Origin of the sequence: Nocardioides sp. (genome assembly GCF_030149505.1) — a bacterium.
In the GTDB taxonomy this organism is placed as follows: domain Bacteria; phylum Actinomycetota; class Actinomycetes; order Propionibacteriales; family Nocardioidaceae; genus Nocardioides.
Genome location: NZ_JASBRN010000045.1, coordinates 284,496 through 341,382, shown reverse-complemented (window position 1 = coordinate 341,382; position 56,887 = coordinate 284,496). Strand labels below are relative to the sequence as shown.

The window sequence follows — 56,887 nt, the reverse complement described above, 5'->3', positions numbered from 1 at the left end:
CCTGCAGGACCAGTACGCCCTCACCGACCACGCTGCCTGGTTGCTCTCGACCGCCGAGGTCATCGGCGACGGGGCCGCCGGTGCGTGGGCAGACGTCCTCACGAGCAGGAAGTCGCGGCTCCAGGCCCAGGCGCAGTCTCTCCTGGACGAGGCCGAGCGAGCCATCCAGGACATGCAGGCCAACCCCGACCGTTACCTCAAGCGTCGATGGCTCTTCTTCGAGACCCTGGACGCCGACAAGCTGCGAGCCGACCGGTTGGTCATCGAGGGCAAGCTGGACGAGGCCACCGACCTGCTCAGCCGCAGCAACGCCGTGGACAACGCTCCCGGACCGCAGAAGCTCAAAGCGGCCGGCAAGCTGTTTGGAGCCGCCGGTCTGGGTCTCGGCGTCTACAACGACTACCAGGACGGCGAGAGCGCGACCCAGATCGCCGTGTCACAGGGCGGATCCTTCCTCGCCGGTGCCGCCGCCGGCGCCGGGGTGGGAGCGGCGGTCGGGTCGGTGGTACCGGTGGCCGGCACGGCCGTCGGTGCCGTCGTCGGCGGCGTGGTGGGAGCCGGGGTCTCGATCTTCGCCGACGGTGCCATCGACTCCCTGTTCGAGAACGGCCCAGATGTCGGCGCGGCGCTCGAGGAGGGATGGGAGGCGATCGAGGACACCGGCGGCGCGATCGCCGACGGGGTGTCCGGAGCCATCGGCACGGTGGGTGGATGGCTCAGCTGAATCGGCCGGGACAGGCCCCACCCCTCGTTCCGGATCTGACTCACAAGCCCGTCAACCGGTCGTGGCGGTTGAGTGAAGCACGCGCCTACTTCGCCATGGCCCTCGGTGGATTCGCGGGGTCGTCAGTGCTGCACAGCCGGGAGCTCCCCGACGACGCGCTCTTCTTCCGGTCTATCGTCTGGTACACGGCTGCCGCTTCGGTGGTCTGCACCCTCTACTTCTTCGCCGTGGTGCTGGTGCGCCGGTTCCCGACCGCTCGCCCGTCGCGGATCGACGGCCAGCCGGCAGTGCTTCTCCTGACCTGGCCTGGACGCAGGTGGGTGCACTCGGCCCTCGACCTGGGCCTGCTCGCCCTGACTGGCTTCTGGGTCTACCTGGCGTGGAACGCCAGCCTCGACCGGCTCTTCTTGATCGGCTTGGCACTCGTGCCGTTCACGTACTTCGCAGCCCGCTGGGCCACGAAGGCAGCAGGACGTTGCCGGCGCGAGGCGCTCTGGGTCACCGAGACCGAGATCGTCCACGACTCCGAGCGAGGTCGAGCCCGCATTTCCCGTGCCGACGTGGTCCGGGTGCAGGGCTGGGACGATGCCGACGAGGCCGGGACCGACATCATGTCCGTCCTCTCGAGCGCGGCCGCCCGCCGGTCCTTCGGCCCGCCCCTGCTCACGATGGTGCGCGCGCCGAAGTCGGCGACGCAGACCTCCGTCGACACCACGCTGATGGGGCACCCGGCACCCGAGATCGCTGCCTGGCTCTCACCTCCGGAGGCTTCCGTCGACTCCGATGCCGAGCGCGCACCTCGTCGGTGGCGGCTGTGGCGCCCTCGCTCGGGCTGACCCCCAGGGTCGACCGGCGCCGCTCAGGAGCGCTCGTCCGGCCAGGCCACGTCGGCCTCCCAGCGGGCCCGGCGCTGGGCGTCGGTCTGCTCCCACCACGGGGTGCCCCGCTCGCCGAGCGCGATCTTGGCGGCCTGGACGCCATCCCGGGAGGCCCGTTCCTCGTCGGTGCCCTGGGTCCGCCGCACCTCGCGGCGCCAGGCCATGAGGACCTTGCGCAGCTCGGCCGCACGCTCGTCGGGGATGTCGGGGTCGGTGGCCCGCCAGCGGCGGCCGTCGATGACGACGTACCTGCCGTCGGGGGTGCGCTCCGGCTCGCTCACCGCGCACGCACCTCGGCCTGGAGCGCTGCGCGGTCGAAGACGCGGCGGGCGCGGACGCGGTAGCGCACGAGCTGGGTCAGGCCGACCGCCCACAGGACGTACTGCGTGGACATGGCCCACCGGAACGCCTCCGGCGGGTAGTCGGTGCCAGAGCCGGGGGTGCGCCAGTCCAGCACCAGGCCGATGGCGATCACCAGCAGCAGGCTGGCGGAGAAGCCGCCGACGTTGATGATGCCGCTGGAGGAGGCCAGCCGCTCGACGGGGTTGGCGGTGCGGCCGACGTCGAAGCCGATCATCGAGGCCGGTCCCCCGATGCCGACGACCACGACGAGTAGGACGAGCAGCCAGATCGGCGCGTCGCCCGGCCACAGCAGGACCACCGTCCACACGGTGACGATCGACCCGACGATGACCAGCGCCATCGACGAGCGGTGCCACGGGTGCAGGCCGACCAGCCAGCCCAGCACCGGGCCCGCCACGACGACCGCCACGACGAGCAGGCTGAGCAGCAGGCCGGCCTCGACGGCGCTACGCCCCTCGCCGCGGACGAGGAAGGGATAGCCCCACAGCAGGCCGAGCGCAGTGGCGCTGAACTGGGTGCTGAAGTGGATCCAGAAGCCCAGGCGGGTGCCGGGGTGCGCCCACGAGGCCCGCAGGCTCGCGCGCACCGAGGCCCACGCCATGGTGGCGCCGCGGTGGTGGCGCCCGGACGGCCCGTCGCGGAGCACCACGACGGCGACCAGGCTAAGCACCACGCCGACGGCCGCCGACGACAAGTAGGCCCCCGTCCAGCCCAGGCTGCCCAGCGCCCAGGTCATCGGGGCGGCTGCGAGCAGGGCGCCGCTCTGGCCCAGGGTGCCGCTGAGCTGGGTGAGGAACGGGATGCGCCGCGGCGGGAACCACGTCGCGACCAGCCGCAGCAGGCAGATGAAGGTCATCGCATCCCCCAGCCCGACCAGGGTCCGGGCCAGCAGCGCCAGCACGAACGTCTCCGCGAGCGCGAAGCCGACCTGGGCCACCGCCATCAGCAGCGCGCCGGTCAGGATCACGCTGCGCGGGCCGAACCGGTCGACCAGCAGGCCGACGGGCACCTGCATCCCGGCGTACACCAGCAGCTGCAGCATCGTGAAGGTCGCGAGCTGTGCGGCGGTGATGTCGAAGCGCTCGGCGGCGGCCAGTCCGGCGACCGCGAGCGAGGAGCGGTGGAAGACCGCCAGGAGGTACAGCGACAGCGCGCTGCCCCACACGAGCCAGCCCCCGCGGAACGTGTCGGCGTCGGCGTCGGCGGGGGGCGTCACGGCGCCCATTGTCCTCCGGCCTGTCCTAGGGTCGCGGGGTGACCCGACCCGCACCCGGCCCGCACCCCGACGGCCTGCTCGGCCGGCACCCCTCCGCGGTCCTGCTGGGTGCCCAGCTGCTGGTCGTCCTGGCCTACCCGTTCCTCGAGGACAGCGCGGTCGGCCGGGCCGTGCTCGGTGTCTTCCAGATCCTCGCGGTCGGCGCGGCCGTCGCCGCCGTACGGCGCACGCCCGCCCTGTCCTGGGTCGCCCTGACCCTCGGCGCCCCTGCGGCGGCGTTCAGCGTGGCCGAGGCCCTCGCCAGCGACACGGCGTGGGTGCTGCTGGTCAGTGCGGCACTGCACGCGCCGTTCTACTTCTACGTCTCCTACTCGATGATCCGCTACGTCTTCCACGACGACCGGGTCACCAGCGACGAGCTGTACGCCACCGGCGCTGCCTTCACCGTGGTCGCCTGGGGCTTCGCCTACCTCTACGCCGCCGTCCAGGTGCTCGATCCCGGCGCCTTCGTCGGCACCGGCGAGGGAGCGGAGCGCAGCTGGTTCGAGCTGCTCTACCTCTCCTTCTCCGTCCTCACGAGCGTCGGGCTGTCCGACGTCGTGCCGGTCGCCGCGCACGCACGCTCGATCGTGGCGGTCGAGATGGTGGCCGGCGTGCTGTACGTGGCGCTGGTGGTCTCGCGCCTGGTCGGGCTCGTGGTCAGCCGGCAGGCGATGAAGGTGGCCGAGGAGACGACCGAGGACTGAGGTCCGGCTCGCCCTACTTCTGGGCCTCGATCATCTGGCGTAGCTCCTTCTTCAGCTCCTGGATCTCGTCGCGCAGGCGCGCGGCCACCTCGAACTGCAGCTCCGCGGCGGCCTCCTTCATCTGGTCCGTGAGGTCCTGCACGAGCTGGGCCAGGTCGGCGCTGGGCATGCCGGCGAGGTCCTTGGCGTGCTTGCCGGCATCGCCGGACGCCAGCGCCGGGACCGGCTGGCGCTTGCCGACCTTGCCGGCGCGGCCCTTGGCCTCGGTGCCGGCCCAGGTCTCCAGCAGGGCCTGGGTGTTCTCGTCCTCACGGGCGAGCATGTCGGTGATGTCGGCGATCTTCTTGCGCAGCGGCGTCGGGTCGATGCCGTGCTCGGTGTTGTAGGCGATCTGCTTGGCCCGACGCCGGTTGGTCTCGTCGATCGCCGCCTCCATGGAGGGCGTGATCTTGTCGGCGTACATGTGCACCTGGCCAGAGACGTTGCGGGCCGCGCGGCCGATCGTCTGGATCAGCGACTTGTCCGAGCGCAGGAAGCCTTCCTTGTCGGCGTCGAGGATCGAGACGAGCGAGACCTCGGGCAGGTCGAGGCCCTCGCGGAGCAGGTTGATGCCGACCAGCACGTCGTAGGCGCCCATCCGCAGCTCGCGCAGCAGCTCGATGCGCTTGAGGGTGTCGACCTCGGAGTGGAGGTAGCGGGTGTTGATGCCGGCGTCGAGGAGGTAGTCGGTGAGGTCCTCGGACATCTTCTTGGTCAGCGTCGTGACCAGGACCCGCTCGTCCTTCTCGGTGCGCAGCCTGATCTCGTGGATGAGGTCGTCGATCTGGCCCTTGGTCGGCTTGACCACCACCTCGGGGTCGATCAGGCCGGTGGGCCGGATGATCTGCTCCACCACGTGCGGCGGCTTGTCGCCACCCACCAGGTCGAGCTCGTAGTCACCGGGCGTGGCGGAGAGGTAGATCGTCTGGCCGATCCGCTCGAGGAACTCCTCCCAGCGCAGCGGACGGTTGTCCATGGCGCTGGGCAGCCGGAAGCCGTGCTCGACCAGGTTGCGCTTGCGGGACATGTCGCCCTCGTACATCCCGCCGATCTGCGGGACCGCGACGTGCGACTCGTCGACCACCAGCACGAAGTCCTCGGGGAAGTAGTCGAGGAGCGTGTTGGGTGCGCTGCCCCGGCTGCGGCCGTCCATGTGCATCGAGTAGTTCTCGATGCCCGAGCACGAGCCGACCTGGCGCATCATCTCGATGTCGTAGGTGGTGCGCATCCGCAGCCGCTGGGCCTCCAGCAGTTTGCCCTCGCGCTCGAAGACCGCCAGCTGCTCCTCCAGCTCCTTCTCGATCCCGGCGATCGCGCGCTCCATCCGCTCCGGGCCGGCGACGTAGTGGGTGGCGGGGAAGACGTAGAGCTCCTGGTCCTCGGTGAGTACCTCGCCAGTGACCGCGTGCAGGGTCATCAGCCGCTCGACCTCGTCGCCGAAGAACTCGATCCGCACCGCGTGCTCCTCGTAGACCGGGAAGATCTCGAGGGTGTCGCCGCGGACCCGGAAGGTGCCGCGGGTGAAGGACATGTCGTTGCGCGTGTACTGGATCTCCACCAGCCGGCGCAGGATCGAGTCGCGGTCGTGCTCCTCCCCGACCCGCAGCCGCAGCATCCGGTCGACGTACTCCTGCGGGGTGCCCAGGCCGTAGATGCAGGACACGGTGCTGACCACGATCACGTCGCGCCGGGTCAGCAGCGAGTTGGTCGCGGAGTGCCGCAGCCGCTCGACCTCCTCGTTGATGGAGGAGTCCTTCTCGATGTAGGTGTCGGTCTGGGGGACGTATGCCTCGGGCTGGTAGTAGTCGTAGTAGGAGACGAAGTACTCCACCGCGTTGTCCGGGAAGAGCTGGCGCAGCTCGTTGGCGAACTGCGCGGCCAGCGTCTTGTTGGGCTGGAGCACCAGCACCGGGCGCTGCAGCTGCTCGGTCACCCACGCCACGGTGGCGGTCTTGCCGGTGCCCGTGGCACCCAGCAGCACGACGTCCTTGACCCCGCCCTGGATGCGCTTGCTGATCTCGGCGATCGCCGCCGGCTGGTCGCCGGAGGGCTGGTAGTCCGAGACCACCTTGAAGGGGGCGACGCGGCGCTCGAGATCGGTGACAGGACGCATGCGACCGAGCCTACGAGGGACCGCCGACAGTGGCGCCGACCCGGGCGGGCGACCTCACCTGGAGGGGCGCCACACCCACGTCTCGGCCACCAGCTCGCCCTCGCCCGACGAGGCGGCGTCGCGCTCCGGCACGCCCCAGTCCTGCCCCCCGAACACCACGAGCGCCTCGCCCGCGGCCACCACCCCCACGTCGTACGCCGTCGAGCCGCGCCCCGGCACCTCCACCCACGCGTCGGCGACCGTGTCGCGTACCCAGCCGTGGTCGTACTCGTACCGCGCGGTCCCGTCCCCGACCACCCCCGCGAGGTCGCCCTGCATGTGCTCGGGCAGGTCCGGGTCGGCCGGCAGGTCGGGCAGCGGCCGCCACCGACCGGTGTCGAGCGAGAGCACCCCGCCCCCCTCGGGACCGAAATGCGGGTTCACCCACACCTCGTCGCCGACCCCCCAGGCCTGGTACCCGTCGCCCGGGGCGTCCGGCAACCGCTCCCACCGGCCGGTCGCCAGGTCCAGTGCCGCCACCACCTTGCCGGTCCGGGCGTCATCGTCGCCGACCTCGGAGATGAGCGAGCCGAGGACCAGCAGCCGCTTCCCGTCCAGCACGGCGAACCGGTCGAAGACGGGCGGGAGCGGGTCGTCCGGGAGCTCGGTCCAGGTGTCGGTCGCGAGGTCGTAGGCACGGTCGGGTGACTCGCCGTTCTCGTCGGTCCCGCAGGTCGCCACCAGCCCTGTCGGTGTGGGCACCAGCCGGCTGCACACCCCGCGCGGCGCCGCGCGGCGCTCCCACCGGCCTGCGTCCACGTCGAGCACCAGCAGCTCGGGATCGTCGCGCCACGTCCGGGCACCCAGCACCAGCACCGAGCCGTCCGAGACGACCGCCGGCGCGTGGAACAGCCCGATCGGCGCATCCGGGACCGCGGTCCACTCCCCCGAGCGCAGGTCGACGACCGCGCCGTCGCGCAACTGCGGGGTGTCCGGGTAGGAGCAGTCGGCACCCGGCGGGCAGAGCCACTCCCACCCGCCCAGCACCAGGACCCGGTCGGCGTCGAGCGGGACGAGGGTCGCGCCCACCCGGCCCGACAGGGGCGGGTCGGGCAACCGGACCCAGCCGGCGCCCGACGTACCTGCCGTCGGCGTGCGGGGGGCGGCGTCCCGGTCCCCGCACCCCACCGCCAGGGAGAGCAGGAGGAGAGCCGAGCCGAGGACCGGGGATCGCCGCATGCCCCTCGGACGCCTCCACCGCGCGGACGGTTCCGTCGTCGCTCTTCCCAAACGTGAACGGCGCTCATATTGACCGGTCCATGCGCCGCGTCCTGGTTCCCCTCCTCGCCCTGCTCGGTCTCCTGCTGGTCCTCGTGCTCCCCGTGGGCCCGGCCGTCGCCCACGAGGAGCGCGAGTCGCAGTTCCCCGCCGGCGACGGCACCGTGCCCGAGAAGCGCTCGCTGGCCCAGGCCGCGGACGTGATCGTGGTCTGCAAGAAGGACTCCGCGCGGCGGATTGGGAAGATCGGTAGCGCGAAGCTGCGCGCGTTCAACCGGCAGCTGTTGAGGCGCTGCGAGCACCGGCACATCCAGGCCGCGGTCGACGCCGTGCGCACGCAGCGCACCAACATCTACGTGCTGCCCGGTGTCTACCGCGAGCAGCCGAGCTGGGACGTGCCGTGCATGGAGGGCTACGACGGCGGGATCGTGGAGTACGCGCAGATCGTCGAGTGCGGCGAGATCCTGAACCTCGTCACCATCGCCGGCGACGACCCGGCCGACCCGGACATCAAGTGCGACAACCAGCTCTGCGACCTGCAGCTGCTCGGCACCGGCGCGAAGCCCGGTGACGTGCACCTCAAGGGCGGCTTCACCGAGGAGGGTGACTGGCTCAAGCACAACGGGATCAAGGCCGACCGGGCCGACGGCTTCTACCTCGGCAACATGAAGGCCACGCTCTTCCGCGAGAACGCCTTCTACGTGCACGAGACCGACGGCTACGTGCTGGAGGACTTCGAGTCGGCGTACAACGACCTCTACGGCGTGCTGACCTTCGCCTCCGACCACGGCGTCATCCGACGCTGCGACACCCACCACAACGGCGATTCCGGGGTCTACCCCGGCTCCTCGGCCGACGTGAACGCCAGTAGCACCGAGACCGGGGCGCTGGACCGCTGGGCGGTCGAGGTCACGCGGTGCACCATGCACCACAACGCGCTGGGCTACTCCGGCACCGCGGGCAACTCCGTCTACGTCCACGACAACCGGATCCACCACAACGGTCTGGGCTTCATCGTCGAGTCGATCCTCGGCGGCCACCCCGGGATGCCGCAGGACCACGGGTGGTTCGAGGACAACAAGATCTACAGCAACAACGAGAACTACTACGAGCAGTTCGTTCAGGGCGAGGACGCGCCGTGCCAGGCTGCGACGCCGCAGGAGGTCGGCCACCAGGACGGCGTCGTGTGCCCGGCCTTCGGCTTCCCGGTCGGGACCGGCGGCATGGTCATCGGCAACCACAACTTCATCAACTCCAACCAGGTCTGGGACAACTGGCGGCAGGGCTTCATGCTCTTCTGGGTCCCTCCGGCGCTGATGCGTGGCGACTACGACCCCACCCACCAGCAGGACAACTCCAACTTCAACGCCTTCACCAAGAACGAGCTCGGCTACTCCCCCTCCGGCGAGGTGCTGCCGAACGGCATGGACTTCTACTGGGACGAGGCCGGCGAGGGGAACTGCTGGCAGGACAACCTGCCCGCGCCGGGCAAGGAGGTCACCCACAACTACGCCGTGGGGCTGCCCGACTGCGGCAACCCCTCGCAGTGGCCGATCGGCAACCTGGTGAAGACCACCCAGCTGCTGCCCTGCGCGGTCTACGACCGCTACTCCAACACCGACCCGGTCGGCTGCGACTGGCTGGACACCCCTGAGCGGCCCGCGGCGGACACCGGCGCCCGCGGCGGCACCCGTGCCGCCGGGGCACCCGAGGAGGACGGCCCCGGCACGCCCGCCGCGCTGGTGGCGGTCACGCTGCTCGGTGCGCTGGGCATCCGGGTCGCCGGGGCCCGGGTCGCCGGCGCGCGTCGTCGGCACGAGGAGGTCGGGTCGTGAGCCTGCTCGACGCCCGCCCCGACCGGGCAGCCCGCCCCGCCTCCCCCGCGGGTACGCCGCCCGCCGGGTCGTCCGCGGACGCGCGCGCCCCTCGTCGTACCCGTCGGGCCCGCGGCGCGGCGGTCGGCGGGCTGCTCGCGCTGGTCGGGGGCGCCTGGGCGCTGGCGCCCCAGGCGGTGCTCGTGGCCGACCCGGTGCCGTCGGTCCCGGTCGCGGACGGGTTGCTGGTCGAGGGATACGGGCCGAGCGGCACCCTGGCGCTGCACTACCGCTACGGCGAGCGGATGGCGGTGACGCTGCCGCTGGACAACGCCTCGGTCGTCCCGTTCCGGGTCACCGGTGTCGAGCTCGTCGAGCCGACGTACCCCTTGCTGGAGCCGGTCGGCGGCCCGGTCGAGCCCGTGGACCTCAGTGCCTTCGGTGACGGCGAGGTGGTCCTGGAGTTCGAGTTCACGAACTGCCGCTACTACCACGAGCGCGCCAACAACACCTACGAGCAGGTGCGGCTCACCGGCACCTCGCTCGGGCGAGAGGTGACCCGCACGGTCGACCTCGCCGTGCCGCTGGTCGTGCACAGCCAGGTCATCCTCGACTGCCCCGAGCGCACCTTCGTGCGCGGCGACGACCGGCGGGTCTAGCGCCGGCCACTACCTTGGCCCCGTGAGTGCAGCCCAGCAGCCCTGGACCGACCGGGTCCTGCGGACCATCCGGCGCACCCTCATGACGATCGTCGGGGTGCAGCTCGTGCTGGCGGTGAGCATGTCGCTGGTCGACTCCTACCGCCGGCGCGGCAAGAAGCCCGGCCCCTTCCCGATCACTCCCCCGGCGCAGGTGCCGATCGGGGACAGCACGGTGACGACGTACACCTACGGCCAGCACCTCTACGACGACATGCTCGCCGCGATCGAGGGTGCGCAGCGCCAGGTGCTCTTCGAGACCTACATCTGGAAGGGCGACGAGACCGGCGAGCGGTTCAAGCAGGCCCTGGCCGACGCCGCCGCGCGCGGCGTGGACGTCTACGTCATCTACGACGGCTTCGCGAACCTCGTCGTCTCGCCGGTCTTCAAGCGCTTCCCGCGCACGATGAAGGTGCTGCGCTACCCGGTGTACGCCGCGGGGTTCCGCTTCTTCGACCTCAGCCGCTACGGCCGCGACCACCGCAAGATCCTGGTCGTCGACTCCGAGGTCGGGTTCGTCGGCGGCTACAACATCGGTGACGCCTACGCCACGGAGTGGCGCGACACCCACGTGCGCGTGACCGGCCCCGGGGTGTGGGACCTCCAGCGCGCCTTCGCCGACTTCTGGAACTTGCACCGTCGGCACCGGTTCCGCCCCAGCGAGCCGCCGCTGCTGCTGGAGACCCACTCGGAGTGGGAGCCGCGGATCCGGATCCAGCGCAACGTACCGCGGCTGTGGATGTTCCCGATCCGCTCGATGTACCTCGAGGCGATCAACCGGGCCAGCCGCAACATCTGGCTCACGACGGCCTACTTCCTGCCCGACCAGGACTTCGTCGACGCCCTCAAGGCGGCCGCGCGCCGCGGCGTGGACGTGCGGCTGCTGGTGCCGCTGAAGTCCAACCACATCGTGGCCGACTGGACGTCCCGCGGCTACTTCTCCCAGCTGCTGGAGTCGGGAGTGCGGATCCTGCGCTACCGCGACGCGATGGTGCACGCCAAGACCGCCACCGTCGACGGCACGTGGACCACCGTCGGGACCGCCAACATCGACCGGCTGAGCCTCTCGGGCAACTACGAGATCAACATCGAGGTCATCGACCGGGGGCTCGCCGGGCAGATGGAGACGATCTTCGCCGCGGACGAGTCGCACTGCCTCGAGCTCACGATCGGCGAGTGGGAGGCCCGGGACCTGCACCGCAAGTTCACGGAGTTCGTGCTGGCCCCCCTGCGCCCCTTGCTCTAGCGGAACGCCGGTCGAGCAGCGAGGAGCCCCAGCGACGAGCGTCGTCGAGACCCGGTGACGCTCGCGCCCGACCAGGACCTCATGCCTTCGGGATGTCCAGGACCGAGGCGAACTGCAGCGCCTTGGCCTTCTCCCCCTTCACCTTCAGCTGTCCCTTGAGCACCCCGGAGACCGCCGAGAGGTGGCCGGTGGCCAGCCGCAGGAAGTCGTGGCCCTCGCAGGTGATGGTCGCGTCGCGGTGGCCACCGGGGTCGCCGGCCTCGACCTTGCAGGCGCCGTGGTCGACCCGCACGACCCAGCGCTCGGGCTCGCCGGTGGGACCACCGAGCAGCCGGAACCCGATGGTGAGGTCGAGCCGGGCGGCCCGCCGGGGGTTCACGAAGTCCGGCAGCCGGCGGAAGATCTCGTCCAGCACGACCGGGCGGAAGTCGCCGGACATCACCTCGCGCACGTGGCTGGTGGGCACGCCGGCCAGGGCCCGGGCCACGTCGACCGGGTCGAGCGCGGTGGGGTCCACGGCCACCGCGTCGGTGCCGGGGATGGTGAAGAGCCCGCCCACGGTGAGCGCCAGCGCGGCGTCGCCCTGGACGTGCAGGCGCCCGGCCAGGTAGTCGAGCGCGGCGTCGCCCTGCCCGCTGACCAGCCGGATGAAGCCCGTGACGCCCGTGCCCAGGACGACGTCGGCGGGCGCGGAGGCGGGCACGTCGACCTCGACCTCGATCGCGCCGGGCACCAGGCGCAGCAGGTGGTGCCCGAGCCGCGCGTCGTCGCGCGTGAGGTCGATCCGCACCGTGCCGCTCGCGGTGGCGAGCCGGTCGGGGTCGGCGTACTCGTGCAGGCGGGAGAGGACCCCGCGCACGGCCGGGACACGGATCTCCTCGCGGCCGACCAGCCGGCGCAGCTCCTCGTCGGAGGCGAGCCGGATCGCCTCCACGAGCGCCACGGCGTCGGTGTCGGCGAAGAAGCGGGTGGCCTCGTCGGCAGTGGCGGTGCGGAGCGGCTCGAACGTTACCTGCGTCACACTGTCACGGTAACCGGCTTTACCGTCGGTGGCGGGTGACTTGCGCAGGCAGGTGGGTGCGTGGCGACATCCGGGCACCCCGACGGGGCCGATGGAGGCCGGCCATGGCGAGCAGCGCGGGCACCCGGCCGCGCTGGGGGCGCCACGGCTCGAGGTAGGCGCGCATCTCCTCGTCGTCGAACGGGGTGCCGGTCAGCGCCCAGCCGACGTCCTTGGCGACGTGGTAGTCGCCGAAGCTCACCGCGTCGGGGTCGCCGTGGGCACGCTGGCGGACCTCGGCGCTGGTCCACTCCCCGATGCCGGGCAGGGTACGCAGCCGGCGGTCGGCCTCGGCGGGGTCGAGCGTCGCCGTGCGCTCGAGGGCGTCGGCGACCCGCGCTGCGGTGACGATGGTGCGGCTGCGGGCGGGATCGATGTGCATCCGCAGCCACTCCCACGACGGCACCGTGCGCAGGGTCTGCGCGTCGGGCTGCACCTTCAGCCCGCGCTCGGCGCCGGGCCCGGGCGCCGGCTCGCCGAAGCGGTGCACCAGCATCCGGAAGCCTGCGAACGCCTCCTGTCCGGTGACCTTCTGCTCGATGATCGCCGGCACCAGCGCCTCCATCACCAGGCCGCCCCGGCCCAGCCGCGCGTGCGGGAACCGACGCCGCGCCTCGACCAGCACCGGGTGGCGCGGCTCGAAGGCCGACCAGTCGTCCTCGCCGCCGAGCATCGCCGGCACCTGGTCCAGCGCCCACTGCGTGCCCGGCCCCCAGGCCTCGGCGTGCACCTCGCCCAGCCGCGGCTCGGCGTGGATGCTGAGCGTGACGAGGCCCTGAGGCGTGCGCAGGCCGCGCCAGATGCGACCGTCCTCGTCGCGCTTCCACGTGGGATCCGCTCCCCCGTGCTTCTGCTGGCGCAGCACCGCCTCGACCGGGCAGGGCCAGTCCGGCCGCCAGACCCGTCGGGTGCCCGCCTCGCTCACGCGCTCGACGCTAGCCGACGGGCCCGACGGTCCCACCCGGACCGGCTCGGACCGGCTCGACCACCACCGGGACCCCGTTGAGCAGCGCCATCCCGGCGAGGTGCTCGACGTCCTCGACGCGCGAGGAGGCCAGCTCGTTGCTGTTGGCGCCGCCGGCGGCGTTGGCGGTGCTCCAGCCCGCGGCGTGGCCCCACCCGTGCGGGACCGCGATCGTGCCCGGGCGCACCTCGTCGGTGAGGTGGGCGAGGGTCTCGATGGCGCCGAGCGCGGAGCGGATCCGCACGGGGGCGCCGTCGACCAACCCGGCGACAGCGGCGTCGTCGGGGTGGATGCGGGCGGTGTGGCGGCGGTTGCGGCCCTTCATCAGCGTGGGGCTGTTGTGCATCCAGGAGTTCTGCGAGCGCATCTCTCGCAGCCCGATCATCCGCAGGGGGTACGCCGGGTCGCGGGTCTCGTACAGTCCCGACCGTAGCCGGTCCCACTCGGCCGCGAGCTGCGGCGGCGCGAGGTCGACCTTGCCGTGCGGGTGCCGGACGACCTCGGGGAGCCGGCCGCCCCGGGGCGGGGGCAGCATCCGTCCGCGCGGCAGCCGGCGCAACGCGCGGAGGCTGAGCCCGCCACGCCGCAGCCCGAACCGGTCGCCGTGCGGGCCCGTGCGCAGCAGCAGGTCGACCAGCGTCCAGGGGGTCGTCCGCAGACCGATCCGGCGAGCGGCGTACCGCAGCGGAGCGGTGAGGGTGCCGAGCCAGGACGGCAGGAACAGCAGGATCCCGGCGCGCCGGGCGATCTCGTCGAAGACCTCCCACTCGTGCCGGGCCTCGCCGGCCGGAGCGAGCACGGCCGAGGTGTGCTGGACGTGCGGCCACGGGCTGGAGGCGACGATCGCGAACGGCACGTCCTCGCGCTCCAGCCAGGTCGTGGCGGGCAGGACGTAGTCGGCGTGCCGGTTGGTCTCGTTGACGTACAGGTCGAGGCTGACCAGGAGGTCCAGCTGCTCGAGCGCGGCGGCGAGGTCCGGGCCGTCCGGGCTGGTCAGCACCGGGTTGCCGGCCAGCACGAACAGCGCGCGCAGCTGGCCCGGCCCCGCGGTCCGGATCTCCTCGGCCATGATCGCGGCCGGCCAGGTGCCCATGACGTCGGGGAAGTCGCCTACCCGGCTGCGCTGGGCGTCGTAGGTCAGCTGACCCGCCCTCTCCGCGACCTCCTCGAACGGCACGACGGCCTGACCGAGCAGCACCCCGCCCTCGCGGTCGAGGTTGCCCGTCAGCAGGGCGACGGCGTCGATGAGGACGCTGGTCAGCGTCGCGTGGCGGCCCAGGCAGGAGCCGGTGCGGCCGTAGACCGCGGCGCGGGGTGCCGCAGCGAGGTCGCGCGCCAGCACGCGCACGGTCGCGGGGTCGACGCCGGTCCGCGCGGCGGTCGCCTCGGGCGGGAAGTGCTTCACGGCGTCGAGCAGCGTCTCGACGCCGACCGACTGGTCGGCGACGGCGTCCCAGGCGACCAGGTCCTCCTCGGCCAGCACCTGGAGCACCGAGGCCAGCAGGAACGCGTCGGAGTCCGGCTCGATGGACACGTGCTCGAAGGCCCGCGCGGTCTCGCTGCGCCGCGGGTCGACGACCACGACCCGGCCGCCGCGGGCGGTGATCGCCGAGAGGTGCTCCTTGACCCGGGGCGCCCGCACGCCGCTGCCGCGGGAGACCAGCGGGTTGGCGCCGATCATCAGCAGGAAGTCGGTCGAGCGCAGGTCGGGGAACGGCACCTGGGAGATCGAGTCGTAGAGCAGCTTGCTGGCGACGTACCGGCTGTTGATGTCCTGGCTGCCCACGGAGTACTGGTGGCCGGTGCCCAGCGCGGTCATCAGCGCGCCGGACCACAGGGCGGCGGTGACGTTGAAGCCGACCGGGTTGCCGAAGAACTGCCCGACCGAGGTGCCGCCGCGGTTGTCGATGGTCTCCCGCAGCCGCGCGGCGATGTCGCCGAGCGCCTCGTCCCAGGTGACCTGCTCGAACTCCCCCGGCGCGCCACCCGCGACCCGGCGCAGCGGGTGCAGCACCCGCTCGGGGTCGTGCTGGACGTCAGCGAAGGCCAGGCCCTTGGGGCAGGCGTATCCGCGGCTGAGCGGGTGCTCGTCGTCGGGACGCAGCGAGACCAGCCGCTCGTTCCCCGGCTCCCCCTCCACCGTGGCGACCAGCCCGCACAGCGGCTCGCAGATCCGGCAGTACGTGAGCGCTGTGCGCGTGGACGTCACGTGCACATACTGGAACACGTTCTACTGTGCGTCCATGGTCCTGCAGCTCACGACGTCCAACCGGGTCCGAACACTCACTCTCGACCGGCCGGAGGCCCTCAACGCGTTCAACATCGCGTTGTACGACGCCACCGCCGCCGCGCTGCGCGCCGCCGCCGAGGATCCCGGTGTCGCCGTGGTGCTGCTGACCGGCAACGGTCGCGGCTTCAGCGCGGGCACCGACCTGCTCGAGATGGCCCAGATCGCGACCGACCCCGACTTCGACCAGGGCGACGGCGGCTTCATGAACCTCGTCGACGCGCTCGTGGACTTCCCCAAGCCGCTGGTCATCGCCGTCAACGGCATCGGCCTGGGCATCGGCTGCACGATCCTCGGCTTCGCCGACGTGGCGCTGATGTCGAGCACCGCCCGGCTCAAGTGCCCCTTCACCTCGCTCGGCGTCGCTCCGGAGGCGGCGTCGTCATACCTCCTGCCGCTGCTGGTCGGACGTCAGGCGGCCTCGTGGCTGCTGCTGTCGGCGGAGTGGTTCGGCGCGCAGGAGGCGCTCGAGATGGGCCTGGTGCGCCAGGTCTGCGAGCCCGACGACCTGCTCCCCGAGGCCCGCCGCCACGCCGAGCTGCTCGCCTCTCGCCCGATCTCCTCGCTCATCGCGGTCAAGCGCACCGTCACCGCTCCCCTGCGCGCCGGCATCGAGGCCGCCCGCGAGCGCGAGAACGCCGCCTTCGCCGAGCTCATGGGCGGCCCCGCCAACAGGGAGGCGCTCGCCGCCTTCGCCGAGGGTCGCGAGCCGGACTTCACCTCCCTGCCCCCGGGCTGGTGACGCCCACTCGGCGCTGGTTCGAGGGTGACTCGGCGCTGGTTCGAGCGTCACTCGGCACTGGTTCGAGGGTGACTCGGCGCTGGTTCGAGCGTCACTCGGCGCTGGTTCGACGGTGAGTCGGCGCTGGTTCGAACCTCCCGGTGACCGCCGCCCGGGGGTAGGCCGCCGTCGGTGGCCGGTGCTTGGCTGACCGTGTGCTCCTCCTCGACCTGGTCACCACCTCCGCCGCCGTGGCCGCGACCCGCTCGCGCAAGGCGAAGGTCGCCGCGATCGCCGAGCTGCTCGCGCGCACGCAGGACGACGAGGTCGAGACCGTCGTCTCGTACCTCGGCGGCAAGCTCCGACAGCGCCGGACCGGCGTCGGCTGGCGCTCGCTCACCTCGCTCCCCGACCCGGCCGCCGAGCCGTCGCTGACGGTCCTCGGCGTGCACGACGCGTTCGAGTCCCTCTCGGGGCTGTCCGGCCCCGGGTCGGCCACGGCGCGCGCCGCCGCGGTCGCCGAGCTCTTCTCCCGCGCCACCGAGCCCGAGCAGGCCTGGCTGCGCGGCATCGCGACCGGCGAGGTCCGCCAGGGCGCGCTCGACGCGCTCGTGCAGGAGGCGGTCGCGCTCGCCGCCGACGTCCCCCTGACCTCCGTACGCCGGGCCGCGATGCTCGCCGGGTCGACCGTCGCGGTCGCCGGTGCGGCGCTGCGCGAGGGCGAGGCGGGGCTCGCGACGTTCGTGCTCGAGGTCGGTCGCCCCGTGCTGCCGATGCTGGCCTCCTCGGCGACCGACGTCGCCGCGGCCATGGAGAAGGCCGGCCCCGACGGCGCACCGGTCGCGGTCGACACCAAGCTCGACGGCATCCGCGTGCAGGTGCACCGCGACGGCGACGAGGTGCTCGTCGTGACCCGCTCGCTCGACGACATCACCGAGCGGCTGCCCGAGGTGGTGGCCGTCGCACGCCGGCTGCCGGCGCAGCGGTTCGTGCTCGACGGCGAGGCACTGACGGTCGGCGGGGACGGCCGACCCCGGCCGTTCCAGGAGACGGCCTCCCGCACCGCGCAGTCGGCCGGCGCCCGGGTCACCCCGTTCTTCTTCGACGTGCTGCACCTCGACGGGGAGGACCTGATGGACAGGCCCGGGTCCACCCGGGCCACGGCCCTGGCCCGGCTCGTCCCGCCCGAGCACCGCGTTCCGCGCGTGGAGACGACCTCGGTCGAGGAGGCGGAGGCGTTCGCGTCGGCACAGCTGGCCGCGGGCCACGAGGGCGTCGTCGTGAAGAGCCTGCTGGCGTCGTACGACGCGGGGAGGCGGGGTGCTGCCTGGGTGAAGGTCAAGCCGGTCCACACCCTGGACCTGGTCGTGCTGGCCGTCGAGTGGGGCTCGGGGCGACGGTCGGGGAAGCTCTCCAACATCCACCTGGGAGCGCGCAGCGCCGACGGTGGCGACGAGCTGGTGATGCTCGGCAAGACCTTCAAGGGGATGACCGACGAGGTGCTGGCCTGGCAGACCGAGCGCTTCCTCGACCTGGAGACCCACCGCGAGGGCCACACGGTCTTCGTCCGCCCCGAGCAGGTCGTGGAGATCGCCTTCGACGGGGTGCAGCGCTCGACCCGCTACCCCGGTGGCGTCGCGCTCCGCTTCGCGCGGGTCGTGCGCTACCGCGAGGACAAGGGCCCCGAGGCGGCCGACACGCTCGAGACGGTCCGGGCGCACCTCGCCGGTCCGTGACCTGTCGCGGCCCTGACCGGCCGAGCGAGCCCGGCGTGACCTTCGCGTCACACGCGTGCAACTCCGAGTTGCACGTGCGTATCGTGGCCACGTGACCACTGACCGGGTGACCACGCGCGCCTCCGAGACCGACGGCCGCCGTTCCGCAGCCGCCGCGCGCCGGCGCGCCCGGGAGGCCGAGATCCTCGCAGCGACCCGCGCCCTCTTCGACGAGCGCGGCGTCCGCGACGCCCAGATCGAGGACATCGCCCGCGCCGTCGGGATCAACCGCGCCATCGTCTACCGCCACTTCAGCGGCAAGGAGGAGCTCTTCGCCCTCACGGTGGTGGGCTACCTCGAGGAGCTGCGCCGCGACCTCGAGGCCGCTTCCGCCGCCGGGGGCACCCCCGAGGAGCGGGTCGCCCGGATCGTGACCGCCTTCGCCGACTACTCCCTGGCCCACCCGGCCTTCGTCGACTGCGCCCAGACCCTGATGCGCCGCTCCGGGCCCGAGCTGCTCGACGAGATCTCCGAGAGCGCGCTGTTCCGACTCGGCCGCGGCATCGCCGGGTGCCTGACCCAGCTCTCCGACGCCCTCGAGGACGGCGTGCGCAGCGGCGACTTCCACGTGCAGGACCCCACCCTGCTCGCCAACACCCTCTACGCCAGCGGCCTCGGCGCCCTGCAGCTGGCCCGGGTCGGCATCCTGGTGATGGAAGCCGCCCCCGGCGTCCCCACCGTCGGCGAGATTTCTCCCGAGCAGGTGCGCGACCACCTCGTCGTGTCCGCGCTCGCCCTGGCCCGCGGCGGCCGCTGAGCCGCACGGACTCGAACCGGCGCCGAGTCACGCTCGAACCAGCGCCGAGTCACGCCCACCCGACGCGACGAACGCAGACGGCCCCGCCCCCGGTGCTGCGGGGACGGGGCCGTCGACGTCGTACGTCGTGCGGCTCAGCGCCTCACGGGCGCTCGATGATGGCGGTCACGCCCTGGCCGCCGGCGGCGCAGACGGAGATGACGCCCTTGCCGGAGCCCTTCTCGGCCAGCAGCTTGGCGAGCACCGGGATGATCCGGCCGCCGGTGGCGGCGAACGGGTGCCCGGCGGCGAGCGAGGAGCCGTTGACGTTGAGCTTGTCGCGGTCGATCGAGCCCAGCGGGGCGTCGAGGCCGAGGCGCTCCTTGCAGAACACCGGGTCCTCCCACGCCGCGAGGGTGGCGAGCACCTGGGAGGCGAAGGCCTCGTGGATCTCGTAGAAGTCGAAGTCCTGCAGCGTCAGGCCGGCGCGCTGGAGCATCCGGGCCATGGCGTACGCCGGGGCCATCAGCAGGCCCTCCCCGCCGTGGACGTAGTCGACGGCCGCGGTCTCGTACTCGGTGAGGTAGGCCAGCACGGGCAGCCCGCGCTCCTCGGCCCACTCCTCCGAGGCCAGCAGCACCACGGACGCGCCGTCGGTCAGCGGGGTGGAGTTGGCGGCGGTCATGGTGGCGGCCTCGCCCTTGCCGAAGACCGGCTTGAGCTTGGCGAGCTTCTCGACCGAGGAGTCCGGGCGCAGGTTGGAGTCGCGCTCCAGCCCGCGGAACGGGGTGACCTGGTCGTCGAGGAAGCCGCGGTCGTAGGCGGCGCCGAGCTTCTGGTGGGAGGCGGCGGCCAGCTCGTCCTGCGCCTCGCGGGTGATCTGCCACTCCAGCGCGGTCAGCGCGGCGTGCTCGCCCATCGACATGCCGGTGCGGGGCTCGCCGTTCTGCGGGATCGCCAGCCCGATGTCGCCGGGGCGGATCGCGCCGAGCGCGGCGAGGCGGCCCTTGGTGTCCTTGGCGGCGTTGACCTTGAGCAGCTTCTTGCGCAGCTTCTCGCTGATCGCGACCGGGGCGTCGGAGGTGGTGTCGGTGCCGCCGGCGATGCCAACCTCGATCTGGCCGAGGGCGATCTTGTTGGCGACCTGGATCGCGGCCTGGAGGCCGGTGCCGCAGGCCTGCTGGATGTCGGTGGCCGGGGTCTCGGGGGCGAGCTTGGAGCCCAGCACCGCCTCGCGGGTCAGGTTGAAGTCGCGCGAGTGCTTGAGGACCGCACCGGCCACGACCTCGCCCACGGCCTCGCCGGCCAGGCCGAAGCGGTCGACGAGACCGTCGATGGCCGCGGTCAGCATCTCCTGGTTGGAGGCGGTGGCGTAGGCGCCGTTGGAGCGGGCGAACGGGATGCGGTTGCCGCCGATGATGGCGACACGACGGGTCTGGGTCTGCATGGGCCCATCCTTGCCCCGGACGGGGTCGTGGAGGAAGGCTGTGAGGGCCACGTCACGAAAAGTGGACACCGAGTTACACGTCTAGTTACATGCTGCGGGGCACCGCCCCGCCCACTCACGACCAGCCCCGGAGGATCCGCGCGCCATGAGCGACAAGTACCAGAGCTTCACCCAGAGCCCGCTCGGCAAGCTGCTCGTCAAGAACCTGGGCCTCCCCGCCCCGACGCGCCTGGAGCGCTACACCGCCGGCGCCCCGCTGGTCGACGGCACCGTCGTCGTCGGCGGTCGCGGTCGCCTCGCCGAGTCGCTGCCCGGCCTGCTCGACACCGTCGGGATCGCCAGCACGCAGGTCACGGAGGACGGGCAGAAGTACAAGGGCCTGGTCTTCGACGCCACGGGCCTCACCTCGGCCGACCAGCTCGTCGCGCTCCAGCAGTTCTTCACCCCTCTCATGCGCAGCCTCGCCTCGTGCCCGCGCGTCGTGGTGCTCGGCACCCCGCCGGAGCAGGTCGAGGGTGCCGAGCGCGTCGCCCAGCGCGCGCTCGAGGGCTTCACGCGCAGCCTCGGCAAGGAGATCGGCAAGGGTGGCACCGTCCAGCTGGTCTACGTCGCCGACGGCGCCGAGGCCGCGATCACCAGCACCCTCGCCTTCCTCCTCTCCCCCAAGTCCGCCTACGTCTCCGGCCAGGTGGTGCGGATCGGTGCCACCGGCACCAAGAAGGCCGCTGCCGTCGCCGACTGGCAGCAGCCGCTGGCCGGCAAGGTCGCCCTGGTGACCGGTGCCAGCCGCGGCATCGGCGAGCAGATCGCCCGCGTCCTGCACCGCGACGGCGCGACCGTCGTGGGCGTCGACGTGCCGCAGGCCGCCAACGAGCTGCAGTCGCTGATGAAGGAGCTCGACGGCGACTGGCTGACCATCGACATCACCGCCAAGGACGCCCCGCAGCGCATCGCCCACCACCTCTCCACCAAGCACGGTGGCGTCGACGTGGTCGTGCACAACGCCGGCATCACCCGCGACAAGAAGCTCGCCAACATGGGCGAGGACCGCTGGGAGTCCGTGATCGCGGTCAATCTCACCGCCCCGGAGAAGATCACCCGGGAGCTCCTCGACCAGAAGGTGGTCAACAAGGGCGGCTCCATCATCGGTGTCGCGAGCATCGCCGGCATCGCCGGCAACGTCGGCCAGACCAACTACGCCGCCTCCAAGGCCGGCGTGATCGGCTTCGTCGACAGCCTCAAGGACGAACTCAAGGACGGCATCACGATCAACGCCGTCGCCCCCGGCTTCATCATCACCGCCATGACGGCGGCCGTCCCGCTGGCCACCCGCGAGGTCGGCCAGCGCCTCAACGCCATGTCCCAGGGCGGCCTGCCCGTGGACGTGGCCGAGACGATCGCCTGGTTCGCCTCCCCCGGCTCGACCGCCGTCAACGGCAACGTCGTGCGGGTCTGCGGCCAGATGATGCTGGGCGCCTGATGGGCACCGCGGAGACCGCAGTCAAGCAGCACGACGGCGGCGCCGGCCTCGGCAGCCTGCTCCGGGCCGCGCTGCCGAGCGTCCCCGTCGTCGGGTCGCTGCCCGGGGTGCGCAAGGCGTCCTCGGAGGGCTTCGCCGGCCTGGGCTACCAGCGGCCGCCCGTCACCATCGAGGCCGAGCACGTGGCGGCGTACGCCGAGGTGTGCGGGTTCCCGCAGAAGGACACCGTCCCGCTGACCTACCCCCACATGCTGGCCTTCGGGCTGCACATGGCGATCATGACCGACCCGGCGTTCCCGGCCCCGGCCATCGGCACCGTGCACCTGGAGAACTCCATCACCGCGCACCGCTCGGTCCGCGTCGGGGAGACCCTCGCGGTCGCCGCCCGGGTCGAGCCGCAGCGTCCGCACGCCAAGGGCCGCGTCTTCGACTTCGTCACCACGATCACCGACCCCGACGGCGCGCCGGTGTGGGAGAGCACCAGCTCCTACCTCCGTCGCGGCAAGGGCGACGACAGCGCCCCCGCTGGTCTCGACATCCCCGTCACCGCCTCCAACGGCGTCGTGTGGAACCTGCCGGGCGACCTGGGTCGCCGCTACGGCGCGGTGTCGGGCGACCTCAACCCCATCCACCTCTACCCGCTCACCGCGAAGGCACTCGGCTTCCCGCGCCAGATCGCGCACGGCATGTGGAGCCTGGCCCGGTGCGTCGCCGCGCTGGAGAACCGCCTGCCCGAGGCGGTCACCGTCGACGTGGCGTTCAAGAAGCCGATCCTGCTCCCCGGCAAGGTCGCCTTCGGCTCGGAGAGGTACGACGGCAGCTACACGTTCTCCCTGACCGACCCGCGCACAGGCGCCCCGCACCTGGTCGGCCGCACCACCGCGCACTGACCCGCCGCCGGCCGCCCCACCGCCGAACCGTCACTTCCGAACCCTCGACCCGTCAGTTCTGGACCGCACCTGGCCCGGGGCTGACGGGTCGAGGGTTCACTTCTGACGGCTCGGCGGTTCGTTCCTGACGGCTCGGCGGTGCTCAGCGGGGGCGGCCGAACGGGGTGGAGGCCGTGGTGCTCCGGGCGGCGGTCGCGGCCGCGGCCCGGCGCTCGGAGAAGGTGGCCGTCGCGGGGTCCCACACCCCGACGTCGGTCGTGCCGTTGGCGTCCCAGTCGCCGGTGACCGGCAGGTCGCCCGGGCTGCCGAACTGCACCTCGGCGGTCCAGGTCAGCCCCTCGGCGTCGACCCGGCGCAGCGTGAAGGTGGCCGTCGTGGGGTCGAAGACGCCCACGTCGGTGGTGCCGTCGCCGTCCCAGTCGCCGGTGACCGGCAGGTCGGCGGCGTCGCCGAGCGAGACCGTGCGCACCGAGCCGTCGGCGCCACGCAGGGTCCAGGCGCCGGTGGCGGGCGAGCGGACGCCGACCTCCCAGACGCCGTCGCCGTCCCAGTCGCCGGCGACCGGCTGGTCCGAGCCGACGCCGAGCGTGAGCGTCGTGGTGGCGCGCTTGCCGACGCGCATGGTGAAGAGCCCCTCGGCAGGGCTCCAGACACCCAGGTTGGCCTTGCCGTTGCCGTCCCAGTCGCCCAGGACCGGCTCGTCGGTGGCGGTCCCGAGTCGCATCGTCTTCGGCTCGCGGCCGGGCCGCTGCACCAAGAAGAGCGAGCGCGGGGCCCGGCGGTAGACGACCAGCTCGGCCGTGCGGTCCCCGAGCATGTTGCCGGCCAGTGGCAGGTCGACGCAGTTGCCCGAGGCCTGCGTGGCGCCGTACGTGAACGGCACCCCGCCGAACCACGCCTCGACGTCCTGGCCGTCCTGGCGCTGCTCGTAGTGCAGGTGCGGTCCGGTGGAGTTGCCCGTCGAGCCGACGGTGCCCAGCTGGGTCCCCTGGTCCACGCGCTGGCCGGTCACGACGAAGACGTCCTGCAGGTGGGAGTAGACCGTGCTCTCGCCGGCCCCGTGGTCGACGACGACGTGCCGCCCGTAGCCGCGGGTCGAGGCGGCGTCGGCCTTGGAGACCACCCCGGGTGCGGAGGCGACCACGGGGTCCCCGAGGTCGTCGACCCGGTTCCAGTCGATCGCCCGCACGCTCGGGCTGTGCGAGGAGCGGGTCGTCCCGGTCCACTCCTGCGCGCAGGGGAACGGCATCTCGTAGTCGCTCACCGGTTGGGCGAGCGCGGGCGCCGCCGCCCCGACGACCCCCACGAGCATCCCGAGCAGCACGAGGCTCGCGCCCGCCGTCGTACGTCGCATGACACTCCTGGGGGATCAGGACAGCCGTGTCACAGACGCCTCACGAGCGCTCAGCCGTCACATTCGCCACAAAGGTAGCGACACGCCCCAGCAGATGTCACGAACTACACCGTTGTCATGCTAGGAGCGGGGCCGGATGAGGCCTTCCTGGGCCACCGTGGCGACGAGCGTCCCGTCCTCGGTGAACACCTGCCCGAGCGCCAGGCCCCGCGCCGACTGGGCCGAGGGCGACCACTGGTCGTAGAGCCACCAGCGGTCGGCGCGGAAGGGTCGGTGGAACCAGATCGTGTGGTCCAGCGAGGCCATCTGCACCTCGTGCGGCGAGACCGGGTGCGCGGCCAGGGTGGCGCCGAGCAGCGAGACGTCGGAGGCGAAGGTGAACGCGGCGAGGTGGGTCACCGGGTCCTCGCCGAGGTCGCCGTTGACACGTGCCCACATCCGCGCGCGCGACGGGTGGACGGGGTCGGCCTCGAGCCCGTGCTTCGAGTTGCCGATCCACCGCACGTCGAGGGAGGCCCACTCCCGCCCCAGCGCCTCGGCGTCACTGTTGCCGCGGGCCGTCATCAGCGCCACGAGGTCCAGGCCCTGCTCGGGCCGCGGCGCCTCGGGCATCGCGTCCTGGTGCGACCAGCCCTCCTCGTCGCGCTGGAAGTTGGCCGTGAGGAAGTAGATCGGACGACCGTGCTGGCGCGCGGCGACCCGGCGGGTGGCGAAGGAGCGCCCGTCCCGGATCCGCTCGACGTCGTAGACGATCGGCAGCGACGGGTCCCCGGGCAGCAGGAAGTAGGAGTGCAGGGAGTGCACCCCCATCTCCTGCGGCACGGTGCGGATGCCGGCGCAGAGCGCCTGCGCCGCGACCTGGCCGCCGAAGACCCGCCCACGGGGCGTCGGCACCGACTGCCCGCGGTAGAGGTCCTGGTCGATCTCCTCCAGGTCCAGCAGTGCGACCAGCTCGTCGACGGCGCCCTGGTCGGGCTCGCGCAGCGGGGTGGGCTCGGGGACGCGCATCAGCCGCGCTCCTCCTTCGACCGCATGCGCCGCAGCAGCGCCTCCTGGGCGGTGGAGGCGACCAGCCGTCCGTCCTCGGTGAAGACGCGCGAGCTGATCAGGCCGCGACCCCCGGAGGCACGCGGGGCGTGCTGGTCGTAGAGCCACCACCGGTCGGCGCGGAACGGCTCGTGGAACCACACCGTGTGGTCGAGGGAGGCGACCATGATGTCGGGCCCGCCCAGGCGGTAGCCGTGGGGCGCGAGCGCAGCACCGGCGATGGTCATGTCGGAGGCGTAGGCGAAGGCCGCGGCGTGCACCAGCGGGTCGTCGGGCAGCTCGCCGTCGATCTTGAGCCAGAACCGCTGGCGGCCGGGCCGCTGCGGGTCGGGCGGCAGCAGGTCGGCCGAGGAGCCGACGTACCGCATGGAGACGGCGTCCCACTCGGTGAACTCGCCGTCGGCGCGCCGTGCCGTCGGGTCGAGGGAGTCCTCGGGCGAGGGCACGTCGTCGGGGAAGGTGTCCTGGTGGTCCAGGCCCTCCTCGGGCTTCTGGAAGTCGGTGGTCATGGCGAAGATCGGCCGGCCGTGCTGGCGCGCGAGCACCCGCCGGGTCGCGAAGGACCGGCCGTCGCGCAGCGCCTCGACGTCGTAGACGATCGGCGCCCCGGTGTCGCCGGGCTGCAGGAAGTAGGAGTGCAGCGAGTGGACGACGTACGCCGGGTCGGTGGTGCGCGCCGCGGCGACCAGCGCCTGCGCGGCCACCTGCCCGCCGAAGACCCGCGGCAGCACCGAGGCCTGCTGGCTGCCGCGGAAGAGGTTGTCGTCGATGGTCTCGATGTCGAGCAGGGTCAGCAGCTCGTCGACGTCGCGGGGCATCAGCGACCTCCGTCCGTCTCGCCGCCGGTGCCGGGGTCCTCGCCGTCCAGGCCCGCGAGGAACTGCTCGAACTGCTCGCCCAGCTGCTCCCCCGTGGGCAGCGGCTCGTCGGGGGCCAGCAGCGAGGCGCCGGACTCCTCGGCCCGCTCGAAGGCGTCGTACTGCCGCTCGAGCGCGGCCACCACGTCGGCGACCTCCTCGTGCTCGACGAGGTAGCGGGTGATCTCGTCCTCCCGGTCCTCCGCCTCGGCGCGCAGGCCCGACAGGTCCACGGTGAGCCGACCGGCACGCTCGACCTGCTCCAGCAGCGCGACCGCCGCCTGGGGGTAGGGCAGCTGGGCGAGGTAGTGCGGGATGTGGGCGACGAAGCCCTGCGCGGGGTGGCCCCACTCCCCCAGCCGGATCTCCAGCAGCGCCTGGACGCTCGCCGGCACCCGGAGCTCGCCGCGCCACGGCGACGCGCCGATGAGCAGCTCGGGATCGTTGGCGTGGTGGGTGATCGCGATCGGCCGGGTGTGCGGCACCGCCATCGGCACCGAGCCCATGCTGACGACCCGGGTGACACCGAAGCGCTCGACCACCCGGCGCACCGCGCGCACGAAGCCCTCCCAGCGCACGTCGGGCTCCGGTCCGCGCAGCAGGAGGTACGGCGTGCCGCCGGTGTCGTGCAGCAGGCGCACGACCAGGCGGGGCGCGTCGTAGTCGGTGTAGCGGTCGACGACGAAGGACACGGGGGGCCGGCGCGCACGGTAGTCGTGCAGCTCGTCGACCTCGAAGGTCGCCACGACCCGTCCGGCCGCCGGGCCGGTGTCGTCGAGGTCCACCAGGTGCTGGGCGGCACGGGCGGCGGCGCTCCCGGCGTCGAGGAACCCGTCGAGGACCACGACCATGGTCAGCTCGCCCCCGGGTGCGCCGGGGCGGTCGGCCCGCGAGTCGAGCTCGGGCACCTCGTCGACGATGTGCACGAGACGGTGGTCGGCCACGGTGGCGCCACGCTCCTCTCCGGTGGGGGACGGCTGGTCCTCCGGTCGTTCGGACGGTCGGGGAAGCCAGGGGCGGCCCACGATATTCCCGAGCCGCCGTCCCCCACCGGGCACCCTGTCGTCCGTGGGTCGTCCCTGAGTTACCGGTGGGTACTACTGATGGGTAACCGAGCAGGTAGCGTGTCGCCCGTCCCCGAGCACCCCACCCACAGGAGACCCCGTGCCCCGACAGCTGCGAGAGGTCGTCTTCGTCGACGGCGTGCGCACTCCCTTCGGCAAGGCCAAGGGCCAGTACGCCGAGACCCGCGCCGACGACCTGGTCATCAAGTGCATCCGCGAGCTCATGCGGCGCAACCCGTCGCTCCCGCCCGAGCGCGTCGACGAGGTCGCGATCGCCGCCACCACCCAGATCGGCGACCAGGGCCTGACCATCGGCCGCACCGCCGCCCTGCTCTCCGGGCTGCCGCAGTCGGTGCCCGGCTACGCCATCGACCGCATGTGTGCGGGCGCGATGACCGCCGTGACCACGACCGCCGGCGGCATCGCCTTCGGCTCCTACGACGTCGCCATCGCCGGCGGTGTCGAGCACATGGGCCGCCACCCCATGGGCGAGGGCGTCGACCCCAACCCGCGCATCCTCTCCGAGCGCGTGGTCAACCCCGACGCGCTCGTGATGGGCAAGACCGCGGAGAACCTTCACGACCGCTACCCCACGATCACCAAGGAGCGCGTCGACGCCTACGCCGTGCGCTCCCAGGCCAAGACGGCCGCCGCCTACGACGCCGGCAAGATCCAGCCCGACCTGGTGCCCGTCGCGACCCGCTCGGCCGAGCTCGGCTGGGGCCTGGCCACCACCGACGAGCCGATGCGCCCGCAGACGACGATGGAGAGCCTCGCCGGGCTCAAGACCCCGTTCCGTGCCGCCGGCAACGTCACGGCCGGCAACGCCGCGGGCATCAACGACGGCGCCACCGCCGCCCTGCTGGCCGAGGAGGAGACCGCCCGCGAGCTCGGGCTGCCCGTGCGCATGCGCCTGGTGTCCTACTCCTTCGTCGGCGTCGAGCCCGAGGTCATGGGCGCCGGCCCGATCCCGGCCACCGAGAAGGCCCTCAAGCAGGCCGGCCTCACCATCGACGACATCGAGGCCTTCGAGGTCAACGAGGCCTTCGCCGTGCAGGTGCTGGCCTTCCTGGAGCACTTCGGCATCGCCGACGACGACGCCCGGGTCAACCCCTACGGCGGCGCGATCGCCATGGGCCACCCCCTGGCCTCCTCCGGCGTGCGCCTCATGACCCAGCTGGCGCGCCAGTTCGAGGAGCGCCCCGAGGTCCGCTACGGCCTGACCACCATGTGCATCGGCATCGGCATGGGCGGCACGGTCATCTGGGAGAACCCGCACTGGAACGGAGCCAACTGACGTGAGCACCACCATCGACACCCTGCTGGAGCGCGCCCAGGCGATCTCCTCCGACGCCGAGCGCGTCACCGAGGCCAAGCTGCGCAAGGTCGCCCTCCCCGGCGGCGCCGGCACGATCGGCCTCATCACCCTGGACAACGGCGAGGACCACACCAAGCCCAACACCTTCGGCCCCCGCGGCCTGATCAGCCTCAACACCGCGATCGACGCGGCGCTGGCCGACGACGAGGTCACCGCGCTGGCCGTGACCGGCAAGCCGTTCATCCTCGCCGCGGGCGCCGATCTCACCAGCATCGCCGGTGGCGGCCCGGACGCCGTGCGGGTCGTGGCCGAGCTCGGCCACGCGGTCTTCCGCAAGCTCGGCGACCCCGGCGGCAAGCCGTCCTTCGGCTTCGTCAACGGCCTGGCGCTGGGCGGCGGCTTCGAGGTCGCGCTGCACTGCACCTACCGCACCGTCATGGACTCCGCGCCCGCCCTCGGCCTGCCCGAGGTCATGCTCGGCCTCGTCCCCGGCTGGGGCGGCGCCTACCTCGTGCCCAACCTGGTCGGTCCCGCCACCGCGGTCCAGCTGATCCTCGAGAACCCCCTCAACAACGGCAAGACCGTCGGCGGGCAGCAGGCCTTCGAGCTCGGCCTGGCCGACGCGGTCTTCCAGGGCGCGGACTTCCTGGAGCAGTCGCTGCTCTGGGCCGCCTCGGTGCTGCGCGGCGACGTCGTCGTGGAGCGCCCCGAGGTCGACCGCGGCCAGGGCTGGGACGACGCCGTACGCCGGGCCCAGCAGGTCGCCCAGGCCCGCACGGGTGGGGCCTCCCCCGCCGCAGCCAAGGCCGTCGAGCTGATCGACGCCGCGCGCGACGGTGACCGCGACGCCGGGTTCGCCCGGGAGGACGACGCCCTGCACGCGCTGTCGCAGACCCCCGAGCTGCTCGCCAGCCTCTACGCCTTCGACCTGGTGCAGAAGCGCGCCAAGCGCCCCGCCGGCGCCCCGGACCGCTCGCTGGCCCGCCCGGTCACGAAGGTCGGCATCGTCGGCGCGGGCCTCATGGCCAGCCAGATGGCGCTGCTCTTCGTCCGCCGCCTCGAGGTGCCGGTCGTGCTGACCGACCTCGATCAGGAGCGGGTCGACAAGGGCGTGGGCTACGTCCACGCCGAGATCGACAAGCTGCTCGCCAAGGGTCGCATCAACCAGGACAAGGCCAACCGGCACAAGGCCCTGGTCTCCGGCTCGGTCGACAAGGCCACCGGCTTCGCGGGCGCCGACTTCGTCATCGAGGCGGTCTTCGAGGAGATGTCGGTCAAGAAGTCGGTCTTCGCCGACGTCGAGGCGGTGGTGTCCCCCGAGTGCGTGCTGGCCACCAACACCTCCTCGCTGTCGATCACCGAGATGGCAGCCGACCTGCAGCACCCCGAGCGGGTCGTGGGCTTCCACTTCTTCAACCCCGTCGCGGTCATGCCGCTGCTGGAGATCGTCCAGGGCGAGAAGACCGACGACGCGACGCTGGCCACCGCCTTCGGCACCGGCAAGGCGCTGAAGAAGACCACGATCCTGGTGCAGGACAGCCCGTCCTTCATCGTCAACCGGCTGCTCGGGCGCTTCATGTCCGACGTCAGCCGGGTGCTGGACCAGGGCACCCCGATCGACGTCGTCGACGGCGCCTTCGCCGGTGTCGCACCGATGTCGCCGTTCACGCTCATCGCCCTGGTCGGTCCGGCCATCGCGTTGCACAACACCGAGACGCTCGCGGCGGCGTTCCCCGACCGCTTCTACGTCTCCCCCGCCCTCGAGCGGGTGGTGGCGGCGCGCAAGGGGGCCTACTTCGGTCCCGACGGGTCCCTGGACCCCGAGGTCGAGGCGCTGCTGGAGAAGCCGGCCTCGCCGGTCGTGCTGTCGCGCGAGGAGGTCCGCACCCGGGTCCTCACCGGCCTGGCCGAGGAGGCGCGGCTGATGCTCGACGAGGGCGTCGTCACAGCGGCCGAGGACCTCGACCTGGCGATGATCACCGGTGCCGGCTTCGCGTTCTGGAACGGCGGGCTCACGATGCTCCTCGAGCGTGAGGGCCTCGGCTCCTTCCACTGAGCACCGCACGACCAGCAGGACCACGACGGGCCCTGGCTCCCGCCTCGCAGGAGGTGGGGTCAGGGCCCGTACGTCGCCAGCATCAGCCTCGCCGCCCGCCGGGCGAGGTCCTCGGTGGTGAGCCCCGTGCGCTGGGCCAGCACCTCCTCGCCGCGCTCGTCGACCCCCACGGCCGGGTCCTCCCCGCGGGCGGTGACCACCTCGGCCGCCGCGTCGAGGTCGTCGACCAGCGTCCACAGCACCTCGTCGCCGTACGCCGTCGTGAGGGCCTCGCACGCCCACCACGAGAGCCCGTAGTTGGCGCCCGAGGTCGCCCCGTTGAAGCCGTCGGAGCGGGGCAGGTCGAGGGGCTCCCCCGACGGCTCCTCCCCCTCGAGCCCGTCGCGGGCGGCCACGAGCGAGGCCGTCGAGAGCGCCCGGTCCTCGGGTGCGAGCGGGGCGACCGACACCCACTCCGCGATACCCTCCGAGAGCCAGACGGGCACGGCGTCGTCGCGCGGTCCGAGGGCGACGTGGGTGAGCTCGTGGCGCACGAGCCGGTCGCGGGCCCCGTCCTCGCGGGTCAGCATCCGCGGGTGGAGGGCGACCCGGACCCCGGCGGTGCCAGCGGTCGGGTCGGCATCGTCGAGGGGCACGGGGAAGGCGACCGCATCGACCAGCTCGGGGTCGCCGCCCGGCAGCTCGGCCAGGGAGCCGAGGAACCCCGAGTCGCCCAGGGCGTACACCACGACCCGGCGCTCCCAGGCGTAGGGCACCACGGCGCTGACGTCGGCGATGCCGCGCTGCACCAACTCCAGCAGCGCGTCGGCGCTGCCGACCGAGGCGGCGTCGAAGACGCCGAGGACGCCCGCCACCTCGCGGACCTCGACCGGGCCACGGTCCCAGGGCTGGGCCACGACGCCGTTGCGCTCCTCCCACGCCTCGTCAGTCACCGAGGCCAGCCGCAGCCGGCCCCGCGCGCCGGGCGCGAAGAGGTAGCGGTCGCGGGCGACGACCGGGGCCGCGTCGTACCCCTCGAGCTGGAGGTGCACCCGCACGACGACCCAGTAGGACTCGCCGTCGCGCAGCACGTCGGCGGGGTCGAACGAGTAGCGGAACACCCGCACCGGCAGGTCCTGCAGGGCACGGAAGTAGTCGGCCTGCGCCGCGACCAGCTCACCGCCGCGACGGGCCAGCCCGGAGCGGAAGACCTGCTCGTCGCCCTCGCGGACGGCGACGGCACGCCGGCGCAGCACCCGCTTGAGCTCCTCGACGACCCCCGGGGGTGCCGGTGCCGCCGACGTCCCGGGCGAGGACGTCTCGTCGTCGGCGAGCAGGCTGCAGCCGCTCAGCGCTCCCATCGCCAGCGCGGCACCGATGAGCGCCGAGCCCCAGCGGACGGTCCTGTGGTGCGACCGGCCGCGGCCGAGGTGCGGGTCTCCCTCCCAGGACCTCTCAGCCGCGCCGGTCACGCGACCGGTCGCCGGGCGGACCGGCGACCTCGGGCTGCGCCTCGCCCGGGTCGACGACCGTGTCGCTGTCGTCAGGGAGGTGCCCGGTCAGGTCACCGGCCATGGCCTCGACGATGCCGCGGGCCAGGTGCTGGGCGGTGAGGCCGATCCGCTCGAGGATGACGTCGCGCTTGGCGTGGCCCAGGAACTCCTGCGGGATGCCGTGCAGCTGCACCGGGGTGCGCACGCCGGCGGCGACGAGCGCCTGGAGCAGCGAGGCGCCGCACCCGCCCTGCACGCCGTTGTCCTCGACGCTGACCACCAGCCGGTGCTCGCGGGCCAGGTCGACCAGCGCGGGGTCGACGGGCTTGACCCAGCGCGGGTCGACCACGGTCACGCCGATGCCCTGGTCACGCAGCCGCTCGGCGACCTCGACGGCGGTGGTGGCCATCGAGCCGACGGCGACCACGAGGACGTCACGGGCACCCGAGCGCACCAGCACGTCGCACCCGCCGGCCCGGTCGACCGCCGACACGTCGGCGGGCGGGGCGCCCTTGGGGAAGCGGACCACCGTCGGGGCCTCGTCGACCTGCACGGCCTCGTCGAGGAGCTCGCGCAGGCGGGTGGCGTCGCGGGGCGCGGCCAGGCGCAGCCCGGGCACGACCTGCAGGACCGACATGTCCCACATGCCGTTGTGGCTGGCGCCGTCGTCGCCGGTGACGCCGGAGCGGTCGAGCACGAAGGTGACGCCGCACCTGTGCAGCGCGACGTCCATGAGCACCTGGTCGAAGGCGCGGTTGAGGAAGGTCGCGTAGACCGCGACCACCGGGTGCAGACCGCCCATCGCGAGGCCGGCCGCCGAGGTGGCGGCGTGCTGCTCGGCGATGCCGACGTCGAAGGTGCGCTCGGGGAAGTGCGCCTCGAAGGCGTCCAGCCCCACCGGGTGCATCATCGCGGCGGTGATCGCCACGACGTCCTTGCGACGGTGGCCGAGGTCGACCATCGCGTCGGAGAAGAAGTCGGTCCAGATGCGGCCGCGCTTGCGCTCCTCGCCGGACTCGATGTCGAAGGGCTGCGGGCTGTGGAACTGGTCGGCCTCGTGCCGCTCGGCGGCGTCGTACCCGAAGCCCTTGCGGGTCAGGGCGTGGACGATGACGGGGCCGTTGAAGCGCTTGGCCTGGGTCAGCGCGGTCTCCATGGCGGCCCGGTCGTGGCCGTCGACGGGACCGACGTACTTCAGGCCGAGGTCCTCGAACAGGCCCTGGGGGGCGAGCGCGTCCTTGAGGCCCTTCTTCATGGCGTGCAACGCGTCGTACGCCGCGGGGCCGACGCCCGGCACGGCGTTGAGCCGCTTCTTGACCACGTCGAGGACGTGCTCGTAGCGGGGGTCGGTGCGCAGGCTCGACAACGCGGTGGCGAGACCTCCGACGGTCGGGGTGTAGGAGCGGCCGTTGTCGTTGACCACGATCACCAGGCGGCTGTCGGGGGCGACCGCGATGTTGTTGAGCGCCTCCCAGGCCATGCCGCCGGTCAGGGCCCCGTCGCCGATGACGGCCACGACGTGCCGGTCCTCCCCGCGGATGCGGTAGGCCTTGGCCAGGCCGTCGGCGTAGGACAGCGCGGTCGAGGCGTGGGAGTTCTCCACGATGTCGTGCGGGGACTCGGCCTGGCTCGGGTAGCCCGACAGGCCGCCCTCCTGCCGCAGCCCGTCGAACTGGCTGGCGCGACCGGTGAGCATCTTGTGGACGTAGGACTGGTGCCCCGTGTCGAGGACGACCCGGTCGCGCGGGGAGTCGAAGACCCGGTGGATCGCGATCGTCAGCTCCACGACGCCGAGGTTGGGGCCGAGGTGGCCGCCGACCCGCGAGGTCGAGCGGACCAGCAGGTCGCGGATCTCGCTCGCCAGGAGGTCGAGCTCCGCGTCGGTGAGGCTCCGGAGGTCACGGGGTCCCGAGACCGACTCCAGCACTCCCATTCGGGGGGTCCTCCTCCTGCGTCGTTGCCCCCGGGACGGTGCGGGTCACGCAGCCCGGGGCGGAGCCTCCGAGTCTAGACGGGGTGGCTCACAGATCCACGACCCCGACGGAGGGCTCGTGCAGGCTGCCGATCCACACGCGCCCCTCGTGCTCGCGCACCCCGGTGGCCATGTGGAAGTCGGGCGTGTCGAGGTCCAGGTCGTGCACGAGCGTGCCGGCGGCGTCGAAGGCCTGGACGCGGCAGGTGCGCTTCGGCGCGGGCTGGAACCGCTCCGGGATCTTGGTCACACCCTTGCGGACCAGCAGCGGTGCGCGGCCCAGCCGCTCCACCACCGGGTCGGTGGGGCTGGCGATGCTGACCCAGATGAGGCCGTCGCTGCCGCGGGCGATGTTGTCGGGGTAGCCGGGCAGGCCGTCGACGAGGAGGTCGCGGGTGCCGGCGCGGTCGCCGGTGAGCCAGTGCCGCACCAGCGTGCGACCCCGGGTCTCGGCGACGACGACGAAGGACTCGTCGGGGGCCAGGGCCACGCCGTTGGCGAAGCGCAGGCCGTCGAGCACGGTCTCGACCGACCCGTCGGGGCGCAGCGCGAGCAGCCGGCCGCTGGCGGTGTCCTGGACGAAGTCGTCCTTCCACCGGTCGATGCCGAAGTGCCGCGAGGAGTCGGAGAACCACACCGTGCCGTCGCTGGCGATCGCGGCGTTGTTGCAGAAGACCATGGGGACGCCGTCGACCGCCGCCAGGACCTGCTCGACCGCCCCGGTGTCGGGGTCCATTCGCAGCACGCCGCGGTGGGAGTCGCAGACCAGCAGCCGGCCGTCGGGGTCGACCTCGATGCCGAGCGGGCGCCCGCCGGTGCTGCCGACCTGCTCGACCCTGGAGCCGTCGTGGGAGACCCGCAGCACCGCGCCGTCGACGGTGCCGGTGTAGACCGACCCCTCGTGCCGGCCGGAGGTGGCGACGACGACGTCCTCGGCACCGTCGTGGCCGACGGGGTGGACCTGGAGCGTGCGGGAACCGGTCATGCGGACAGCCTCCTGTAGATCGGGCCCTGGAGGAACCCCGGCAGGACGCGACGCGCCGAGCCGGTGAGGTCGAGGTCCAGCACCCGGTCAGGGTCGACGAAGACGATCTGGCGTCCCTCGGTGCACGCGATGTCGGGATCGTCGAGGTCGACGCCGGCGGCGTAGAAGGTCATCTGGTCCCAGGTGCCGTAGCCCTCGTGGAAGACCTGCAGCTGCTCGACGAGCTCGAGCTCCTCGGGCGCCAGCACGACCCCGGTCTCCTCCTCCAGCTCGCGGACCGCGCCGGTCAGCGGGTCCTCACCGGGCTCGAGGTGGCCGCCGCAGAGCCCCCACTTCTCGGGGTCGATGACGGGGTGCTCGTCGCGCTCCTGCATGAGCAGGCGGCCACGGCGGTCGACCAGGACGACACAGGCGAAGTCGTGCACGTCCCGGAACCTACCGCTGGACCTAGAGCCGCGCGCGGTAGCGGCGTCCGCGCAGCGCCTCCTCCACGAGGCCGACCTCCCGTCGTACGCCGACGAGCCGGGCCTCCTCGGCCAGGAAGGTCTGCACGGCCGCCTCCACCACGTCGCCGTCGGCGACCTGCGGCAGGTCGGCGCGGGCCTCGCTCAGCCCGCGCCGGACCGCGGCGTGGCAGCCCTCCACGTGCAGCACTGCGAACCGCGCCAGCACGACGGGGTGGCGCCGCAGCGTCGGGTAGGAGCGGAACTCCGGAGGACAGAGGTCCAGTAGCCAGGCGCAGGCCGTGACCTCCCAGTCGGGCGCGTCGGGCGGGCGCACGGCCCGCGGCCAGCCGGGCGGGGCGACGAGTCGGTCCATGACTCCGATGGTACGCCAGGATCGAACACGTGTTCGACTCCGGACGCGACCGACCTCACCCCGCCAGGAACGAGAACCGCACCTCGCGCTCGGGGTTGTCGACGTTGAGGTCCACCAGGCACAGGCTCTGCCACGTGCCGAGGGCCAGCTGCCCGCCCAGCACCGGGAGCGTCGCGTACGGCGGCACGATCGCGGGCATCACGTGCGACCGGCCGTGACCGGGGGTGCCGTGCCGGTGCCGCCAGCGGTCGTCCGCGGGCAGCAGGTCGGCCAGCGCGGCGAGCAGGTCGTCGTCGGAGCCGGCTCCTGTCTCGAGCACCGCGAGACCGGCCGTGGCGTGCGGCACGAAGACGTGCAGCAGCCCGTCGCCGCGGCCCGCGACCCAGGCACGGGCGCGGTCGGTGAGGTCCAGGACGGTGTCGCGCCCGCCGGTGCGGACGAGGAAGGTCTCGCTGTCCACGGCGCTCACCCCTCCAGCCACGCGGTGAAGGCGCGCGAGTCGTAGGGCCGGCCGAGGAACGCCTCGACCAGGTCGGCGGCGTCCCGGCTGCCCCCGGCGGCGAGCACGGTGTCGCGGTAGCGGGTGGCCACGTCGGGCGCGAAAAGGTCGCCCTCGTCGAAGGCGGAGAAGAGGTCCTTCGCGATGACCAGGCTCCACATGTACGTGTAGTAGCCCGAGCCGTAGCCCTCCAGGTGCCCGAAGCCGCAGTGGAAGTGGGTGCCCGGCAGCTGCGCCCAGACCGCGTACCGGTCCGAGAGCTCCTGCGAGCGCTTGGTCAGGTCGACCGGGAGCTCGGCGTGGAAGCGGTAGGAGACGGCCGCGTAGTACATCTGCGTGCGCGCGTAGTAGCCCTTGCCGAGCTCGTCGGCGGCACGCATCCGTTCGACGAGCGCGGCCGGGATCGGTTCCCCCGCCTCGTCGACGGCGAAGCTGCTCAGCACCCCGTGGTCCCAGGCCCACTCCTCCAGCATCTGGCTCGGGGCCTCCACGAAGTCCCACTCGGTGGCCACACCGGAGAACCGGACCCACGGGTGGCGCCCGGCCAGCACGTGGTGGAGCAGGTGGCCGAACTCGTGGAACAGCGTCACGACCTCGGAGTGGTCCATCCGGGTGCGGCCGAAGTTGCAGACCAGCACGCCCTCGGGCAGCTGGCGACCACCCACCCCGCGGACCAGGTCGAACTGGGCGGCGTGGTTGTACTTGCCCGCCCGCGGGTGCAGGTCGAGGTGGATCCGGCCGAGCAGGTCGCCGGACTCGACCAGCCTGACGTCGTACGTCGCCACCTCGGTGTGCCAGCTGGGCGCGTCCGGGACCGGGACGTACTCCAGGCCGAACAGCCGTCCGGTGACCTCCAGCAGCCCGGCCCGGACGCGGTCGGAGGCGAAGTACCGCCGCACCGCCTGGCCGTCGACGTCGAACCGCTCACGGCGCACGACCTCGCCGTAGTAGCGGGCGTCCGCGACGTCCAGCCGGCCCAGGCCGGGGTGGTCCTGGCGGGCCCTCTCCAGCAGCAGGGCGGCATCGCGCTCCGCGCTGGCGGTCGCGTCCTCGGCGATCTTGTCGATGAAGGCGGCCACCGCGTCGCCGGTGCCGATCATCTTGACCTCGGCGTCGAAGTCGGGCCAGGAGGCGTAGCCGAGCAGCCGAGCCTGCTCGTCGCGCACCCGCAGCAGGTCGTGCAGGACGGGGTCGTTGGCCGGCCACCCGATGTTGAGGAAGGTGTGCATGACCGCGTGCCGGGCCTTGGGATCCGCGGAGAACATCAGGAACGGGTTGGTGTCGGGGTATCCCGTGGTGATCGTGACCTTGCCGTCCTCGTCGGCGGGGTGGGCCTCCACGTAGTCGTCGGGCAGGCCGGCCAGGGCGCTCGCCGGCACGCGGGTCTCCCCCGCGCCGTCGCGGATGTTGCGGGAGAAGGCCTGTCCGAGGTCGGTCTCGCGGGCCGACAGCTCGCGCAGCCGCTCGCGGGTGCGCTCGTCGCGGTCGACGCCGGAGCGGCGGAAGGAGCGCAGGGCGTCGGCCAGCACCCGGTCGGCACCGTCGGGCAGTCCGTCAGTCGGGGCGGCCGACAGCACGGCATACACCACCGGGTCGAGCATGAGGGTGGTGCGCAGCTCGTGCAGCTGCTGCTCGTAGCCCTCGGCCCGCTCGCGCAGCTCGCCGTCGGGGTGGACCTGGGAGAGCAGGCCGGCCACGGCGAAGGCGTTGGCGAGCGCGACGTGCAGGTCGTTCCAGACCAGCAATGTCTCCGGGTCGCCCGCCGGCGTCTCGCGGAGCACCGCGACCAGGCCCCGGGCCTCCTCGAGACCACCGAGGACGCGGGTGTCGAGGAATCCGTTCCAGGCCTCGAGGTCGTCGGTCGCGGGCAGGGTCAGCGGCTCGAGGTGGGACACGCGCGTCACGGTACCCAGCCCGCTCCCGCCGAGCCGGCCCGGAGTTCCGTACACGTCGTACGGAATGACGGGCCGGCTCGGCGGGCTGCGGTCAGACCTGGGTGACGCCGGGGTCCTGCGGAGGCTCGATCCCACCGGCGCAGGAGGCCATCGGCTCGGGCGCGGTCTCGCCGTTGCCGAGCTGGGCGATGAAGAGCGGCAGTCGGGGGTCGTCGGCGCCGGTGAGCGCGAGCCGGTGGCCCCAGACGGTGACGACGACCGGGGCGTCCAGGCCGACCCAGGGCGTCATGATCCCGTTCTGCGGGAGCAGGTCGGCGAGCAGCGCCACGTCGCCGTCGTCGAGGCCGGGGTCGTGGGCGATGACGACGGTCCCGTGCTCGAGGTCGTGGCCCAGGTTCTCCGCCGGCACCTGCTCGTCGTAGACCCCGCAGTCGAGCCAGCGGTCCGCGTGCGGGCCACCGACCGGCGGCTCTGTCGGGTAGTCGACGTCCTCGTCGGTGTGGGTCGTGGGCAGGTCCTCGAAGACCTCGACCGCGTCGAGGGTCAGGTCCACGGGCTCGGGGCGCGCTCGCTCCACCGCCTGCGGCAGCAGCAGCGCGGTGCCCATCACCAGCAGGACGCCGAGCAGGGCCACCAGCAGGACCCGACGGTTCACGCGCCGCTCGCCGGGCCCTGGTCGCCGCGGGCCAGGATCTCCTCGACCCGCTCCACCTTGGCGGCGAGCTGTCCGTCCCAGCCGGGCCGGATGTCGGCCTTGAGCACCAGCCCGACCCGGGGCGAGACCTCGGCGACGACGTCCACGGCCCGCTTCACCACAGCCATGACCTCGTCCCACTCACCCTCGATGTTGGTGAACATCGCGTTGGTCTCGTGCGGAAGCCCCGACTCGCGGACCACCCGGACCGCGGCAGCGACCGCCTCCGAGACACCCCCGGTCTCGTCGCCGGTGGTCGGGGAGATGCTGAAGGCCACGATCATGGCGCCACGCTATCGAGGGCCTCCACGTCGTCGTCGGTGACGTCGGGCACCAGCTCCCGCAGCCGGGCCATCGCCTCGCGACCGTGCGACTTCACCGTGCCGAGCCCGATGCCCAGCACGTCGGCGGTCTGCTGCTCGGTGAGGTCGTCGAAGTAGCGCAGCACCACCACCGCGCGCTGTCGAGGCGACAGCTCGAGGAGGGCGCGGCGCAGTACCTCGCGGTCGGTGGGGTCGCGGGTCTCTGCCGTCGTCTCGGGCAGGGTGCCCGTGCTGACCTCGCGCCACCGCCGGCCACGCCAGCGATCGGTCACCTCGCGGGCGAGGATCCTGCGCACGTAGGGCTCGGGGCGGTCGGCGATCCGCGCCCACCGCGGCCAGGCCTTCACCAGGGCGGCCTGCACGAGATCCTCGGCGTGCCCGTGGTCGCCGGTCATGAGGTACGCCGTGCGCAGCAGCGCCTGCCTGCGCGCGGCCACGAACTCCTCGAAGGACTCGCGTGTCCTGCTGTCAGGCCTCGACACGTCGCCTCCAGCCCAGGAGCCACGCGCCGGCCACGAGGGTCACGAAACCCACGAGCGCCGCGACGACCCGCGGGTCCCAGGGCCGGTCCGGCTCGGGGAAGTCGCGGGGCTCCACGGCCAGGAGGTCCGTCGCCAGATTTCCTGGCACGTGCTGGAACGACCCGGCCTGGACGAGGACCCGTCGCTCGCCCGTGGCAAGCGAGACCACCTCGAGCCTCGTGTCGCGATCGACCGCCTCGGGGTCGCTGGTCGCGAAGACCACCGTCTCACCGTCGGTCCAGCCGACCGCCTCCTCCACGTCCTCCTCGATGAGGACATCCGGGCGCCCGTCCCCGCGCAGCAGCAGGAGCGGGCCGGGATTGCTGCGGGGGAAGGCAATCGCGCTCCCGTCGGGTGACAGGGCGCTCACCCACCCGTAGTCGGTACGGCGACCCGACGGCCCGCTGCGCCGCCCCGTGCGGACGTCGAGGACAGGGCGGTCGTCGACGGTGAGGAGGACCTGACCGGAACCGTTCCCGGCGTCGACCTCCGCGTCGAGGCCGAGCAGCCTGGGTGCGTCGTCGGCCGCGACGTCCCAGACGCGCAGACCCTCACCGGAGTAGAAGCCGCCTTGGAAGCGAGCCGGCGCGTCGTCGCCGACCCGGTACTCCCCCCACGTCGCGACCAGGGCGGTCGCATCAGCCCACACGGGGTCGGCGGCGATGCCGAGGCCGTGCTCGGTCTCGACCTCGTGCCGCCGGACCTCTCCGCTCTCGGCGTCCCAGACAGCGATTCCGACCACGGGCAGATCCTGGCCGTCCGAGGTCTGGGGCGACCCTGTGGTCTCCCCCGTGATCCAGTACGCCACCTTGGACCCGTCCGGGGACAGCGCGTGGCCCCGGTGCGCGTCGTCGGGCAGGTCGAGGAAGAGGTACTCCCCTGTCGTGGCGGACACGGCCACGACGCCGTCCTCGGAGCCGAGCCATCCGTTGCGCTCGGTCTCCCGGAGGAGCGCCAGCGGACCCGTCGGCTGACCGTCGTTGCCCGGCAACCATCCGCTCGGCTCCCAGATCCGGGCCGGCAGCGCCGGCGCGGTCCCCGGCGCCGCCGGGTCGACCCCGGGCGAGCGCTGCCAGGTGTCGATGCCGACCAGCGACACGACGGCGAGCACGGCGACGGCCACGAGCGCCGCCGTACCGGCGCGGCGCCGGCGGTGGAACCGGGCAGCGCGGTCCCACAGCCGGGGGTCCGGGGTGGCCGCAGGTGCGTCCGAGGCGAGGTCGACCAGGCGGTCGTGCAACGTGCTCATGTCCAGGTACACGTCCCGAGAGAGGTGGACGGAGGGGTCTTCCCCGCGTGTTCACGCAGAAATATGTCGTGCCCCCGGTCCCACGTGGGGACCGGGGGCACGAGCCGGCTCGATCAGCCCTTCAGCAGCGACCGCAGGACGTACGGCATGATCCCGCCGTTGCGGTAGTAGTTCGCCTCGCCCGGGGTGTCGATCCGGACGACCGCGTCGAACTCGACGCCGTCCGCCTTCACCTTGACCGTGCGCGGGGTGGTGCCGTCGTTGAGCTCGGTGATGCCGGTGATGGAGAACGTTTCTTCGCCGGTCAGGCCGAGGCTCTCGGCGTTCTCACCCTCGGGGAACTGCAGCGGGATGACGCCCATGCCGATGAGGTTCGAGCGGTGGATGCGCTCGAAGGACTCGGCGATGACGGCCTTCACGCCCAGCAGCGCGGTGCCCTTGGCCGCCCAGTCGCGCGAGGAGCCGGAGCCGTACTCCTTGCCGGCCAGCACCACCAGCGGGATGCCCGCGTCGATGTAGCGCTCGGAGGCCTCGTAGACCGTGGTGACCTCGCCGTCGGCGGTGAAGTCGCGGGTCACGCCACCCTCGGTGCCTGGGGCCAACTGGTTGCGCAGCCGGATGTTGGCGAAGGTGCCGCGGATCATCACCTCGTGGTTGCCGCGGCGCGAGCCGTAGGAGTTGAAGTCCCGCTGCTCGACGCCGTGCTCGGCGAGGTAGCGGCCGGCGGGGCTGTCCTTCTTGATCGCACCAGCGGGGCTGATGTGGTCGGTGGTGACCGAGTCGCCCAGCTTGAGCAGGACGCGGGCGCCGTCGATGTCGGTGACCGGCTCCGGCTCCTCCGGCATGCCCTCGAAGTACGGCGCCTTGCGGACGTAGGTGGAGTCCTCGTCCCAGGTGAAGGTGTCGCCCTCGGGGGTGGGCAGCGAGCGCCAGCGCTCGTCGCCCTTGAAGACGTCGGCGTAGGAGTCGCTGAACATCTGCGAGTTGATCGCACCGGCGATGGTCTCCTCGACCTCCTGGGGCGAGGGCCAGACGTCACGCAGGTAGACCTCGTTGCCGTCGGTGTCGACGCCCAGCGGGTCGTTGAACAGGTCGACGTCCATCGAGCCGGCCAGCGCGTAGGCGACGACCAGCGGCGGGGAGGCCAGGTAGTTCATCTTGATGTCGGGGCTGATCCGACCCTCGAAGTTCCGGTTGCCCGAGAGCACCGAGACGACGGCGAGGTCGTGCTCGTTGACCGCGGCGGAGACCTCGGGGATGAGCGGGCCGGAGTTGCCGATGCAGGTCACGCAGCCGTAGCCGACGAGGTTGAAGCCCAGCTTGTCGAGGTACGGCGTCAGGCCGGCCTTCTCGTAGTAGTCGCTGACCACCTGCGAGCCCGGCGCCAGCGTGGTCTTGACCCACGGCTTGCGGCTCAGGCCCTTCTCGACGGCCTTCTTGGCCAGCAGCGCCGCGCCGATCATGACCGACGGGTTGGAGGTGTTGGTGCACGAGGTGATCGAGGCGATCGTCACCGCGCCGTGGTCGAGCTCGAACTCCGTGCCGTCCTCCAGGGTCACGTGCACCGGGTTGCTCGGGCGGCCGCCGTCCGCGGGGGCGCAGGACAGGTAGTCCACGCGCTCGCCGCGACCGTCGGCGCCGGAGGTGGCCGGCGGGTCGGAGGCCGGGAAGCTCTCCTCGAGCGCCTCGTCGTAGGCGCCCTCGACGTCGTGGCCGTTGCTGACGTAGTCGGTCAGCGCCCCACGGAAGGACTGCTTGGCCTGGGTGACCTCGACCCGGTCCTGCGGGCGCTTGGGGCCGGCGATGGACGGGACGACGGTGGACAGGTCGAGCTCGAGCTTCTCGGAGTAGCGCGGCTCCGCGGAGGGGTCGAGCCAGAGACCCTGCGCCTTGGCGTAGGCCTCCACCAGGGCGACCTGCTCCTCGGAGCGGCCGGTGAGCTTGAGGTAGGTGATGGTCTCCTCGTCGATCGGGAAGACCGCGATGGTCGAGCCGAACTCGGGGCTCATGTTGCCGATCGTGGCGCGGTTGGCCAGCGGCAGCGCGGAGACGCCGGGGCCGTAGAACTCCACGAACTTCCCGACCACGCCGTGCTTGCGGACCATCTCGGTGATGGTGAGCACCAGGTCGGTGGCGGTGGAGCCCTCGGGCAGCGAGCCGGAGAGCTTGAAGCCGACCACGCGCGGGATGAGCATGGAGACCGGCTGGCCGAGCATCGCGGCCTCGGCCTCGATGCCGCCGACGCCCCAGCCGACGACGCCGATGCCGTTGACCATGGTGGTGTGGCTGTCGGTGCCCACGCAGGTGTCGGGGTAGGCCTGCAGCTCGCCGTCCACCTCGCGGGTGAACACGGTGCGGGCCAGGTGCTCGATGTTGACCTGGTGGACGATGCCGGTGCCCGGCGGGACGACCTTGAAGTCGTCGAAGGCGCCCTGGCCCCAGCGCAGGAACTGGTAGCGCTCGCGGTTGCGCTCGTACTCGATCTCGACGTTGCGCTCGAAGGCCTCCGGGGTGCCGAAGACGTCGGCCATGACGGAGTGGTCGATGACCATCTCGGCCGGGGCCAGCGGGTTGATCCGCGACGGGTCGCCGCCGAGGTCGGCCATCGCCTCGCGCATGGTGGCCAGGTCGACGACGCACGGGACGCCGGTGAAGTCCTGCATCAGCACGCGCGCGGGCGTGAACTGGATCTCCTTGTCGGGCTCGGCGGTCTCGTCCCAGCCGGCCAGGGCCTTGATGTCCTCGGCGGTGATGTCGGCACCGTCCTCGGTGCGCAGGAGGTTCTCCAGGAGGACCTTGAGGCTGAAGGGCAGGCTGTCGACGTCGAGCCCGTCGCCCTTCACCGCATCGAGGCGGAAGATCTCGTACGACGTCCCGTCGACGTCCAGGGTGCTCTTGGCACCAAAGCTGTCCTTGCTCGCCACTGCGTTCTCCTCTGTCGCGTCTGCGCCGGGTGACCCCGGCCATCCTGCCACCCCGCGCTCGCGGTCAGCAGGTGCATATCTCTTGACGTCAAGATACATGACATCGAGCGACGCGGCAGCACCCCTCCGGGTCGTGTCGGCGCCCTTGCGCAGCCCCGCGCTGCGTAGAGTCGCCCGCCGTGCGCCCCTACGCCCTGCTGGTCCTCGCGGGCTTCAGGCAGCAGTCGGCCTACCGCCTGGCCGCCCTCGCCGGGCTGGTCGCCAACACCACCTTCGGCTTCCTCAAGGTGGCGATCCTGCTGGCGACGGTGGAGGCGGCCGGCGGCGAGCTGAACGGGTACGACGCCGGCAGCATGGCCGCCTACATCTGGATCTCCCAGGGGCTGCTGGGGTCGGTCAACCTCTTCGGTCGCACCGAGGTAGCCGAGCGCATCCGCACCGGCGACGTCGTGGTCGACTTCCTGCGCCCCCTCGACGTCCAGGGCGCGTCCGTCGCCACCGAGGTCGGGCGCAACCTGTTCGCCCTGCTCCCCCGCGGCATCCCCTCGGTGCTCGTCGGCGCCCTCGTGGTCGGGATGACGATGCCCACCACGCCGCTGCCCTACCTGCTCGGCGCCGTGAGCGTCCTGCTCGGCATCACCGTGTCCGTCACGACGGTCTACCTCGTGGCCGCGACCGGCTTCTGGCTGGTGGAGACCCGCGGGGTCCAGATCCTCTACATGGTCCTCTCGGGCTTCCTGGCCGGTCTCTTCGTGCCGATCAGCCTCTTCCCCGCTCCGCTGCTCGCCCTGGCCAGCGCCACGCCGTTCCCGTCGATGCTGCAGTACCCCGTCGACGTCCTCTCCGGCCGTGTCGAGGGCCTGGCCGCGCTCGGCCTGGTCGCCGCCCAGGTCGCCTGGCTGGTCGCCACCGCCGCCCTCGGGCAGGCCCTGACCCGCCGCGGGCGGCACAAGCTGGAGGTGCAGGGCGGATGAGCTCCACCCAGCCCCGTGCCGTCCTGCACGGCAGCCGCTGGACGCCGTACCGCGCCGTCCTCGGCTCGCGCGTGCGCTCCCAGGCCAGCCACCGCGCCAGCTTCGGGCTCGACCTGGGCAGCTCGCTCCTGGTCGGCATCGTCGAGCTCGCCGAGGTGGCGGTGCTCTTCACCAGCGTCAGCGCGATCGGCGGCTTCGACCTCGCCGCGATCCTGCTCGTCTTCGGCCTGGCCGACCTCTGCTTCTCCGTGGCCGACATGGTCTTCGGGCACTGCGACAACCTCCCGGAGTACGTGCGCACCGGCCGCCTGGACGTCTTCTACCTCCGCCCCCAGCCGCTGCTGCTGCAGCTGGTCACCTCCGACGTGAGCCTGCGCCGGCTCGCCCGCGCCGCGGTCGGGCTCGTCGCGCTGGTCGTGGGGCTGGCGGTCAACGAGATCGCGTGGGGTCCGGGCGCCGTCACGCTGCTGCTGCTCGCGGTCCTCAGCGGCACCGCGACCTTCTCGGCGATGTTCGTGATGGCCGGCGGCCTGCAGTTCTTCCTCGTCAACGGCGCCGAGATGACCAACGCCTTCGTGTACGGCGGTCGGTACGCCGCCACCCAGCCCGGCTCGGTCTGGGGCCGGCCGCTGGTCGTCGTCTTCGGCTTCTTCTTCCCCATGGCCTTCACCGCCTACCTGCCCGTCACCACGCTGCTCGGCCTGCCCGCCTTCGCCGGTCTGCCCGGCTGGGTGGGCTGGTGCGCGCCGGTGGCGGCGGTCTGGGCGTGGCTGGCGGCGCTGCTGGCGTGGCGCACCGGGGTCCGGCACTACCAGGGAGCAGGCGGATGAGCAGCGAGCGGATCACCGAGACCCCGATCATCGAGACCCGGGGCCTGACCCGGACCTTCCGGGTCCGCGACGGGCTGACCCGGCGCACCGTCGTGGCCGTCGAGGACCTCTCGCTCCGGGTCGACCCCGGCGAGGCCGTGGGCTACATCGGCGCCAACGGCGCCGGGAAGTCGACGACCATCAAGATGCTCACCGGGATCCTCGTGCCCACCTCCGGCGAGGCCCGCACCTGCGGTCTGCGCCCGGTCGCCGACCGGCGCCGGCTCGCGCGGCAGGTCGGTGTCGTCTTCGGGCAGCGCTCCCAGCTGTGGTGGGACCTCCCTGTGGGCGACTCCTTCGCGCTGCTCGCCGCCATCCACCGCCTCTCCCCCGCCGATGCCGCCTCCCGCCGCGACGAGCTCGTCGCGCAGCTGGAGCTCGAGGAGTTCTGGACCACGCCCGTGCGCCAGCTGTCGCTGGGCCAGCGGATGCGCGCGGAGGTCGCCGCCGCCCTGCTGCACCGGCCGCGCCTGGTGATCCTGGACGAGCCGACGATCGGGCTGGACGTGCTGAGCAAGCAGCGGCTGCGGGAGTTCCTGGTCGCCGAGCGCCGCGAGCACGGCACGACCCTGCTGCTCACCACCCACGACATGGGCGACGTCGAACGGCTCTGCGACCGGGTCGTGCTCGTCGACCGCGGCCGCACGGTCTACGACGGCGACCTCGCCGGGTTGTCCCGCACCGTCGGCGCGCAGCGGGTGATGACGGTCGACCTGGCCGAACCGGTCCCCGCGACGGCGCTCGCGCTCCCCGACGGCGCGTCGCACGTGGGCGAGCAGGGCCACGGCCTGCGCCACCGGATCGGCTTCGACTCCGAGCGGGCCACCGCGGCCGCCGTCCTGGCGGCCGTCAGCACCGCCGCCGAGGTCCTCGACCTCTCCATCGAGGAGCCGGACGTCGAGGACGTCGTGCGGAGGGTCTACGCGAGTCGACGCTGATCCCCGGCGAGCGCCCGCCCCGGCGGCGTACCAGGGGGGCTCGCTGACCGGTCCAGCAGGCCTCGTCAGCGCCCTGCGGCTCCACTAGATTCCGGCCATGTCCCTCCGGGTCGGCGTCGCCGCCATCTCCTGCGCACTGCTGCTCGCCTCGTGCTCCTCCGACCCGGTCGCCGAGCCCACCCCGCCCGTCGAGGGGGCCACCCCCGGGACCGGTGCCCCCTTCGCCGAGGACGTGCCCCGTCTCGGCCCCTCCACGGCCCTCGACGAGGCAGTCCGTGCGGCCGGCTTCGACGCGGGCACGGCGTTCGTGGCCGCCGAGACGCGCTCCAGCCTCGACGTCGTCGACTCCCGCTCCTTCGTCCTCACCCACGACCTGCCCAACGGCGCCGTCGCCGAGGTGACCTACCGCCTGTCGCCCGGCACCGGAGCAACCGCTCCCGACGACGGGGTCACCCTCGACGCTGAGGAGGAGGGTGACCGCTACGTCCTGTCGCTCTCCTACGCCATCGACGCCGACACGCTGCCGGAGGACATCCGGGATCGGCTGGCCGCCGGGTCCGACGGAGGGTCGGCGCTACGGAGCACCGGCGGCACGACCGTGGCGGCAGCAGCTGGGCGCCCGCTCGCGGTCCGGGCCCAGGAATCGCCCTCCACCTTCGACGTCGTCGTCGACGCGGTCCTCAACCAGGCGGCCGAGACCTTCCAGGACAGCGTGGTCGACAGGACCGGGTCCAAGCCCGCCTCGGTCTCGTGGGAGGCGTGGAAGGCCGGCAACAAGGTCTGGGACGCCGTCAACGCCAACGACCTGGTCGCCCAGGCCCTGGCGAAGGTGGACGCCCTCGCCGCGTGCGCCGAGAACCCCTCCAACCCTCTGACGATCAAGCAGTACGCCGAGGACCCGAGCGCCAAGGCGAAGGTGACCGAGCAGCTCGCGGAGCTCAAGGGCGAGATCCAGGCCAACGCGGCGGCCCTGTTCCTCCAGCTGCTCGCCGACACGGGCTCCTCGCTGGCCGGCTCGGTGAAGTGGCTCGGGTTCGTCGTGGCCCCGGCCACCGCCTACGTCAAGCAGACGCTCACCTCGCTGATCGCCGAGCGGGTGCGCGAGGCGGAGGTGTTGGTGCCGAAGTGCACGAAGCGGAGCTACACCATCAGCGGCACCATCCCCTCCCAGCCCGGTGGCATCGAGGTCGAGGGCACCGCCTGCTCGCTGGAGAAGCGGTACACCGCGACCACCACGGGTGACCTCGTCGGGACCTTCTCCTTCCGCCCCAACCGCGAGACCGGCGGCACCTTCGCCTACACCGGCGTCGTGAGCAACGCCGGGCTGCGCCTCAACGGCAGCGGCGCCTACAGCATCCGCCTCTCCGGCGACGCCACGACCGGGACGATGACCTTCGACTTCGCCGGAAGCCTCAACATCCCCGGCTTCGGCACGACGACCGGCACGGCGGTCTCGAGCCTGGACCTGGTGGCGATCGAGCCCTGCTGAGGCGTCAGTGCGCGGCGGCGCGCTCGAAGACCGCCACGCACTCGACGTGGTGCGTCATGGGGAACAGGTCCAGCCCGCGCAGCGAGCGCAGGGAGTACCCCGCCTCGGCGAGGTACGCCGTGTCACGGGCCAGCGCGGCCGGGTCGCACGCCACGTAGGCGATCCGGCGGGGGGTGCGGCGCGCGACCTCGCGGACCACCTTGCGGCGGGCGCCGGTGCGCGGCGGGTCCAGGACGACCAAGTCGACGGCGCCGCTCATGATCGGGCCGCGCGGCTTGGCCAGGACCCGCTCGACGTCGCCGGAGACGGCCTCCCACCGACCGGGCAGGGTCGCGAGGTTGGTGCGGGCGTGCTCGACGGCCTCACGGTCGCCCTCGACCATCCCGACCGTCCCGGTGACACCGGCGGCGTGGCCGAGGAAGCGGGCGAAGAGCCCCACCCCGGCGTACAGGTCGAGCACGCGGTCGCCGGCGCGGGGCTCGAGACCGGCCAGCACCGACTCCACGAGCACCTCGGCGGCACCGGGGTGCACCTGCCAGAAGCCGTCGGCGGCGACGGAGAACTCCACGCCCCGCACGGTGTGCAGCTGCTCGGCCGGCACCCGGCCGGCGGCGTCGATGCGGCAGTCGTCGACCTCGACCACCTCGTGGGAGCGGTGCTTGCGCATGCCCTTCGCCCCGTCGGGCAGGGACACGTAGCGCTGGCGGGTGCGCCAGCGCAGCCCGTCGACGTCGCCGGGGACGGCCTCGACCTCGACGTCGACCTCGAGCTTCGCCAGGCGCTGCATCTGCTCGCGCACGACCGCCGCCTTGAGCGCCCGTTGTGCGGGCAGCGCGACGTGCTGCAGGTCGCAGCCGCCGCAGCGGCCCGGCCCGGAGAACGGACAGGGCGGCTCGACCCGGTCCGGGGAGGCCTCGAGGACCTCCACCGCGTCGCCGCGCCAGAAACGGTCCCCTTCGACGCCCTCGGTCACCTCGACGACCACGCGCTCGCCGGGCAGCGCGTGGCGCACGAACACCACGGGCCCCGACTCCGGGCGCAGCACGCAGTGCCCGCCGTGGGCGACCGGGCCGACGACGCCCTCGATGCGGGTGCCGACCGCGCTCGGCCCCGACGCTGCGGCGCTCACTGGTCCCGCGCCCGGCCGCGACGCAGGTCGCCGGCGTGGACGCGCTGGTCCTCGGTGAGGACCCGCTCGCGCGCGAGCTCGGAGGAACGCAGCTGGTAGGGCACGGAGATGACCATCACTCCCGGGGTGAAGAGCAGGCGGCCCTTGAGCCGCAGGGCGGTCTGGTTGTGGAGCAGCTGCTCCCACCAGCGGCCGACGACGTACTCCGGGATGTAGACCGCGACGACGCCACGCGGGTTGGCCCGGCGGATCGCGCTGGCGTACTCCAGGATCGGGCGCACGAGCTCGCGGTAGGGCGAGTGCAGCACCTTGAGCGGCACGTCGAGCCGGCGCTCGTCCCACTCCGCCATGAGGGCGGAGGTCGCCTTGTGGTCGGTGGCGACGTAGACGCCCTCCAGCACGTTGGGACGGGTCGCCTTGGCGAAGGCCAGGGCCCGCAGGGTCGGCTTGTGCAGCTTGGAGACCAGGACGATCGCGTGCACCCGGGTCGGGAGCACCTTGTCCTCCTCGTCCGCGGCCAGCTCCAGGGCGACCTGGTCGTAGTGCTTCCGCACCCCGCTCATGAGCAGGTAGAAGGTGCCCATCGCCAGGATCGCGATCCACGCGCCGGCGAGGAACTTCGTCACGACGATGACCACGAAGACGGCGGCCGTCAGGCCCAGTCCCACGGTGTTGATCAGTCGGGAACGCTGCATGCGCGCGCGCTCGGCCGGGTCGGTGGTCGTGGTCAGCTCCCGGGTCCAGTGCCGGATCATCCCCAGCTGGCTGAGGTTGAAGGAGACGAAGACGCCCACGATGTAGAGCTGGATCAGTCGCGTGACCTGGGCGTCGAAGGCCACGATGAGCGCGATCGCCATGACGGCGAGGAAGACGATGCCGTTGCTGAAGGCGAGGCGGTCGCCGCGCTGGCCCAGCGCCCGCGGGGCGAAGCCGTCGCGGGCCAGGATCGAGCCGAGCACGGGGAAGCCGTTGAAGGCGGTGTTGGAGGCGAGCACCAGGATCACGCCGGTGGCCAGCACGACGAAGTAGTACGCCGGGGAGAACCCGTCGAAGACGCCCTCGGCGATCTGGGCGATGAGGGTGTCCTGGCTCCCCGAGACGACGCTCCCGTCGGCCGCGAGCAGCCGGTCGCCCTCGTGCGGGTCGACGTAGCGCACGTCCATCAGGTTGCCGAGCGCGACCACGCCCATCATCAGCACGATCGCGACCATCGCCAGCAGCGCGAGCGTCGTGGCGGCGTTGCGGCTCTTGGGTCGGCGGAAGGCGGGCACGCCGTTGGAGATGGCCTCGACGCCGGTCAGGGCCGCACAGCCCGAGGAGAAGGCGCGGGCGACGAGGAAGACGAGCGCGATGGTGGTCAGCGTCCCCTCGTAGCCCTCGGCCTCCACGATCGTGTACGCCGCGCTCTCGGCCGCCGGCAGCGTGCCGGTGGCCTGGCGGAACAGCCCGAAGCCGATCATCCCGACCAGCCCGATCATGAAGGCGTACGCCGGGAACGCGAACCACGCCCCCGACTCCCGCACCCCGCGCAGGTTGACCAGCGTCAGCGCGACCACCAGCACCGAGGCGATGAGGGCCTCGTGGCCGCTCACGAAGTCCAGCGCCGACGCGGCGTACTGGGCCGCCGAGGAGAGCGAGACCGCCACCACCAGCACGTAGTCGACGATGAGCGCGCTGGCGACCGTGATGCCCGCCCTGGGGCCGAGGTTGACCATGGCCACCTCGTAGTCGCCGCCACCGCTGGGGTAGGCGTGGACGGTCTGGCGGTAGGACGCCACGACGGTGAGCATCACGACCGCGACGGCCGCGGCGATCCACCACGAGTAGGCGTAGAGGCTCACCCCCGCCAACGACAGGATGATGAAGATCTCGTCGGGTGCGTAGGCCACCGAGGAGAGCGCGTCGCTGGCGAAGACGGGGAAGGCGAGCTTCTTGGAGAGGAGCGTCTCCCCCATCTGCGAGCTGCGCAGCTTGCGGCCCAGCAGGATCCGCTTCGAGACGTCGCCGACACCCACGGTCGGGAAGGCTACGGCACGTGCGCCCCCGGAGCCCCCTTGCGGCTAGCGTGGGCCCGTGCACGTCGTGATCATGGGCTGCGGCCGGGTCGGCTCGACCCTCGCCCGCTCCCTGGAGGACCGCAACCACACCGTCTCGGTGATCGACTCCGAGCCGGACGCGTTCCGACGTCTCGGGCCCGGCTTCAACGGGGACAAGGTGGCCGGCATCGGCTTCGACCAGGAGGTCCTGGAGAAGGCCGGCATCCGGCGCGCGGACGCCTTCGCCGCGGTCTCCTCCGGCGACAACTCCAACATCATCGCCGCCCGCGTGGCCCGCGAGACCTTCGGGATCCAGCAGGTCGTCGCGCGCATCTACGACCCCGGCCGCGCCGAGGTCTACCAGCGCCTGGGCATCACCACGGTCGCCACGGTGAAGTGGACCGCCGACCAGGTCCTGCGTCGGATCCTCCCGGCGGGCGCGGAGCCGGACTTCCGCGACCCCAGCGGCACCATCCGGGTCGACCACATCACCGTGCCCGAGGCCTGGATCGGCCACCGCACGATCGACCTGCAGGTGCAGAGCCGCTCCCGCATCGCCTGGATCGACCGGCTCGGCGAGGGCATGCTGCCCACCCGCGACACGATCCTGCAGGAGGGCGACATGCTCCACCTCGTCATCCGCGAGGAGACCGCCCCCCACACGTTCGCGGTCCTCGACAAGGGACCGGAGGAGAGCTGATGCGCGTCGCCATCGCCGGAGCAGGTGCCGTCGGCCGCTCCATCGCCCGTGAGCTGATCGGCAACGGCCACCAGGTGCTGCTGATCGACAAGAACGCCGACGCGATCAAGCCCGAGCGCGTCCCGCACGCCGAGTGGCTGCTGGCCGACTGCTGCGAGATGTCCTCGCTCGAGGAGGCCCGCCTCGACCGTTGCGACGTGCTCATCTCGGCCACCGGTGACGACAAGGCCAACCTGGTCGCCTCGCTGCTGGCCAAGACCGAGTTCGGCGTGCCGCGCACCGTCGGCCGGGTCAACCACCCCAACAACGAGTGGCTCTTCTCCGAGGCGTGGGGCGTGGACGTCAACGTCTCCACCCCGCGGATCATGTCGGCACTGGTCGAGGAGGCCGTCACCGTCGGCGACCTCGTGCGGCTGTTCACCTTCCGCCAGGGCAACGCCAACCTGGTGGAGATGACGCTCCCGGCCGACAGCCCGTACGTCGGCAAGCCGGCCGGCCTGGTGCCGCTGCCGGAGTCGTGCGTGCTGGTGACGATCCTGCGCGACGGACAGGTCTACACCCCTGACCCCGAGCAGCCGGTGGAGTCCGGCGACGAGCTGCTGTTCGTCGTGCCGGCCGAGAAGGAGGACGAGCTCGAGCGGCTGCTCGCGCCGTCCGCCCACGGGGGCTGACGACCGGTCAGGCCGTCGGATCGACCGGCGTCCGGTCGCGCCCCAGCACCCACAGCATCGCCCCGAGCGCGGCCAGCTGCAGGGGCCAGCCCAGGGCGATCTTGAGCGCGCCGAGCGCGGCGATGGCGAAGTCGACGTCGAGCGAGCCGCTCCACCCGCCGATCCACAGCGGGGCCTGGAGCGCGACCCGGATGACGCACGGGATCGCGAGCAGCCAGGTCAGCGTCGTGCACAGCTTCACGACCTGCTTGTCGTGGTGCCAGGCCGTGACGTCGCCGGTGACCGAACCGACCATGAAGCCGACCAGGGGCCAGCCGATGAAGCAGGTGAGCGCCATGACCACGGCGTACCCGCCGTTGTAGAGCAGGCCGGGCAGGAAGTAGGCCAGCGCCTGCTCGTCCTCGCTGCCGCCACGGCTGGCGGCGAGCCGGACGAAGAACCAGCCGATGCCGATGCCGACCAGCGCGTTGACGACGAACTGGACCGTCGAGCGCTGCACCAGCCGCACGGCCAGCAGCACCAGCGCGGCGCCGACGCTGACGGCGAGCGCCAGCTCGATCTCGCGGGTGCTCAGCCACAGGACCGTGAAGACGATGGTGGGCGCGGCGGCCTCGAGCATGCCGCGCCGGCCGCCCAGGGCCTTGCTCAGCTGCGCGCGCACGACCTGCTCGACCGTGACCCCCGGGTCGGCCTTGCCGCCGGGTGCGACCTCGTGGGTGCTCACGGCAGCAGCTGGTAGCGGGGGTTGAAGATGACCCGCTGCCCGTCGTGGACGCCGACGCGGCCCTCGACCGCGATCGAGACACCCGGGTCGATGCCGACGATCCGCCGCCGGCCGAGCCAGATGATCGTGATGGCCCCGGAGCCGTCGTACAGCTCGGCCTCGAGCGCGGGCACCCCGCCGCGCGGGCGCAGGGTCACCGTGCGCAGCGTGCCGCGCACGTGAACGCGACAGCGGTCCTCGCACGCGGCGACGGAGTCCTCACCGGCCTCGGTGGAGGTGCGGCGCAGCTCGCGGGCGTGCTGGTCGGAGCTGCTGGCCCAGCGGCTGATCGAGCGGCGCAGGCGGGACTTCTCTGCCACGCAGCGAGCCTACGTGCCGGGCGTGGCGTCGCCGGGCTGGGCGGCGTCCGACGCGCTGCCCGAGGGCTTGCTGAACGCAGGCGTCGTGGCGGCCGGGCCGAGGCGGCGGGCCCCCTCGGGCAGCGAGAGCGGGAGCGGCTCGCCCACCGGCATGGCGCCCTCGCCGCGGCGCACGACGACGGTGCGGATCACCGCGTCCCAGCGGGCCCGGTTCTCGCCGTCGCGGGCGGCGCCCCCGATGAGGGTGGCGCGCAGCATCCAGCGGGTGCCGTTGATGCCGATGATGCGTGAGCGCTGCTGGCCGGTGCGACCGTCGGTCAGGGTGCGGGTGAGCTCGCACGCCAGCTCCGGCCCCCACACGCCCTCGACCTCGGTGGCGGTGCCGCCGCGCTGGGCCATGTCGGAGGCGATCTGCGGGCGCACCTCGCTCCAGAGGTCGCCGTGGCGCGGCGCGGCGAAGGCGCGCAGCTCCAGCGCGCCGTCGGGCGCGGTGAGCAGCACCGCCTGCACGTCTCCGCTGGCCTCGTCGACCTGCAGGCGCAGCTCGGTGCCGGACGTGGGGGTGATGAGCAGGGATCCCAGGTCGACGCGCTGGACGCCCTCGGGGAGCTCGGGCATCTCGTTGACGTCGTGCGGGCCGGCCGGCGCGGTGCCCGCGGAGGTGTCCTCGCCTGCGCCGGCGCCGGGGGTCTCCGGCTGGGCGTCGTCAGCGGACTTGCGGCGGAATCTCACGGATGCTCCTCGAGGCGGGGTCTGGTCGGGGCTCGGGGACTGCTCGCAGGCTCCGCCGTCAGGCTGTGCTGGACGGATCGGGCCCGAACCCACCGGTAGAACCGTAGCCCCCGGCACCCCTGGAGGAGTCGGGCAGGGCGTCGACCTCCACGAAGCCGGCCCGCTCGACCCGCTGGAGCACCAGCTGAGCGACCCGGTCCCCGCGGCGCAGCTCCACCGGCTCGCGCGGGTCGAGGTTGACCAGCAGCACCTTCACCTCACCGCGGTAGCCCGCGTCCACGGTCCCGGGCGTGTTGACGATCGACAGGCCGTGCCGGGCGGCCAGGCCCGACCGGGGGTGCACCAGGCCGACGTACCCCTCCGGGATCGCCAGGGCGACCCCGGTCGGCACCAGCGCCCGCTCCCCCGGCGCCAGGACCACGTCGACGGTCGTGACGAGGTCCGCGCCGGCGTCGCCGGGGTGCGCGTAGGACGGCAACGGCAGGTCCGGGTCCAGGCGGACGACGGGCACGGACAGGTCGGCGGGGGGGGCCAGGTCGGTCACCCTTTCCACGGTAGTGCGAGGATCGGGGGCGTGGACACGGCCTCCCCGACGCACTACCGCGAGCGGCTCTCCGTGCCCGTCCGCTGGTGGGCGCAGGGCACGATGCTCGTCGCCAGCCTGTGGCTGGCCGTCATCGTCGCCGTCCCCGGCGCCGTCGCGTGGGCCGTCACCGGCGCCGCGGTCGCGCTCATGGCCGCTCTCTTCCTCACGTACGGCGCGGCGCTGGTCAGCGTGGAGGACGGCTGGTTCCGGGCCGGCCGGGCGCGGGTGGAGCTGCGCTTCGTCGGCGAGGTGGTGCCGCTGGACGCCGAGGCGACCCGGCTCGTGGCCGGTCGCGACGCGGACGCCCGGGCCTACCTGCTGCTGCGCCCCTACCGGAAGAAGGCGGTCAAGGTGTCGCTGAGCGACCCGGCCGACCCCACGCCGTACTGGCTGGTGAGCACCCGACGCCCCGACGCGCTGGCCGCAGCCCTCACCCGGGCGGTCGAGTCGACCACCTGACCACCCGGCCGGACCGGCCGTCGGGCTAGGGTTCCGTGCCATGTCGAAGACGTGGTCGGTCATGGAGAAGGGCTCGGGCATCGGCGCCGCGATCGTGGCGCGCAAGGCCCTGACGACCGGGTGGTCGAAGGCCGCGCGGCGCAAGCCGCCGGAGAACCCCGCGGACCCCGACGTCGCGCTGGCCGAGGCGATGGCCTGGGCGGTCGCGACGGGCGCTCTCATCGCGGTGGCGCGCACCCTGGCGATGCGGGGCGCAGCGCGGTACTACGTGAAGTCCACGGGCCACCTGCCCCCGGGACTGGAGAAGGACGGGCAGTAGCCCGTCCTCCCTGCTGCTCTGTGGGTCCGCGCCGGCGACGGCGCGGGCCCGCCCTCAGGAGCAGTCGAAGCAGATCATCTTCTTGGCGTCGGCCAGCTGCGAGCGGTGGTGCACCAGGAAGCAGCTCATGCAGGTGAACTCGTCCTCCTGCTTGGGCTTCACCTCGACCGCGAGCTCCTCGTGGGAGAGGTCGGCGCCGGGGAGCTCGAAGTTCTCGGCTGCCTCGGTCTCGTCCTCGTCGACCTTGCCCGAGCTCTTGTCGTGCCGGCGTGCCTTCAGCTCCTCGATGCTCTCCTCGGAGGAGTCCTCCTCGTTCTTGCGCGGCGCGTCGTAGTCGGTTGCCATCCTCGTCACACTCCCCTCGTCCTGCTCGTCGTCCTCGGTCCCACTCGGCGGCACAGTGTGCACCATGGCCCCAGCGGGCTGCACACCGGCTCGGTGTGGCGGCCGGTGAACAGTGGGTGACGGGTCGCTATTCCCCCCACCCGCATCCTCATCCCGCTGTCGGCCCGTCGGCGGTGTAGCCCGCCGCCGTGACGGCCTCGAGGAACTCCTCGAAGGCCCCCGCCGGGGCACAGACCAGCAGGTCGCGCCCCGACGCCCCGGTGAGCAGCTGCCAGCGGGCGCCGGCCGCGCGCGCGACCAGGGTCGCTGCGGCGTGGTCCCACAGGTTCACGCCCTCCTCCACGTAGGCGTCGAGGTGGCCGGACGCCAGCAGGCACAGGTCCAGCGCGCAGCTGCCCATGCGACGCACGTCGCGCACGCGGGGCAGCAGGTGCTGCAGCGAGGCTGCCTGACGGGTCCGGACGTCGCGGTCGTAGGAGAAGCCGGTCGCCACCAGCATCAGGTGCAGCGGCTGCGGGTCGCGCACGCGCACCGGCGTCCCGTCGCGGGTGCCGACCGGGTGGCCCTCGTCCAGGTGGGCGCTCCACGTGCTGCCGGTCGGCACCTCGAGGACCGTCCCGGCCACGGTGCGCCAGCCGTCGGCGCCCTCGACCTGCGCGGCGACCGAGACGGCGTGGCGGGGCAGGCCGTAGAGGAAGTTGACGGTCCCGTCGATGGGGTCGAGCACCCAGCGCACCCCGGAGGTGCCGGCCTCGTCCTCGCCCTCCTCGCCCAGGATCGCGTCGTCCGGGCGGGCCGCGCGCAGCCTGGCCCGGAGCAGCTCCTCCGCGGCGCGATCGGCCGCCGTCACGACGTCGACCTCGCTGGACTTCGTCGCCGCGACCTCGACCCGGCCCTCGGCGTACGTCCGGACGAGGGCGGCGGCCTCGCCGGCCACCGTCGTCGCGAGCGCGGCCAGGTCGCGGGGCTCGTGGACCCCGGAGCCGGCGTCGCGCGTCACACGCTCGCCGGGGTGTCCCGGCCGCACAGGGCCGGACGCTCGGCGCGCGGGTTG

The 56,887-nt window shown here is 72.7% G+C and carries 54 protein-coding genes (2 of these 54 only partly in view); 21 read left to right on the top strand and 33 right to left on the bottom strand.

Annotated elements, in window-relative coordinates:
* A protein-coding gene (locus tag Q1V71_RS10105; RefSeq protein ID WP_300643420.1) for a hypothetical protein crosses the window boundary here: on the top strand, positions 1-724 show its 3' portion. 521 nt of this gene lie to the left of the window's left edge; the window shows 724 of its 1,245 coding nt (coding positions 522-1,245); its start codon lies beyond the left edge, outside the window; its stop codon occupies positions 722-724.
* A 68-nt stretch (positions 725-792) separates the two neighbouring features.
* Entirely contained in the window at positions 793-1,560 is a 768-nt protein-coding gene (locus Q1V71_RS10100; RefSeq protein ID WP_300643418.1) for a hypothetical protein, read from the top strand.
* 23 nt (positions 1,561-1,583) lie between these two features.
* Here the strand turns inward: Q1V71_RS10100 and Q1V71_RS10095 are convergent, their stop codons facing one another.
* Entirely contained in the window at positions 1,584-1,883 is a 300-nt protein-coding gene (locus Q1V71_RS10095; RefSeq protein WP_300643416.1) for a hypothetical protein, read from the bottom strand.
* Positions 1,880-3,181, bottom strand: coding sequence for a nitrate/nitrite transporter (locus Q1V71_RS10090; RefSeq protein WP_300643414.1), 1,302 nt, complete (start codon positions 3,179-3,181; stop codon positions 1,880-1,882). Before Q1V71_RS10090 ends, Q1V71_RS10095 begins: the two co-directional genes overlap by 4 nt.
* Positions 3,182-3,219: 38 nt before the next feature.
* On the opposite strand from Q1V71_RS10090, the gene Q1V71_RS10085 reads away from it, so the two are divergent.
* Positions 3,220-3,927, top strand: a complete 708-nt coding sequence (locus Q1V71_RS10085; protein ID WP_300643412.1) for an ion channel — start codon at positions 3,220-3,222, stop codon at positions 3,925-3,927.
* Between the two features lie 13 nt (positions 3,928-3,940).
* Here Q1V71_RS10085 and uvrB read toward each other — a convergent pair whose 3' ends face one another.
* Both uvrB and Q1V71_RS10075 read right to left on the bottom strand, forming a co-directional pair.
* Positions 3,941-6,079, bottom strand: coding sequence for an excinuclease ABC subunit UvrB (gene uvrB / locus Q1V71_RS10080; protein WP_300643410.1), 2,139 nt, complete (start codon positions 6,077-6,079; stop codon positions 3,941-3,943).
* Positions 6,080-6,133: 54 nt separating this feature from the next.
* Positions 6,134-7,297 carry a hypothetical protein gene (locus Q1V71_RS10075; protein WP_300643408.1) on the bottom strand — a complete coding sequence of 388 codons (1,164 nt, stop codon included), beginning with the start codon at positions 7,295-7,297 and terminating at the stop codon, positions 6,134-6,136.
* A gap of 80 nt (positions 7,298-7,377) precedes the next feature.
* Between Q1V71_RS10075 and Q1V71_RS10070 the strand changes: the two genes are divergently transcribed.
* The 3 genes from Q1V71_RS10070 to Q1V71_RS10060 are packed head-to-tail and all read left to right on the top strand — an operon-like array spanning position 7,378 to position 11,094.
* Positions 7,378-9,171, top strand: coding sequence for a right-handed parallel beta-helix repeat-containing protein (locus tag Q1V71_RS10070; RefSeq protein WP_300643407.1), 1,794 nt, complete (start codon positions 7,378-7,380; stop codon positions 9,169-9,171).
* Entirely contained in the window at positions 9,168-9,809 is a 642-nt protein-coding gene (locus Q1V71_RS10065) for a hypothetical protein (protein WP_300643405.1), read from the top strand. Before Q1V71_RS10070 ends, Q1V71_RS10065 begins: the two co-directional genes overlap by 4 nt.
* 22 nt (positions 9,810-9,831) lie before the next feature.
* The gene (locus Q1V71_RS10060; protein WP_300643403.1) at positions 9,832-11,094 is read left to right on the top strand and encodes a phosphatidylserine/phosphatidylglycerophosphate/cardiolipin synthase family protein; all 1,263 of its coding nucleotides are present in this window, start codon (positions 9,832-9,834) and stop codon (positions 11,092-11,094) included.
* Between the two features lie 79 nt (positions 11,095-11,173).
* Here the strand turns inward: Q1V71_RS10060 and Q1V71_RS10055 are convergent, their stop codons facing one another.
* Genes Q1V71_RS10055 through Q1V71_RS10045 form a run of 3 tightly spaced genes read right to left on the bottom strand, consistent with a single transcriptional unit; the run spans position 11,174 to position 15,327 of the window.
* Positions 11,174-12,115 (bottom strand): SCP2 sterol-binding domain-containing protein, encoded by a 942-nt coding sequence (locus Q1V71_RS10055; protein ID WP_300643402.1) that lies wholly within the window; start codon positions 12,113-12,115, stop codon positions 11,174-11,176.
* 19 nt (positions 12,116-12,134) lie between these two features.
* Positions 12,135-13,079 (bottom strand): DNA-3-methyladenine glycosylase 2 family protein, encoded by a 945-nt coding sequence (locus tag Q1V71_RS10050; protein WP_300643400.1) that lies wholly within the window; start codon positions 13,077-13,079, stop codon positions 12,135-12,137.
* 10 nt (positions 13,080-13,089) lie between these two features.
* Positions 13,090-15,327, bottom strand: a complete 2,238-nt coding sequence (locus Q1V71_RS10045; RefSeq protein WP_300643398.1) for a molybdopterin-dependent oxidoreductase — start codon at positions 15,325-15,327, stop codon at positions 13,090-13,092.
* A gap of 34 nt (positions 15,328-15,361) precedes the next feature.
* Between Q1V71_RS10045 and Q1V71_RS10040 the strand changes: the two genes are divergently transcribed.
* The 3 genes from Q1V71_RS10040 (at position 15,362) to Q1V71_RS10030 (ending at position 18,658) form a co-directional block, all read left to right on the top strand.
* A complete protein-coding gene (locus tag Q1V71_RS10040; RefSeq protein WP_300643396.1) occupies positions 15,362-16,147 on the top strand; it encodes an enoyl-CoA hydratase-related protein in 786 nt (261 codons plus the stop codon).
* Positions 16,148-16,341: 194 nt separating this feature from the next.
* Complete coding sequence (locus Q1V71_RS10035; protein WP_300643394.1) at positions 16,342-17,862, top strand: ATP-dependent DNA ligase; 1,521 nt, start codon at positions 16,342-16,344, stop codon at positions 17,860-17,862.
* Positions 17,863-17,953: 91 nt separating this feature from the next.
* Positions 17,954-18,658, top strand: coding sequence for a TetR/AcrR family transcriptional regulator (locus tag Q1V71_RS10030; protein WP_300643393.1), 705 nt, complete (start codon positions 17,954-17,956; stop codon positions 18,656-18,658).
* A 142-nt stretch (positions 18,659-18,800) separates the two neighbouring features.
* Here Q1V71_RS10030 and Q1V71_RS10025 read toward each other — a convergent pair whose 3' ends face one another.
* Positions 18,801-20,084: an acetyl-CoA C-acetyltransferase gene (locus Q1V71_RS10025; protein WP_300643391.1), complete on the bottom strand. Its 1,284-nt coding sequence runs from the start codon at positions 20,082-20,084 to the stop codon at positions 18,801-18,803.
* 145 nt (positions 20,085-20,229) lie between these two features.
* On the opposite strand from Q1V71_RS10025, the gene Q1V71_RS10020 reads away from it, so the two are divergent.
* Entirely contained in the window at positions 20,230-21,564 is a 1,335-nt protein-coding gene (locus tag Q1V71_RS10020) for a 3-oxoacyl-ACP reductase (RefSeq protein WP_300643389.1), read from the top strand.
* Positions 21,564-22,454, top strand: coding sequence for a MaoC/PaaZ C-terminal domain-containing protein (locus Q1V71_RS10015; protein WP_300643387.1), 891 nt, complete (start codon positions 21,564-21,566; stop codon positions 22,452-22,454). The genes Q1V71_RS10020 and Q1V71_RS10015 overlap by 1 nt, the downstream gene beginning before the upstream one ends.
* Before the next feature lie 142 nt (positions 22,455-22,596).
* On the opposite strand, the gene Q1V71_RS10010 is transcribed toward Q1V71_RS10015, so the two are convergent.
* From Q1V71_RS10010 to Q1V71_RS09995, 4 genes are all read right to left on the bottom strand, one after another.
* Positions 22,597-23,808 (bottom strand): M23 family metallopeptidase, encoded by a 1,212-nt coding sequence (locus tag Q1V71_RS10010; RefSeq protein WP_300643385.1) that lies wholly within the window; start codon positions 23,806-23,808, stop codon positions 22,597-22,599.
* Between the two features lie 120 nt (positions 23,809-23,928).
* Positions 23,929-24,816 carry an acyl-CoA thioesterase II gene (locus Q1V71_RS10005; RefSeq protein ID WP_300643383.1) on the bottom strand — a complete coding sequence of 296 codons (888 nt, stop codon included), beginning with the start codon at positions 24,814-24,816 and terminating at the stop codon, positions 23,929-23,931.
* Entirely contained in the window at positions 24,816-25,673 is an 858-nt protein-coding gene (locus tag Q1V71_RS10000) for an acyl-CoA thioesterase II (RefSeq protein WP_300643381.1), read from the bottom strand. Before Q1V71_RS10000 ends, Q1V71_RS10005 begins: the two co-directional genes overlap by 1 nt.
* Positions 25,673-26,656, bottom strand: a complete 984-nt coding sequence (locus tag Q1V71_RS09995) for a proteasome assembly chaperone family protein (protein ID WP_300643379.1) — start codon at positions 26,654-26,656, stop codon at positions 25,673-25,675. Before Q1V71_RS09995 ends, Q1V71_RS10000 begins: the two co-directional genes overlap by 1 nt.
* Before the next feature lie 220 nt (positions 26,657-26,876).
* Here Q1V71_RS09995 and Q1V71_RS09990 point away from each other — a divergent pair, with 220 nt between their 5' ends.
* Together Q1V71_RS09990 and Q1V71_RS09985 are read left to right on the top strand one after the other, a co-directional pair.
* A complete protein-coding gene (locus Q1V71_RS09990) occupies positions 26,877-28,073 on the top strand; it encodes a thiolase family protein (protein WP_300643377.1) in 1,197 nt (398 codons plus the stop codon).
* 1 nt (position 28,074) lies between these two features.
* Entirely contained in the window at positions 28,075-30,150 is a 2,076-nt protein-coding gene (locus Q1V71_RS09985; protein WP_300643375.1) for a 3-hydroxyacyl-CoA dehydrogenase NAD-binding domain-containing protein, read from the top strand.
* A 59-nt stretch (positions 30,151-30,209) separates the two neighbouring features.
* Here the strand turns inward: Q1V71_RS09985 and Q1V71_RS09980 are convergent, their stop codons facing one another.
* From Q1V71_RS09980 to Q1V71_RS09925, 12 genes are all read right to left on the bottom strand, one after another.
* Entirely contained in the window at positions 30,210-31,490 is a 1,281-nt protein-coding gene (locus Q1V71_RS09980; RefSeq protein WP_300643374.1) for a hypothetical protein, read from the bottom strand.
* A gap of 94 nt (positions 31,491-31,584) precedes the next feature.
* Positions 31,585-33,555 (bottom strand): 1-deoxy-D-xylulose-5-phosphate synthase, encoded by a 1,971-nt coding sequence (gene dxs / locus Q1V71_RS09975; protein ID WP_300643372.1) that lies wholly within the window; start codon positions 33,553-33,555, stop codon positions 31,585-31,587.
* A gap of 88 nt (positions 33,556-33,643) precedes the next feature.
* Entirely contained in the window at positions 33,644-34,579 is a 936-nt protein-coding gene (locus Q1V71_RS09970) for an SMP-30/gluconolactonase/LRE family protein (RefSeq protein ID WP_300643370.1), read from the bottom strand.
* On the bottom strand, positions 34,576-35,004 hold the full coding sequence (locus Q1V71_RS09965; protein WP_300643369.1) for an NUDIX domain-containing protein: 429 nt from the start codon (positions 35,002-35,004) through the stop codon (positions 34,576-34,578). Before Q1V71_RS09965 ends, Q1V71_RS09970 begins: the two co-directional genes overlap by 4 nt.
* 22 nt (positions 35,005-35,026) lie before the next feature.
* The gene (locus Q1V71_RS09960) at positions 35,027-35,398 is read right to left on the bottom strand and encodes a hypothetical protein (RefSeq protein WP_300643367.1); all 372 of its coding nucleotides are present in this window, start codon (positions 35,396-35,398) and stop codon (positions 35,027-35,029) included.
* A 55-nt stretch (positions 35,399-35,453) separates the two neighbouring features.
* Complete coding sequence (locus Q1V71_RS09955) at positions 35,454-35,858, bottom strand: YjbQ family protein (RefSeq protein ID WP_300643365.1); 405 nt, start codon at positions 35,856-35,858, stop codon at positions 35,454-35,456.
* Positions 35,859-35,863: 5 nt separating this feature from the next.
* The gene (locus Q1V71_RS09950) at positions 35,864-37,792 is read right to left on the bottom strand and encodes a M3 family metallopeptidase (protein ID WP_300643363.1); all 1,929 of its coding nucleotides are present in this window, start codon (positions 37,790-37,792) and stop codon (positions 35,864-35,866) included.
* A gap of 91 nt (positions 37,793-37,883) precedes the next feature.
* Positions 37,884-38,447, bottom strand: a complete 564-nt coding sequence (locus Q1V71_RS09945; RefSeq protein ID WP_300643361.1) for a DUF3105 domain-containing protein — start codon at positions 38,445-38,447, stop codon at positions 37,884-37,886.
* Positions 38,444-38,770 (bottom strand): MTH1187 family thiamine-binding protein, encoded by a 327-nt coding sequence (locus Q1V71_RS09940; RefSeq protein ID WP_300643359.1) that lies wholly within the window; start codon positions 38,768-38,770, stop codon positions 38,444-38,446. The genes Q1V71_RS09945 and Q1V71_RS09940 overlap by 4 nt, the downstream gene beginning before the upstream one ends.
* Positions 38,767-39,291 (bottom strand): SigE family RNA polymerase sigma factor, encoded by a 525-nt coding sequence (locus Q1V71_RS09935; protein ID WP_300643357.1) that lies wholly within the window; start codon positions 39,289-39,291, stop codon positions 38,767-38,769. The genes Q1V71_RS09940 and Q1V71_RS09935 overlap by 4 nt, the downstream gene beginning before the upstream one ends.
* The gene (locus Q1V71_RS09930) at positions 39,278-40,579 is read right to left on the bottom strand and encodes a hypothetical protein (protein ID WP_300643356.1); all 1,302 of its coding nucleotides are present in this window, start codon (positions 40,577-40,579) and stop codon (positions 39,278-39,280) included. The genes Q1V71_RS09935 and Q1V71_RS09930 overlap by 14 nt, the downstream gene beginning before the upstream one ends.
* Positions 40,580-40,692: 113 nt before the next feature.
* Positions 40,693-43,503 (bottom strand): aconitate hydratase, encoded by a 2,811-nt coding sequence (locus tag Q1V71_RS09925; RefSeq protein WP_300643354.1) that lies wholly within the window; start codon positions 43,501-43,503, stop codon positions 40,693-40,695.
* A gap of 179 nt (positions 43,504-43,682) precedes the next feature.
* Between Q1V71_RS09925 and Q1V71_RS09920 the strand changes: the two genes are divergently transcribed.
* From Q1V71_RS09920 to Q1V71_RS09905, 4 genes are all read left to right on the top strand, one after another.
* The gene (locus Q1V71_RS09920; RefSeq protein ID WP_300643352.1) at positions 43,683-44,477 is read left to right on the top strand and encodes an ABC-2 family transporter protein; all 795 of its coding nucleotides are present in this window, start codon (positions 43,683-43,685) and stop codon (positions 44,475-44,477) included.
* A complete protein-coding gene (locus Q1V71_RS09915) occupies positions 44,474-45,307 on the top strand; it encodes an ABC-2 family transporter protein (RefSeq protein ID WP_300643350.1) in 834 nt (277 codons plus the stop codon). Before Q1V71_RS09920 ends, Q1V71_RS09915 begins: the two co-directional genes overlap by 4 nt.
* Entirely contained in the window at positions 45,304-46,284 is a 981-nt protein-coding gene (locus Q1V71_RS09910) for an ATP-binding cassette domain-containing protein (RefSeq protein ID WP_300643348.1), read from the top strand. Before Q1V71_RS09915 ends, Q1V71_RS09910 begins: the two co-directional genes overlap by 4 nt.
* Positions 46,285-46,381: 97 nt before the next feature.
* Positions 46,382-47,773 (top strand): hypothetical protein, encoded by a 1,392-nt coding sequence (locus Q1V71_RS09905; RefSeq protein ID WP_300643346.1) that lies wholly within the window; start codon positions 46,382-46,384, stop codon positions 47,771-47,773.
* Positions 47,774-47,777: 4 nt separating this feature from the next.
* On the opposite strand, the gene Q1V71_RS09900 is transcribed toward Q1V71_RS09905, so the two are convergent.
* Both Q1V71_RS09900 and Q1V71_RS09895 read right to left on the bottom strand, forming a co-directional pair.
* Positions 47,778-48,902, bottom strand: a complete 1,125-nt coding sequence (locus tag Q1V71_RS09900) for a class I SAM-dependent RNA methyltransferase (RefSeq protein WP_300643345.1) — start codon at positions 48,900-48,902, stop codon at positions 47,778-47,780.
* Positions 48,899-50,917, bottom strand: a complete 2,019-nt coding sequence (locus Q1V71_RS09895) for an APC family permease (protein WP_367280136.1) — start codon at positions 50,915-50,917, stop codon at positions 48,899-48,901. The genes Q1V71_RS09900 and Q1V71_RS09895 overlap by 4 nt, the downstream gene beginning before the upstream one ends.
* A 58-nt stretch (positions 50,918-50,975) precedes the next feature.
* On the opposite strand from Q1V71_RS09895, the gene Q1V71_RS09890 reads away from it, so the two are divergent.
* Both Q1V71_RS09890 and Q1V71_RS09885 read left to right on the top strand, forming a co-directional pair.
* Entirely contained in the window at positions 50,976-51,638 is a 663-nt protein-coding gene (locus tag Q1V71_RS09890; protein ID WP_300643343.1) for a TrkA family potassium uptake protein, read from the top strand.
* Positions 51,638-52,309, top strand: a complete 672-nt coding sequence (locus tag Q1V71_RS09885; protein ID WP_300643341.1) for a TrkA family potassium uptake protein — start codon at positions 51,638-51,640, stop codon at positions 52,307-52,309. Before Q1V71_RS09890 ends, Q1V71_RS09885 begins: the two co-directional genes overlap by 1 nt.
* 7 nt (positions 52,310-52,316) lie before the next feature.
* On the opposite strand, the gene Q1V71_RS09880 is transcribed toward Q1V71_RS09885, so the two are convergent.
* From Q1V71_RS09880 to dut, 4 genes are read right to left on the bottom strand one after another with little or no spacing between them, the layout of a single operon-like run.
* Positions 52,317-53,033: a DUF3159 domain-containing protein gene (locus Q1V71_RS09880; RefSeq protein ID WP_300643340.1), complete on the bottom strand. Its 717-nt coding sequence runs from the start codon at positions 53,031-53,033 to the stop codon at positions 52,317-52,319.
* Positions 53,030-53,392: an OB-fold nucleic acid binding domain-containing protein gene (locus tag Q1V71_RS09875; RefSeq protein WP_300643338.1), complete on the bottom strand. Its 363-nt coding sequence runs from the start codon at positions 53,390-53,392 to the stop codon at positions 53,030-53,032. Before Q1V71_RS09875 ends, Q1V71_RS09880 begins: the two co-directional genes overlap by 4 nt.
* Positions 53,393-53,401: 9 nt before the next feature.
* Positions 53,402-54,124, bottom strand: a complete 723-nt coding sequence (locus Q1V71_RS09870; protein ID WP_300643336.1) for a DUF3710 domain-containing protein — start codon at positions 54,122-54,124, stop codon at positions 53,402-53,404.
* Between the two features lie 58 nt (positions 54,125-54,182).
* Positions 54,183-54,659 carry a dUTP diphosphatase gene (gene dut / locus Q1V71_RS09865; RefSeq protein WP_300643481.1) on the bottom strand — a complete coding sequence of 159 codons (477 nt, stop codon included), beginning with the start codon at positions 54,657-54,659 and terminating at the stop codon, positions 54,183-54,185.
* Positions 54,660-54,698: 39 nt separating this feature from the next.
* Between dut and Q1V71_RS09860 the strand changes: the two genes are divergently transcribed.
* Both Q1V71_RS09860 and Q1V71_RS09855 read left to right on the top strand, forming a co-directional pair.
* The gene (locus Q1V71_RS09860; protein WP_300643334.1) at positions 54,699-55,169 is read left to right on the top strand and encodes a DUF3093 domain-containing protein; all 471 of its coding nucleotides are present in this window, start codon (positions 54,699-54,701) and stop codon (positions 55,167-55,169) included.
* Between the two features lie 40 nt (positions 55,170-55,209).
* Positions 55,210-55,488 (top strand): DUF4235 domain-containing protein, encoded by a 279-nt coding sequence (locus Q1V71_RS09855; RefSeq protein ID WP_300643332.1) that lies wholly within the window; start codon positions 55,210-55,212, stop codon positions 55,486-55,488.
* Positions 55,489-55,542: 54 nt separating this feature from the next.
* On the opposite strand, the gene Q1V71_RS09850 is transcribed toward Q1V71_RS09855, so the two are convergent.
* The 3 genes from Q1V71_RS09850 to Q1V71_RS09840 all read right to left on the bottom strand — a co-directional run.
* Complete coding sequence (locus Q1V71_RS09850) at positions 55,543-55,833, bottom strand: DUF4193 domain-containing protein (protein WP_300643330.1); 291 nt, start codon at positions 55,831-55,833, stop codon at positions 55,543-55,545.
* A 148-nt stretch (positions 55,834-55,981) separates the two neighbouring features.
* Positions 55,982-56,833, bottom strand: coding sequence for an inositol monophosphatase family protein (locus Q1V71_RS09845; RefSeq protein ID WP_300643328.1), 852 nt, complete (start codon positions 56,831-56,833; stop codon positions 55,982-55,984).
* A protein-coding gene (locus Q1V71_RS09840; RefSeq protein ID WP_300643326.1) for a ferrochelatase crosses the window boundary here: on the bottom strand, positions 56,830-56,887 show its 3' end. Its footprint extends 1,088 nt past the window's final position; the window shows 58 of its 1,146 coding nt (coding positions 1,089-1,146); the start codon falls outside the window, past its right edge — the gene reads right to left on this strand; its stop codon occupies positions 56,830-56,832. The genes Q1V71_RS09845 and Q1V71_RS09840 overlap by 4 nt, the downstream gene beginning before the upstream one ends.

Bases quoted from the DNA above. Each gene is read 5' to 3' on its own strand.
- uvrB (WP_300643410.1), bottom strand. From the start codon at position 6,079: ATGCGTCCTGTCACCGATCTCGAGCGCCGCGTCGCCCCCTTCAAGGTG.
- Q1V71_RS10075 (WP_300643408.1), bottom strand. From the start codon at position 7,297: ATGCGGCGATCCCCGGTCCTCGGCTCGGCTCTCCTCCTGCTCTCCCTG.
- Q1V71_RS10070 (WP_300643407.1), top strand. From the start codon at position 7,378: ATGCGCCGCGTCCTGGTTCCCCTCCTCGCCCTGCTCGGTCTCCTGCTG.
- Q1V71_RS10040 (WP_300643396.1), top strand. From the start codon at position 15,362: ATGGTCCTGCAGCTCACGACGTCCAACCGGGTCCGAACACTCACTCTC.
- Q1V71_RS10025 (WP_300643391.1), bottom strand. From the start codon at position 20,084: ATGCAGACCCAGACCCGTCGTGTCGCCATCATCGGCGGCAACCGCATC.
- Q1V71_RS10020 (WP_300643389.1), top strand. From the start codon at position 20,230: ATGAGCGACAAGTACCAGAGCTTCACCCAGAGCCCGCTCGGCAAGCTG.
- Q1V71_RS10015 (WP_300643387.1), top strand. From the start codon at position 21,564: ATGGGCACCGCGGAGACCGCAGTCAAGCAGCACGACGGCGGCGCCGGC.
- Q1V71_RS10010 (WP_300643385.1), bottom strand. From the start codon at position 23,808: ATGCGACGTACGACGGCGGGCGCGAGCCTCGTGCTGCTCGGGATGCTC.
- Q1V71_RS10005 (WP_300643383.1), bottom strand. From the start codon at position 24,816: ATGCGCGTCCCCGAGCCCACCCCGCTGCGCGAGCCCGACCAGGGCGCC.
- Q1V71_RS10000 (WP_300643381.1), bottom strand. From the start codon at position 25,673: ATGCCCCGCGACGTCGACGAGCTGCTGACCCTGCTCGACATCGAGACC.
- Q1V71_RS09980 (WP_300643374.1), bottom strand. From the start codon at position 31,490: ATGGGAGCGCTGAGCGGCTGCAGCCTGCTCGCCGACGACGAGACGTCC.
- dxs (WP_300643372.1), bottom strand. From the start codon at position 33,555: ATGGGAGTGCTGGAGTCGGTCTCGGGACCCCGTGACCTCCGGAGCCTC.
- Q1V71_RS09970 (WP_300643370.1), bottom strand. From the start codon at position 34,579: ATGACCGGTTCCCGCACGCTCCAGGTCCACCCCGTCGGCCACGACGGT.
- Q1V71_RS09960 (WP_300643367.1), bottom strand. From the start codon at position 35,398: ATGGACCGACTCGTCGCCCCGCCCGGCTGGCCGCGGGCCGTGCGCCCG.
- Q1V71_RS09940 (WP_300643359.1), bottom strand. From the start codon at position 38,770: ATGATCGTGGCCTTCAGCATCTCCCCGACCACCGGCGACGAGACCGGG.
- Q1V71_RS09930 (WP_300643356.1), bottom strand. From the start codon at position 40,579: ATGAGCACGTTGCACGACCGCCTGGTCGACCTCGCCTCGGACGCACCT.
- Q1V71_RS09915 (WP_300643350.1), top strand. From the start codon at position 44,474: ATGAGCTCCACCCAGCCCCGTGCCGTCCTGCACGGCAGCCGCTGGACG.
- Q1V71_RS09910 (WP_300643348.1), top strand. From the start codon at position 45,304: ATGAGCAGCGAGCGGATCACCGAGACCCCGATCATCGAGACCCGGGGC.
- Q1V71_RS09905 (WP_300643346.1), top strand. From the start codon at position 46,382: ATGTCCCTCCGGGTCGGCGTCGCCGCCATCTCCTGCGCACTGCTGCTC.
- Q1V71_RS09885 (WP_300643341.1), top strand. From the start codon at position 51,638: ATGCGCGTCGCCATCGCCGGAGCAGGTGCCGTCGGCCGCTCCATCGCC.
- Q1V71_RS09855 (WP_300643332.1), top strand. From the start codon at position 55,210: ATGTCGAAGACGTGGTCGGTCATGGAGAAGGGCTCGGGCATCGGCGCC.
- Q1V71_RS09850 (WP_300643330.1), bottom strand. From the start codon at position 55,833: ATGGCAACCGACTACGACGCGCCGCGCAAGAACGAGGAGGACTCCTCC.